The 47,054-nt window shown below is 72.6% G+C and carries 53 protein-coding genes (1 of these 53 cut by a window edge); 30 read left to right on the plus strand and 23 right to left on the minus strand.

Features of this window, described 5'->3' with window-relative positions; genetic code table 11:
* Window positions 1-504: the 3' portion of a carbohydrate ABC transporter permease gene (locus AB4Z02_RS08750; protein ID WP_441970388.1), read on the plus strand. The gene continues 447 nt to the left of window position 1, outside the view; the window shows 504 of its 951 coding nt (coding positions 448-951); the start codon falls outside the window, past its left edge; the stop codon is at window positions 502-504.
* A 113-nt stretch (window positions 505-617) separates the two neighbouring features.
* Here AB4Z02_RS08750 and AB4Z02_RS08755 read toward each other — a convergent pair whose 3' ends face one another.
* Genes AB4Z02_RS08755 through AB4Z02_RS08770 form a run of 4 tightly spaced genes read right to left on the minus strand, consistent with a single transcriptional unit; the run spans window position 618 to window position 3,436 of the window.
* The gene (locus tag AB4Z02_RS08755) at window positions 618-1,217 is read right to left on the minus strand and encodes a DUF3618 domain-containing protein (protein WP_441970389.1); all 600 of its coding nucleotides are present in this window, start codon (window positions 1,215-1,217) and stop codon (window positions 618-620) included.
* Window positions 1,214-1,636 (minus strand): phage holin family protein, encoded by a 423-nt coding sequence (locus AB4Z02_RS08760; RefSeq protein WP_056882034.1) that lies wholly within the window; start codon window positions 1,634-1,636, stop codon window positions 1,214-1,216. Before AB4Z02_RS08760 ends, AB4Z02_RS08755 begins: the two co-directional genes overlap by 4 nt.
* Complete coding sequence (locus AB4Z02_RS08765; RefSeq protein WP_441970390.1) at window positions 1,633-2,502, minus strand: hypothetical protein; 870 nt, start codon at window positions 2,500-2,502, stop codon at window positions 1,633-1,635. Before AB4Z02_RS08765 ends, AB4Z02_RS08760 begins: the two co-directional genes overlap by 4 nt.
* A gap of 55 nt (window positions 2,503-2,557) precedes the next feature.
* Window positions 2,558-3,436, minus strand: a complete 879-nt coding sequence (locus AB4Z02_RS08770; protein ID WP_441970391.1) for a DUF72 domain-containing protein — start codon at window positions 3,434-3,436, stop codon at window positions 2,558-2,560.
* A gap of 160 nt (window positions 3,437-3,596) precedes the next feature.
* Between AB4Z02_RS08770 and AB4Z02_RS08775 the strand changes: the two genes are divergently transcribed.
* From AB4Z02_RS08775 to AB4Z02_RS08805, 7 genes are all read left to right on the plus strand, one after another.
* Window positions 3,597-4,055 (plus strand): SRPBCC family protein, encoded by a 459-nt coding sequence (locus AB4Z02_RS08775; protein ID WP_056882031.1) that lies wholly within the window; start codon window positions 3,597-3,599, stop codon window positions 4,053-4,055.
* A gap of 14 nt (window positions 4,056-4,069) precedes the next feature.
* Window positions 4,070-4,819: a histidine phosphatase family protein gene (locus AB4Z02_RS08780; protein WP_441970392.1), complete on the plus strand. Its 750-nt coding sequence runs from the start codon at window positions 4,070-4,072 to the stop codon at window positions 4,817-4,819.
* Complete coding sequence (locus AB4Z02_RS08785; protein WP_441970393.1) at window positions 4,816-5,712, plus strand: NAD(P)H-hydrate dehydratase; 897 nt, start codon at window positions 4,816-4,818, stop codon at window positions 5,710-5,712. Before AB4Z02_RS08780 ends, AB4Z02_RS08785 begins: the two co-directional genes overlap by 4 nt.
* 119 nt (window positions 5,713-5,831) lie before the next feature.
* Window positions 5,832-6,278, plus strand: coding sequence for a hypothetical protein (locus tag AB4Z02_RS08790; protein ID WP_441970394.1), 447 nt, complete (start codon window positions 5,832-5,834; stop codon window positions 6,276-6,278).
* Window positions 6,279-6,324: 46 nt separating this feature from the next.
* On the plus strand, window positions 6,325-7,554 hold the full coding sequence (locus tag AB4Z02_RS08795; RefSeq protein ID WP_441970395.1) for an Nramp family divalent metal transporter: 1,230 nt from the start codon (window positions 6,325-6,327) through the stop codon (window positions 7,552-7,554).
* Entirely contained in the window at window positions 7,551-8,369 is an 819-nt protein-coding gene (locus AB4Z02_RS08800) for a hypothetical protein (protein ID WP_441970396.1), read from the plus strand. The genes AB4Z02_RS08795 and AB4Z02_RS08800 overlap by 4 nt, the downstream gene beginning before the upstream one ends.
* A 139-nt stretch (window positions 8,370-8,508) precedes the next feature.
* Window positions 8,509-9,207 (plus strand): HAD family hydrolase, encoded by a 699-nt coding sequence (locus AB4Z02_RS08805; protein ID WP_441970397.1) that lies wholly within the window; start codon window positions 8,509-8,511, stop codon window positions 9,205-9,207.
* Window positions 9,208-9,259: 52 nt separating this feature from the next.
* On the opposite strand, the gene AB4Z02_RS08810 is transcribed toward AB4Z02_RS08805, so the two are convergent.
* The gene (locus tag AB4Z02_RS08810) at window positions 9,260-9,955 is read right to left on the minus strand and encodes a GAF and ANTAR domain-containing protein (protein WP_441970398.1); all 696 of its coding nucleotides are present in this window, start codon (window positions 9,953-9,955) and stop codon (window positions 9,260-9,262) included.
* A gap of 209 nt (window positions 9,956-10,164) precedes the next feature.
* On the opposite strand from AB4Z02_RS08810, the gene AB4Z02_RS08815 reads away from it, so the two are divergent.
* Window positions 10,165-10,839, plus strand: a complete 675-nt coding sequence (locus AB4Z02_RS08815) for an ANTAR domain-containing protein (protein ID WP_441970399.1) — start codon at window positions 10,165-10,167, stop codon at window positions 10,837-10,839.
* On the opposite strand, the gene AB4Z02_RS08820 is transcribed toward AB4Z02_RS08815, so the two are convergent.
* The 3 genes from AB4Z02_RS08820 to AB4Z02_RS08830 are packed head-to-tail and all read right to left on the minus strand — an operon-like array spanning window position 10,836 to window position 12,635.
* Window positions 10,836-11,246: a VOC family protein gene (locus AB4Z02_RS08820; RefSeq protein WP_056882022.1), complete on the minus strand. Its 411-nt coding sequence runs from the start codon at window positions 11,244-11,246 to the stop codon at window positions 10,836-10,838. The genes AB4Z02_RS08815 and AB4Z02_RS08820 overlap by 4 nt on opposite strands.
* 10 nt (window positions 11,247-11,256) lie before the next feature.
* Window positions 11,257-11,697, minus strand: coding sequence for a helix-turn-helix transcriptional regulator (locus AB4Z02_RS08825; protein ID WP_056882021.1), 441 nt, complete (start codon window positions 11,695-11,697; stop codon window positions 11,257-11,259).
* Window positions 11,694-12,635 (minus strand): MerR family transcriptional regulator, encoded by a 942-nt coding sequence (locus AB4Z02_RS08830; RefSeq protein WP_441970400.1) that lies wholly within the window; start codon window positions 12,633-12,635, stop codon window positions 11,694-11,696. Before AB4Z02_RS08830 ends, AB4Z02_RS08825 begins: the two co-directional genes overlap by 4 nt.
* Window positions 12,636-12,880: 245 nt before the next feature.
* Between AB4Z02_RS08830 and AB4Z02_RS08835 the strand changes: the two genes are divergently transcribed.
* Complete coding sequence (locus AB4Z02_RS08835) at window positions 12,881-13,162, plus strand: WhiB family transcriptional regulator (RefSeq protein WP_441970401.1); 282 nt, start codon at window positions 12,881-12,883, stop codon at window positions 13,160-13,162.
* A 222-nt stretch (window positions 13,163-13,384) separates the two neighbouring features.
* A complete protein-coding gene (locus AB4Z02_RS08840) occupies window positions 13,385-13,840 on the plus strand; it encodes a hypothetical protein (protein WP_441970402.1) in 456 nt (151 codons plus the stop codon).
* 73 nt (window positions 13,841-13,913) lie between these two features.
* Here AB4Z02_RS08840 and AB4Z02_RS08845 read toward each other — a convergent pair whose 3' ends face one another.
* A complete protein-coding gene (locus AB4Z02_RS08845; RefSeq protein ID WP_441970403.1) occupies window positions 13,914-14,999 on the minus strand; it encodes a glycosyltransferase family 4 protein in 1,086 nt (361 codons plus the stop codon).
* Window positions 14,996-16,063, minus strand: a complete 1,068-nt coding sequence (locus AB4Z02_RS08850; protein ID WP_441970404.1) for a lysylphosphatidylglycerol synthase domain-containing protein — start codon at window positions 16,061-16,063, stop codon at window positions 14,996-14,998. Before AB4Z02_RS08850 ends, AB4Z02_RS08845 begins: the two co-directional genes overlap by 4 nt.
* A 231-nt stretch (window positions 16,064-16,294) precedes the next feature.
* Between AB4Z02_RS08850 and AB4Z02_RS08855 the strand changes: the two genes are divergently transcribed.
* Window positions 16,295-17,131, plus strand: coding sequence for a phosphatase PAP2 family protein (locus AB4Z02_RS08855; RefSeq protein ID WP_441970405.1), 837 nt, complete (start codon window positions 16,295-16,297; stop codon window positions 17,129-17,131).
* Complete coding sequence (locus tag AB4Z02_RS08860; RefSeq protein ID WP_056882015.1) at window positions 17,112-17,840, plus strand: response regulator transcription factor; 729 nt, start codon at window positions 17,112-17,114, stop codon at window positions 17,838-17,840. Before AB4Z02_RS08855 ends, AB4Z02_RS08860 begins: the two co-directional genes overlap by 20 nt.
* 39 nt (window positions 17,841-17,879) lie before the next feature.
* On the opposite strand, the gene AB4Z02_RS08865 is transcribed toward AB4Z02_RS08860, so the two are convergent.
* The 3 genes from AB4Z02_RS08865 to AB4Z02_RS08875 form a co-directional block, all read right to left on the minus strand.
* The gene (locus AB4Z02_RS08865; RefSeq protein ID WP_056882014.1) at window positions 17,880-19,256 is read right to left on the minus strand and encodes a sensor histidine kinase; all 1,377 of its coding nucleotides are present in this window, start codon (window positions 19,254-19,256) and stop codon (window positions 17,880-17,882) included.
* Window positions 19,257-19,360: 104 nt separating this feature from the next.
* On the minus strand, window positions 19,361-20,278 hold the full coding sequence (locus AB4Z02_RS08870; protein ID WP_056882013.1) for a hypothetical protein: 918 nt from the start codon (window positions 20,276-20,278) through the stop codon (window positions 19,361-19,363).
* 23 nt (window positions 20,279-20,301) lie between these two features.
* Window positions 20,302-20,850 (minus strand): RNA polymerase sigma factor, encoded by a 549-nt coding sequence (locus AB4Z02_RS08875; protein WP_056882012.1) that lies wholly within the window; start codon window positions 20,848-20,850, stop codon window positions 20,302-20,304.
* Window positions 20,851-21,037: 187 nt separating this feature from the next.
* Between AB4Z02_RS08875 and AB4Z02_RS08880 the strand changes: the two genes are divergently transcribed.
* Complete coding sequence (locus tag AB4Z02_RS08880) at window positions 21,038-21,349, plus strand: hypothetical protein (RefSeq protein WP_056882011.1); 312 nt, start codon at window positions 21,038-21,040, stop codon at window positions 21,347-21,349.
* Here the strand turns inward: AB4Z02_RS08880 and AB4Z02_RS08885 are convergent.
* The 5 genes from AB4Z02_RS08885 to ligD form a co-directional block, all read right to left on the minus strand.
* The gene (locus AB4Z02_RS08885; protein WP_441970425.1) at window positions 21,346-22,386 is read right to left on the minus strand and encodes a sulfate/molybdate ABC transporter ATP-binding protein; all 1,041 of its coding nucleotides are present in this window, start codon (window positions 22,384-22,386) and stop codon (window positions 21,346-21,348) included. The genes AB4Z02_RS08880 and AB4Z02_RS08885 overlap by 4 nt on opposite strands.
* Window positions 22,387-22,472: 86 nt before the next feature.
* Complete coding sequence (locus AB4Z02_RS08890; RefSeq protein ID WP_441970406.1) at window positions 22,473-23,267, minus strand: ABC transporter permease; 795 nt, start codon at window positions 23,265-23,267, stop codon at window positions 22,473-22,475.
* Window positions 23,264-24,094: a molybdate ABC transporter substrate-binding protein gene (gene modA / locus AB4Z02_RS08895; protein ID WP_441970407.1), complete on the minus strand. Its 831-nt coding sequence runs from the start codon at window positions 24,092-24,094 to the stop codon at window positions 23,264-23,266. Before modA ends, AB4Z02_RS08890 begins: the two co-directional genes overlap by 4 nt.
* On the minus strand, window positions 24,091-24,495 hold the full coding sequence (locus AB4Z02_RS08900) for a TOBE domain-containing protein (protein ID WP_056882076.1): 405 nt from the start codon (window positions 24,493-24,495) through the stop codon (window positions 24,091-24,093). The genes modA and AB4Z02_RS08900 overlap by 4 nt, the downstream gene beginning before the upstream one ends.
* A 42-nt stretch (window positions 24,496-24,537) precedes the next feature.
* Complete coding sequence (gene ligD / locus AB4Z02_RS08905) at window positions 24,538-25,512, minus strand: non-homologous end-joining DNA ligase (protein ID WP_441970408.1); 975 nt, start codon at window positions 25,510-25,512, stop codon at window positions 24,538-24,540.
* Window positions 25,513-25,593: 81 nt separating this feature from the next.
* Between ligD and gabT the strand changes: the two genes are divergently transcribed.
* Both gabT and AB4Z02_RS08915 read left to right on the plus strand, forming a co-directional pair.
* Entirely contained in the window at window positions 25,594-26,925 is a 1,332-nt protein-coding gene (gene gabT, locus AB4Z02_RS08910; protein WP_056882007.1) for a 4-aminobutyrate--2-oxoglutarate transaminase, read from the plus strand.
* Between the two features lie 237 nt (window positions 26,926-27,162).
* The gene (locus AB4Z02_RS08915) at window positions 27,163-27,960 is read left to right on the plus strand and encodes an SDR family NAD(P)-dependent oxidoreductase (protein ID WP_441970409.1); all 798 of its coding nucleotides are present in this window, start codon (window positions 27,163-27,165) and stop codon (window positions 27,958-27,960) included.
* A 61-nt stretch (window positions 27,961-28,021) separates the two neighbouring features.
* Here AB4Z02_RS08915 and AB4Z02_RS08920 read toward each other — a convergent pair whose 3' ends face one another.
* The 4 genes from AB4Z02_RS08920 to AB4Z02_RS08935 all read right to left on the minus strand — a co-directional run bounded on the left by AB4Z02_RS08920 (window position 28,022) and on the right by AB4Z02_RS08935 (window position 31,698).
* Window positions 28,022-28,786: an SDR family NAD(P)-dependent oxidoreductase gene (locus AB4Z02_RS08920; RefSeq protein ID WP_441970410.1), complete on the minus strand. Its 765-nt coding sequence runs from the start codon at window positions 28,784-28,786 to the stop codon at window positions 28,022-28,024.
* 79 nt (window positions 28,787-28,865) lie between these two features.
* Window positions 28,866-30,035 carry an acyl-CoA dehydrogenase family protein gene (locus tag AB4Z02_RS08925; RefSeq protein ID WP_441970411.1) on the minus strand — a complete coding sequence of 390 codons (1,170 nt, stop codon included), beginning with the start codon at window positions 30,033-30,035 and terminating at the stop codon, window positions 28,866-28,868.
* Between the two features lie 128 nt (window positions 30,036-30,163).
* Window positions 30,164-31,015 (minus strand): SGNH/GDSL hydrolase family protein, encoded by an 852-nt coding sequence (locus AB4Z02_RS08930; RefSeq protein WP_441970427.1) that lies wholly within the window; start codon window positions 31,013-31,015, stop codon window positions 30,164-30,166.
* Between the two features lie 5 nt (window positions 31,016-31,020).
* A complete protein-coding gene (locus tag AB4Z02_RS08935) occupies window positions 31,021-31,698 on the minus strand; it encodes a uracil-DNA glycosylase (RefSeq protein WP_441970412.1) in 678 nt (225 codons plus the stop codon).
* 93 nt (window positions 31,699-31,791) lie between these two features.
* On the opposite strand from AB4Z02_RS08935, the gene AB4Z02_RS08940 reads away from it, so the two are divergent.
* The 14 genes from AB4Z02_RS08940 to AB4Z02_RS09005 all read left to right on the plus strand — a co-directional run bounded on the left by AB4Z02_RS08940 (window position 31,792) and on the right by AB4Z02_RS09005 (window position 46,126).
* Window positions 31,792-32,451 (plus strand): HAD family hydrolase, encoded by a 660-nt coding sequence (locus AB4Z02_RS08940; RefSeq protein ID WP_441970413.1) that lies wholly within the window; start codon window positions 31,792-31,794, stop codon window positions 32,449-32,451.
* Between the two features lie 10 nt (window positions 32,452-32,461).
* Entirely contained in the window at window positions 32,462-33,832 is a 1,371-nt protein-coding gene (locus AB4Z02_RS08945; RefSeq protein WP_056882001.1) for a pyridoxal phosphate-dependent decarboxylase family protein, read from the plus strand.
* Between the two features lie 77 nt (window positions 33,833-33,909).
* The gene (locus tag AB4Z02_RS08950) at window positions 33,910-34,434 is read left to right on the plus strand and encodes a hypothetical protein (RefSeq protein ID WP_441970414.1); all 525 of its coding nucleotides are present in this window, start codon (window positions 33,910-33,912) and stop codon (window positions 34,432-34,434) included.
* A gap of 124 nt (window positions 34,435-34,558) precedes the next feature.
* Window positions 34,559-34,849, plus strand: a complete 291-nt coding sequence (locus AB4Z02_RS08955; RefSeq protein WP_441970415.1) for a DUF3263 domain-containing protein — start codon at window positions 34,559-34,561, stop codon at window positions 34,847-34,849.
* Between the two features lie 151 nt (window positions 34,850-35,000).
* The gene (locus tag AB4Z02_RS08960) at window positions 35,001-35,456 is read left to right on the plus strand and encodes a GNAT family N-acetyltransferase (protein ID WP_056881998.1); all 456 of its coding nucleotides are present in this window, start codon (window positions 35,001-35,003) and stop codon (window positions 35,454-35,456) included.
* On the plus strand, window positions 35,453-35,824 hold the full coding sequence (locus tag AB4Z02_RS08965) for a VOC family protein (protein ID WP_235531285.1): 372 nt from the start codon (window positions 35,453-35,455) through the stop codon (window positions 35,822-35,824). Before AB4Z02_RS08960 ends, AB4Z02_RS08965 begins: the two co-directional genes overlap by 4 nt.
* A 4-nt stretch (window positions 35,825-35,828) precedes the next feature.
* Window positions 35,829-36,878: a P1 family peptidase gene (locus tag AB4Z02_RS08970; RefSeq protein ID WP_441970416.1), complete on the plus strand. Its 1,050-nt coding sequence runs from the start codon at window positions 35,829-35,831 to the stop codon at window positions 36,876-36,878.
* On the plus strand, window positions 36,875-37,327 hold the full coding sequence (locus tag AB4Z02_RS08975; protein WP_441970417.1) for a hypothetical protein: 453 nt from the start codon (window positions 36,875-36,877) through the stop codon (window positions 37,325-37,327). The genes AB4Z02_RS08970 and AB4Z02_RS08975 overlap by 4 nt, the downstream gene beginning before the upstream one ends.
* Before the next feature lie 180 nt (window positions 37,328-37,507).
* Complete coding sequence (locus AB4Z02_RS08980; protein WP_056881995.1) at window positions 37,508-38,935, plus strand: extracellular solute-binding protein; 1,428 nt, start codon at window positions 37,508-37,510, stop codon at window positions 38,933-38,935.
* Entirely contained in the window at window positions 38,910-39,887 is a 978-nt protein-coding gene (locus AB4Z02_RS08985; RefSeq protein ID WP_441970418.1) for a carbohydrate ABC transporter permease, read from the plus strand. Before AB4Z02_RS08980 ends, AB4Z02_RS08985 begins: the two co-directional genes overlap by 26 nt.
* The gene (locus AB4Z02_RS08990; RefSeq protein WP_082589887.1) at window positions 39,884-40,756 is read left to right on the plus strand and encodes a carbohydrate ABC transporter permease; all 873 of its coding nucleotides are present in this window, start codon (window positions 39,884-39,886) and stop codon (window positions 40,754-40,756) included. The genes AB4Z02_RS08985 and AB4Z02_RS08990 overlap by 4 nt, the downstream gene beginning before the upstream one ends.
* Window positions 40,756-41,844: an ABC transporter ATP-binding protein gene (locus tag AB4Z02_RS08995; RefSeq protein WP_441970419.1), complete on the plus strand. Its 1,089-nt coding sequence runs from the start codon at window positions 40,756-40,758 to the stop codon at window positions 41,842-41,844. Before AB4Z02_RS08990 ends, AB4Z02_RS08995 begins: the two co-directional genes overlap by 1 nt.
* Complete coding sequence (locus AB4Z02_RS09000; protein WP_441970420.1) at window positions 41,841-43,049, plus strand: CehA/McbA family metallohydrolase; 1,209 nt, start codon at window positions 41,841-41,843, stop codon at window positions 43,047-43,049. Before AB4Z02_RS08995 ends, AB4Z02_RS09000 begins: the two co-directional genes overlap by 4 nt.
* Before the next feature lie 59 nt (window positions 43,050-43,108).
* On the plus strand, window positions 43,109-46,126 hold the full coding sequence (locus tag AB4Z02_RS09005; RefSeq protein ID WP_441970421.1) for an alpha-mannosidase: 3,018 nt from the start codon (window positions 43,109-43,111) through the stop codon (window positions 46,124-46,126).
* Between the two features lie 179 nt (window positions 46,127-46,305).
* On the opposite strand, the gene AB4Z02_RS09010 is transcribed toward AB4Z02_RS09005, so the two are convergent.
* Window positions 46,306-46,746: a phage tail protein gene (locus tag AB4Z02_RS09010; RefSeq protein WP_441970422.1), complete on the minus strand. Its 441-nt coding sequence runs from the start codon at window positions 46,744-46,746 to the stop codon at window positions 46,306-46,308.
* Between the last annotated feature and the right edge of the window lie 308 nt (window positions 46,747-47,054).

The following is a 47,054-nucleotide window of genomic DNA, read 5'->3' on the forward strand; positions in this document are numbered from 1 at the left end:
ACGATGATGCTGCCCGGGGCGGTCACGATGATCCCGGTCTACCTGATCTGGAACCACCTGGGCATGGTCGACACCCAGGTCCCGCTGTGGGCCCAGAACCTGTTCGGCTCGGCCTTCTACATCTTCCTGCTGCGCCAGTTCTTCCTCGGCATACCGCGTGAGCTCTTCGAGGCGGCCCGCGTCGACGGCTGCAGCTACTTCGGCATGTTCCGACGGATCGCGCTGCCCCTGGCCCGGCCTGCGCTCATCATCGTGTTCGTCTTCGAGCTGCAGGCGAGCTGGTCGGACCTGATGAAGCCGCTGATCTACCTGCAGACCGAGAGCTACTTCACGATGCCGCGTGGCCTGAAGCTCATCGTCGACAGCTTCGCCCTCTCGGGCGAGTACCACTGGGAGATCGCGATGGCGGCCACCCTGCTGGCGACGCTGCCGATGATCATCGTGTTCGCGTTCGCCCAGCGGCACATCCTCGACGGCATCGCCACCAGCGCCAAGCAGGGCTGAGCGCCGCAGCGCCATACCGAGCGCAGCCTCACCGAGCGGCGCCGGACACGAGGAAGGGCGGGAGCACCAGCTCCCGCCCTTCCCCTTCGTGAGCGGCGTACCGCTCCATCCACCTACTGCGTGGAGCGCACCGTCTCGGCGGAGGACTGCGCCTGCGACTTCACGTCGTCGGCGGTCGACCTGCCCTCCTCGGTGACGTTCTCCTTGGCCTCGATGGCCGTCTCCTTGACGCTCTGGGCCGCGTCCATGGCCGGCTCCTTGAGCTGCTGCGCCGTGTCCTGGGCGACGCTCTTGGCCTCCTCCATGAGCGGCTGAGCCTTCTCCTTGACGGCACTGGCCGCCTGCTTCTCCTTCTCGGAGGCCGGCAGCATCGAGCCGATGAGCCAGCCGGCGCCGAGGGCGATCAGGCCTGCGGCGAGGGGGTTGCCCTCGGTGCGGCGCTTCGCACCGCTGGCCGCGGCCATGGGTGCGTGACCCACGGTGGAGGCGGCGCCCGAGACGCTGGAGGCGGCGTCGGAGCCGGTGCTGCCCACGTCGCCGGCAACGCCCATCACGCGCTCCTTGACCGATGTCGCCGCTCCGGCGACCTTGTCGGCCTGGCGACGGGCGACGTTGGACGGGCTCACGGTCTCGGTGAGCGCGTTGACGTCGCTGCTCAGCCGGCCGCGGGTGTCCTCGATCTCACGACGGATCTCATCAGGGTTGTTGGTCATCGCTTGTCCTCGTTCCCTTTCAGCGCGTCGGGGATCTCGCGCGCGGTGGCTTGCGTCTGTGGAATTCCCTTGACCTGCTTGAGCTTGCTGCGTCCCATGGCGGCCAGGACCGCGGCGATGACGGCCCAGATGACCGCGACCACGACGGCGGACCAGCCGCGCCCGATGGCGCTGCCGAGGCTCCACCAGAGGGCGATCGACAGGAAGAGCAGCACGAAGTGTCCGGCGACGCCGGCACCTCCGAGCATCCCTGCGCCCGTGCCGGCCCGGGTGGCCGACTCACGCAGCTCGGCCTTGGCCAGCTCCGTCTCCTGCCGGATCAAGGTGGAGAGGTCTCGGCTGATGTCGGCGAAGATGTCGCCGACGTTGCTCAACGACCGGTTGGACGGGTCGTCCAGCCGGGGGTCCTGGTGGCTCATCGGGGGAGCTCGCCCGCCTCGGGAGCGGTCCAGCCGACGGGACCGTCGACCCCCGTGATGCCACCCGCCTCGACCACCGGGTCGGTGACGGGGTGCGGCGCGGCCGAGGTGACCGTGCCGGTGGGGGAGCCGTAGGCGGAGTACCCGGCGGTGCTGTGGTCGACCGGGACCGGGGCGGTGGCGGTGTAGCCCTCACCGGCGGAGCCGCCGGTGGACGAGCTGCCGCCCTGCTGGTCCTGGTGCTCGGCCACGAGGCCCCGGCTCAGCCGGCCGCCGACAAGGCCGACCACCGCAGCGGCGGCGAGGAAGGTGCCGGGCCGCTGCCGGGCGAACTGCTTGACCTCCGACACCAGGGAGCCGGGGTCGCGCTGGTCGAGCCAGCTCGCGACGTCGCCCATGCGCTGCGACGCCTGGTGCGCCAGGTCGCTGGCGACGCCCTGCTGCTCGGAGCCGCGGGCCATGCCCGACAGCTCCTCGCTGAGGGAGCGGAGGCCGTCGGCCACCCGGGTCTGCTGCTGGGCGCTCTGGTCCAGGAGCTGGCTGCGGGTCTGCTGCCAGAGCTCCTTCGCCTGCTGACCCGTCTCCTGGGCGACGTTCTTCGCCTCGTCCTTGCCGACCTCGGCGACGTGCCGTGCGCCCTCCTTGGCCTGCTGGCCGGTGGCGCGTGCCTCGTCCTTGGCGACGTCCGTGGTGCCGGAGCTACCCGACGAACCGCCGGAGGTGCCGCCTGTGGTGGCGGAGCCGGACATGCCGCTCGAGGCGGTGTCGGCAGCGCCGGAGGTGACGCCCGGGGTGACCTCGACTGCGCCGAGGTCACGCGGGGTGTCGAACTGCTCGGTGCCGGTGGTTCCGTATGTCTCGCTCATGTCCATCCTGTTCTTTCAACGAGTGCTGGACGCGCGGTCTCCTCGACCGCGGCTGTCACGGACCTACCCGCCGACGACGCGCCGAAACCTGACGGAGGGGAGGCAGGTCCACCGGCTCCGGTGCCAGGCCGAGCGCCTCGAGCAGGGCCCGTGCGTCGTGCGGGGCATGGCCCCGCGCGTCGTTGTCGAAGTAGACGTGGACCTCGAGGCCCTCGTCGGCCCAGCCGCTTACCCGGTCCGCCCACGTCGCCAGGGCCGCGGGCGAGTACCCGCTCGTGTACAGCTCGGTGTCTCCGTGCAGCCGCACGTAGACGACGTCCGAGGTGACCGCGTCGAACATCGGCCAGGTGCCCGCACTGTCGGACACCACGGTCCCGATGTCGTGTGCCCGCAACAGGTCTCGGGCGCGGGCGGAGCGGAAGCTCTCGTGGCGTGGCTCGAGCACGTGGTGGATCGGGAGGCTCACGGTGGTGGTCGTGAGGACCCGGTCCCCGGTGAGCTTCGGGCCGTGCCGCGCCGCCAGTGCCGCAGCCTCGTCGGTCGTCCGGGGCAGCAGGTCGAAGAACCGAGTGAGCCGGTCCTCGTCGAAGGCCTGCCGGGCGGGCAGCTGCCACAGGACCGGGCCCAGCTTGGCTCCGAGGGCCAGGACACCGGAGGCGAAGAAGTTGGCGAGGGGTGTCTCCACCTCCACCAGCTGGCGCAGGTGCGTGATGAACCGGCCGCCCTTCACGGCGAAGGGAAAGCCCGCGGGCACCTGCGCAGCCCACGCGGCATAGCTGCTGGGTCGCTGCAGCGAGTAGAACGACCCGTTGACCTCCACCGCGGTGAGCAGGCGGCTGAGGTAGGCGAGCTCGTCACGCTGGCGCAGCCCCGCCGGGTAGAAGTCGCCACGCCACGAGGGGTAGCGCCAACCGGAAGTGCCGATGCGGATCATCCCTGCCTCCTCTCGCCTCCAGCTGTCGTGCCGCTCCTGTGGTGCCCCACCGCCCCGGTGCCAAACCGGCGCACCGCCGCACGGGCGTTTGTCGGCACGGGGACCGGGTAGCGACAGGGAAGAGCCTGACATCCCGCTGCCGCCTGACGAGAGGAGACCCGTGACCACCGCCGAAGCGCACATCGACGTCGCGAGCGACATCACCACCGTCTACAACCAGTGGACGCAGTTCGAGGACTTCCCCCTGTTCATGGAGGGGGTGGACGAGGTCACCCAGCTCGACGACCGCCACCTGCACTGGAGGGTCAGCATCGCGGGGGTGCACCGCGAGTTCGACGCCACGATCACCGAGCAGATCCCCGAGGTCCGGGTCGCGTGGAAGGCCGACGGCGAGGTGCAGCACGCGGGAGTCGTCGACTTCCACCGCGTGGAGGACCGCAGGACCAACGTGTCGCTCCAGCTCGACCTGGACCCGCACGGCCTCGTGGAGCACGTGGGCGACGCCCTGGGCGTCATCGAGCGACGCGCCAAGGGCGACCTCAAGAGGTTCCGCCTCCTCGTGGAGAGCAACCAGGAGGCCACCGGCAGCTGGCGCGGCGAGGTGCCGCGGGAGGGCTGATCACGATGCTCGACATGCAACGACTGGGGCCTGCACGACTCGTCCTCGTGCGCCACGGCGAGAGCATCGGCAACCTCGCCGACCGCGCGGCTCGCGGCGCCGGCGCCGCCCGCCTCGAGCTCGACGCGAGGGACGCGGACGTCCCGCTGTCGGACACCGGTGTGAACCAGGCCCGGGCGCTCGGCCGGCACCTCGCCGACCTCCCCGAGACGGCGGTCCCGACCGCGGTGGCGAGCTCGCCGTACCGCCGCAGCGCCGACACGGCGCGGACGGCGATGGAGACGGCGGGCCTGCGGCTGCCCGTCCACCACGACGAGCGCCTGCGTGAGCGCGAGCTCGGGGTTTTCGACGGGCTCACCGGCACCGGTATCCGGGCCGAGTACCCCGCCGAGGCGGCCCGCCGCGAGCACGTGGGGAAGTTCTACTACCGGCCCCCGGGAGGGGAGAGCTGGTGTGATGTCGCCCTGCGCGTGCGGTCCTTCCTGCGCGACGTCGGCGCCCGGGCGGCGACGGACCGGTTGTGGATCTTCACCCACCAGGCGGTCATCACGTGCTTCCGCTACGTCCTCGACGGGATGGACGAGGAGGCAGTCCTGGCGCTCGATGCCAAGGTGCCGATGCCGAACGGGTCGACCACCACCTACCACCGCGGACCCGGCGGTGTGCCCGCGCTCGTGGACTACGCCTCGGCTGCCGCGGTGCGGGCCGAGGGCGCGGAGCCCACGCACGAGCGCGAGCACGCGGGCAGGGGACCGGTCCCGTGAGCCGCGACGTCCAGGACCTCGACCCCGCCGCGCTGGCGCGGTGGCCGTTGCCCGACGCCTCCGGGGGCAAGGAGCAGCGGGGCCGGGTCGTCGTCGTGGGCGGGAGCCGGCACACGCCCGGTGCGGTCCTGCTCGCGGCCGAGGCGGCGGTCCGCGCAGGCGCCGGCAAGCCGCAGGTCGCCACGGTCGGCAGCGTGGCGGTGGCGGCCAGCGTCGCCCTGCCGGAGGCCTTCGTGACGGCCCTGCCGGAGACCGATGAGGGCGAGATCGCCCCCGAGGCGGCGGAGCACGTCCTCGAGCTGGCGGCGGACTGCGATGCGGTGCTGCTCGGGCCGGGGCTCCTGTCGCCGGAGCGCGCGTGCGCCTTCCTTGAGCAGGTCCTGCCCCACCTGCGCTGCCCCGTCGTGGTGGACGCCCTGGGCATGGCCTACGTGACCGCGCACCCCGACGGCCTGGCGCACCTCGAAGGACGAGCCGTCCTCACCCCCAACGAGTCGGAGCTCGCCGAGACGCTGGGGCGCGATGCTGACGAGGTGCACCATCGCCTGGTCGAGTCGTGCGTCGAGCTCGTCGAACGCACCGGGGCGACCGTCGTCACCGGTGGCGAGCAGACCGTCGTCGCGGCGCCGGACTCGCGGACCGCCTGGAGCCTGGCCGGAGGTGTCCCGGGCCTCGGGGTGGCCGGGTCCGGCGACGTGAAGGCCGGAGTGCTGGTGGGGCTGCTCGGTCGCGGCCTGCCGCCCGAGGGCGCGGCGGCCTGGGCGGTCGCCCTGCACCAGGCTGCCGGCCGAGCCGTCTCCGACGAGGTCGCCCCACTGGGGTTCCTCGCTCGGGAGGTCCTGGCGGCGGTGCCCCGGGAGATGGCGCGCCTCGCGGCGGCCACAGGGTCGTGAAGGGAGCCGGGTGATGAGCGCGACAACCCCATGAGCGACGGGTTCGCCCTCGGGCTCGCCTGGCTGGTCTTCCTGGCGATGCTCGTCGCGCTGGCCACCGTCCTGTTGAGGCGGCGGCCGTGATGCGCAGACGGGCGACGTACGTTGTGGGCTGCGCCGTGGTCCTGCTGAGCGGGTGCATCGCCCCCGCCCTGGATTCGGGCGCCTTCGAGCAGAACGCCAAGAGCGCCCTCGAGTCCGCATCCAGCGAGACCTCGACGGTCCGGCTGGCCGTCGACGGCCTGCTCGCGGGGAAGTCGACCGGCGCCTACGCCGACACGGTGGTGACGGACAGCGAGAACGCCATGGGAGGCGTGGAGACCAGCTTCGGCGTGGTCGACCCGCCGAGTCGCCGCCAGGACCAGCTGCGCGACCAGGTGCTGACCCTCCTCGGCAACGCCGACGACGCACTGGCGCACACCCGTATCGCGTTGCGACGCAACGACCGGAGCGGGCTCAAGGCCGCGCTCGGCGAGCTGGACGCGAGCACCTCAGAGCTCGCGCGGGCCCGGAAGGCGCTGGGATGACTGCGGTGCACCCCCCGCTGCCTGCGGACGAGGGAGGTGGGGACCGGTGAAGCGGGTCTTCGCCATCGCGCTCGGCATCCTCACGGCCATCGGCGGGTTCGTCGACATCGGTGACCTCATCACCAACGCCCTGGTGGGCTCACGGTTCGGCATGTCGCTCGCCTGGGTCGTCGTGGTGGGGGTGCTCGGCATCTGCGTCTTCGCGGAGATGTGCGGACGAGTCGCCGCTGTCAGCGGCAGGGCGACGTTCGACCTCATCCGCGAGCGGCTGGGGCCCCGGGTCGGCCTCACCAACCTCGTGGCCTCGATGCTCGTGACGTTCCTGACCCTGGCCGCGGAGATCGGCGGGGTCGCGCTCGCCCTGGAGCTGGCCACCAGCGTCAACCGGTTCCTATGGATGCCGGTGGCCGGGGCAGCGGTGTGGGTGGTGCTGTGGCGCGTGAAGTTCGCGGTGCTGGAGAACGCGTTCGGGCTCGCCGGGCTGTCCCTCGTGGCCTTCGCCGTCGCCGTGTGGGCGCTCGGCCCCGACTGGGGAAGCCTGGCACATGGTGCGCTCGATCCGACGGTGCCGGCGAACGAGTCGCACCCCGTCTACCTCTACTACGCCATCGCGCTCTTCGGGGCGGCCATGACGCCGTACGAGGTGTTCTTCTTCAGCTCCGGCGGTGTCGAGGAGAAGTGGTCACCGAAGGACCTGGGCACCATGCGGGCCAACGTCTTCATCGGCTTCCCCCTCGGCGGCCTGCTGTCCCTCGCGATCGCCGCGTGCACAACCCTCGTCTTCCTGCCGCGAGGCATCACGGTCGACACCCTCGGGCAGACGGGCCTGCCGGTGGTGCTGGCCCTGGGGAAGATCGGGCTCGCCTTCCTGCTCCTGGGCTTCTTCGCGGCCACCTTCGGCGCTGCCTGCGAGACAGGGCTCTCCGTCGGCTACAGCATCGCCCAGTACCTCGGCTGGCAGTGGGGCAAGTACGTCGAGCCGTTGCGCGCTTCCCGCTTCCACACCGTCCTGCTCATGTCATGCATCGGTGGCGTGGCCCTGCTCCTGACCACCGTCGACCCCGTCATGCTCACCGAGTACTCCGTGGTGTTCAGTGCCGTCGCGCTTCCCCTGACGTACTTCCCGATCCTCGTGGTCGCCAATGACCGGACCTACATGGGTGAGCACGCGAACGGGCGGCTGGCCAACGGCCTGGGCGTGGTCTATCTCGTGCTGGTGGTGCTCGCGTCGGTGGCGGCGATCCCCTTGATGCTCGTGACGAAGGCGGGGCAGTGACTCCGGGCCGGGGCCGCGCCGTCGACCTGGTGCTGCGGCTGATGGACCACCAGCTGGTCGGCCCCAGCGGAGCCCTGCTCGGCAACGTCGACGATGTGGTCCTGCGCGAGGACCGCAGCGGGCTGCTGGTCGTCGGGCTGGTGACGGGGCCCGGTGCGCTCGGCCCTCGACAGCCGGGCCTGCTCGGGCGCTGGATCGTGGCCGCGTGGCGGCGGCTCGACCCTCGCGAGCGGCCTCGACCGCTCATGGTCCCGATGTCCCACGTCCGGGACATCGGATCGGCCGTGACGGTCAGCGACCATGCCGAACGCGTCCTGCACGAGGCGGCCGGGCTGGAGCAGTGGCTGCGGCAGCACGTCATCGGCAGGATCCCCGGCGCCAAGGCCGGTGACGACCGGCTGGCGGGCACCGCGACCTATGCCCCGGACGCGCACGAGGAGCTCGACCGGCCCGAGGGGACGCGGCTGCTGAGCACGCTGGTGGGCGCCGGCGTCGTCGACCCGGGTCGCACCTCGGTGGGCACCGTCTGCGAGGTGCGGGCCGAGGCGTTCGAGCAGAGCGGCCTGGAGGTGGGGCGCCTGCGGGTGACCGGGGTCGTGTTCGGTCCGCGCACCCTCGGGGGCGAGCTCGGCTACCGCACCCTCACCGACCAGGGTCCTTGGCCCCTTGCCCGGGGATTCAGGTGGTGGCACCGTGACGACCACGAGGTGCCCTGGGGCCAGGTCGACGCGGTCGACTGGGAGGGACGCCGCCTCGTCCTCCGGGGCCACGGGGGGTGGCAGCACCCCCTCGGTGTCAGCGGTGCCGGCAGGTGACCCCACCTGCGTGCACGTTTGAGCGCGGCGCGCGTGGGGCAGAGTGCCCGCGACGATACCGCTGCGGCGAAGGCCGCTGGACCCGAAGGTGCCTGATGATCCACTCCCCGCCCCTCGTGCGTGACCGCCGGTGAGCCAGATGCCGGGACAGCCAGCCTTGCGGGTGCCCCTCGGCATCGTCTTCGACCTCGACGGCACCCTGGTGGACACGACCTACATCCACACGCTCGCGTGGTGGCAGGCCTTCCAGCTCGCCGGCCACGTCGTCCCGATGGCCAGCCTCCACCGGTCCGTCGGGATGGGCCCCGACCAGCTGATGCCGCACGTCCTGGGGGCCGGGCGTGACGAACGGCGCGACGAGGACCTCGTCAAGGCGCACGACGTCCTCTTCGCGACGTGGCACGAGCGGGTCGAGGAGCTGCCGGGCGCCTGCCACCTGCTGTCGTGGTGCCACCACCAGGGCGTGACCCTCGCGCTCGCCTCGTCCACGGGCGGGCGCGACCTGGAGGCCATGCTCGGCGTGCTGGAGCACCCCGACCTGGACGTGGTGGTGACGTCCGAGGACGTCGAGCAGTCCAAGCCGAGCCCGGACCTCGTCCAGCTGGCGATCGAGCGGATGGGCCTGCGGCCCAAGGAGGTGCTCGTGGTCGGCGACACCGTCTGGGACGTCGAGGCCGCCAGGGCGGTCGGCGCGCGGTCGGTAGGCCTCGAGTGCGGCGGCACCAGCGAGGCGGAGCTCCGGGCAGCGGGGGCGACCTGGGTCTTCAGGGACCCCGAGAGCCTTTGCCAGGAGCTGGTGGAGGTGGCCGGACCGGGCCGGGAGGCCTGGCCCGCCTGAGGCGAAGGAGGCGCGTCCGTCGGGACTGGCGAGGCTGGCGGACAGGGCCCAGTCACAGCACTCGGCTCTTGACCAGGATCCTGGCGAGTTCGGCGTCGTGGATGCCGGCACGCTCGGCACCCTCGTGCAGCCGTCGAGCGGCCACTTCGGCGCTGATGCGGTGAGCCGCCATGAGCATGCCGATCGCTTGCTCTGTCACGTACTGGTCCATGAGCCGCTGCGGCGCTTGCTTCGCCCGCCGCACGGCGGACAGCGACAGCTCGGCGTTGGTCACCGCGCCATCGGCCCAGCCGCCGCACTGCGCGGCAAGCTGGTCGTGCAGGCCCTCGAAGGCGGTGGGCGTGCTGCCGTAGAAGTTGACGCCGCCCACGACGGTGCCTTCCCCCATCAGGGGGATCGACAGGCTGCTCTCGACGCCGACGGTGTTCTCCGCCCTCGCGAACAGGAGCCAGCTGTCCTCGTCCAGGGGGTCGGAGACGCCTGCGGCTATGGTGCTTGCCTGCTCCATGGCGCGGACGCACGGTCCGTCGTCGACGTACTGCACTGCGTCGAGCGCTGCCACGTCGAGGCTGCTTGCGGCCCAGGTGAAGGACAGTCCCTCCCGGAGGTAGGACAACGTCAGGCCCAGGCAGTCCGGGGCGATCGTGGCCACCCGTGAGGCCATGGCGTTGAACTGGGCAGTCATGTCCTCGTCCTGGAAACGGGACATCTCGGTCAGGGCGAAGCGGGTCTCCCGGATCGGTTCCATCGTCGTCGGAGTCCTTCGTGCGAGTGTCTGTCGATGCCCCTGTACCCGCGACTGCCGTCCGGTATGCACCACCTCTGAGACGGCCGCGTGACCCTCGGTCTGAACCCTTGTCGGGTCCCGTCAGCCCGTCGTATCGTGGGCCCCGGTCAAGAAGTGGCCTTCTCGCTTGAGACATCCCCGGGGCAGGGTCGTCCATGTAGGAGGAAGCCGTGGCACGCCTCGAAGCTGCGCACAGTGACGGTCAGACCATGTACTTCGAGTACGAGGCCGAGAGCGCTCGCTGGACCTGGTCGGCCGGGCTGCGAGCCCTCCACGCCCTGTCCGCTGGTGAGGAGCCGACCACCGAGCTGATGCTCGAGAGGATGGCCGAGGAGGACCGGGCAGTCATGCTGTCGCGGTTCAAGAGCCATCTCGAGCAGCCCGGACCGTACTCCTGTGCCTACCACATGACCGATGCCGGCAACCGGCAGTGCAGGCTCCTGTTCGTGGGGCAGAGCGAGGCGGTCGACGGGAAGGTGAAGCGGCTCAGCGGCTTCGTCGTCGACCTCACCGAACCGATGCGCGAAACGGCACGGGCGGCGGTCGCGGCCTCGGTTGAGCACCGGGCCGCGATCGAACAGGCCAAGGGTGCCCTGATGCTGAGCTTCGGTGTCGAGGAGGACATCGCGTTCGACCTGCTGAGGGCCTACTCGAGCCGGCACAACATCAAGCTGGCGGTGGTGGCCGAACGCATCGTCGCCGGGCTCTCGGACCCCGCCTTCAGCAGGGACGAACCCGTGCGGAGCCTGCTCGACATCGTGATCAGCCTCTCCGGCGGCGCACCAAGCGACGCCGGCCACGGTGCCCGGCAGGTCGTGGAGCCAGCTGGCGGCTCGGCGGGCTAGGCGGTGGGCGCCTGGGCGATGCGGACCGTGTTGCCCGAGGGGTCGCGGAACGCGCAGTCGCGTGGGCCCCACGGCTGGTCGATCGGCTCCTGGAGGACCTCGGCGCCCGACGCGCGGACCGTCTCGAACGTCGCATCGACGTCGTCGGAGCGGAAGACGTAGTTGGGCAGGACGCCCTTGGTCAGCAGCTCCTGGAGCGCGTCGCCGTCGGACTGCGAGCGTCCGGCATGGGGCTCGGACAGGACGATCTCCAGACCGGGCTGGGCGTCGCTGCCGAGGGTGACCCAGCGGTACCCGCCCGAGGCCACGTCGTTGCGGACCGCCAGTCCCAGGGCTCCGCCGTAGAAGGCGATCGACTCGTCGACGTCGTTGACGGTGATGTGGCAGTACTGCAGCGCGATGCTCATGGCAGCGACCCTAGGCAGCGGGGTGGCGCTGCGCTTCTCCGATCCTGCTCGATCCGCGACGGACCGGTCGGGTGTGCGCCTTCGCGACGCAGGAGGGCATGGCGTTGACCGCGTGGTGCTCTCGCCGCCGGTAGGCCGTGGGGCTCTCGCCGACGATCTCCGAGAACCGTGAGCTGAACGAGCCGAGCGAGGTGCACCCGACCTGCATGCACGCGTCGGTGACGCTGACGCCCTCGCGCAGCAGGGCCATGGCCCGCTCGATGCGGCGCATCATCAGGTAGCTGTAGGGGGTCTCGCCGTACGCGGCGCGGAAGCGGCGCGAGAAGTGCGCCGGGGACATGAGTGCCCGCTGCGCCATGGTCGGGACGTCCAGCGGCTTGGCGTAGTCGCGGTCGATCAGGTCGCGCGCACGGCGCAGGTGAGCCAGGTTCTCCAGCTCCTGCGGGGTCATGTCCGCACGGTAGCACCGGGTGTGGGGGCTGCCAGGAGCGTTTCGGTGGCTCCTTCGAGGGTGTGCACCCGGGTCACCGTGACCGTGTGGGCGGGGGCAGGGAGGTCGACCGGCCAGCCCGGCCCGCCGAGCACCACGTCGAGGGGCCAGCGGACGGCCGCCAGGACCTGCCAGAGCCGCTCGTCGACCTGGCGCGCGATCGACGCCCAGAGGAAGATCCTCGAGGGGCGGCGCGCCATGAGCAGGTGCTCCAGCGCCTCGGTAGGCACCCGGGCGCCGAGCCCGAGGGCGGCGACCCCGTGGCGGGCGAGCTCGGCCTCGACGGCCAGGAGTGGCAGGTGGTGCTGCTCCTCGTCGGCGCAGGCCAGCACCACGAAGGTGTCGGTCGTGCGGGGCCGGTTGAGGCGGATGACGGTGCGCAGCTCGGTCGCCAGGACCTCGCTGGCGAGGTGCTCGCACTCCACCCCCAGCGAGCCCCCGCCCCACTGGTCGCCCATCGACCGCAGGGCCGGCGCGAAGACCTCGGTCCAGGCTGTCACCAGGTCGTGCTCGCGCAGGCACCGCTGGTAGATCCGCGACAGGCTCTCGGCGTCGAGCGACAGGGCCGCCGAGCAGATGGCCTCCACCGTGCCGTGCCTGACGGGAGATCCCGCCTGTGGCCGGTCGCTGTCGGTCTCGATCGTGAGGCGCTCGCTGTCCATCGAGAGGGCGACCCGGGCCGCGCTCTGGGCCGGGACCCCCCGGGCGGTGAAGCGGGCCATCACCCGGACCCGGTGGATGTCCTCCTCTCCGTAGCGCCGGTGGCCGCCCTCGGTGCGCTGCGACGGGCCGACGCCGTAGCGCCGGTCCCACGTGCGCAGCGTGGCCGCGGAGATACCGAGCCGATCCGCGACGGTGCCCACCGACCACTCGACGGCGCCCACGAGGTCATCCGGCATGCGGATACCCCCATCGGGCGAGCCCCGTGGGCACGGTCGACAGTGGGCCCGGCTTGAACTCGGTGACCACGACATCCGATCTGACGTTTGGTGCCCGGTGACCCGTCGGCGGGTGGTGCACCACCGACGACCCCTGCTCGGGCACTCCGAACCCTATAACTTCTTCAAGGGTGTTGCACTGCGAACAAGTTCTGCATAGGTTGTGAATCACTTCGGTTCGCGCCTCGAGGAGAGAGAGACCCCACATGAGCAGCATCAAGAGACTTCCCAAGCCGCTGTTGAGCTCCTACGAGTGGCAGACCGACGGCGCGTGCCGCACGACGGACCCCGACGAGTTCTTCCCCCACGAGGCCGAGCGCGGCAACCGCCGGCTGAGCCGGGAGCAGCGCGCCAAGGCGCTGTGTGCCACCTGCCCGGTGATCCAGCAGTGCTTCGAGCACGCGATGGCGGTGCGTGAGCCGTATGGCGTGTGGGGCGGCACCACGCCCGAGGAGCGCCTGGCCATGCAGCGCGGCGTCGCCGTCTGACCGCACCCTCCTTCCGTCGCGGAGCAGGTCCTGCGCGCGAAGCCGGGCCTCGCAGACGACCGGACCCCGTCCTTCCCGGACGGGGTCCTGCCATGTCCGGTGGCGGCGGGCCCCGGGTGAGTCATGGCGCAGACGCCGGGGTCACGCGTGCACACAGCCCCGTCTCAGGAGCGCCGACCTAGCCTCGCAGGCAGCACCACCCCCAAGACCGACGGGACACCGATGAGCTCGCTGGACGGCCGGCCACCCCTGATGGCGGCCACCAGTACGTGGGACGACTGGCTGGCCCTGCGCTCCTTCCCCTCCGGTGACCCGCGCGACGCCACGGCCAAGGAGCGGCTGGCCGTGGAGCTGACCGCAGGCCTGTGGCCGCTCGTGGACTTCTCCGACCCGGCGACGCGCACTGCGCTGCGGGAGCTGTTCGCGGAGTACGAGGACGACACCGCAGGAGCCCCCACCACCCGGCGTGACCCGGTCACCGCCCTGCGCCGCGTGGTGCCCCTGGAGGGAGTCGAAGTCGGTCGGCACACCGGCCAGGCGAACCCCCAGGTCGTCCTCACCGTGACGTCGACCGGTGGCCTGCAGCAGGAGTTCCGTCTCGACGTGGAGCGGGCCCGGGTGCTGGCCGAGCTGCTCTACGAGCGGGCGCTCGACACCGACACGGACGCCGAGGCGTGACCTTCTGGCCTGACCTGCGGGGCCTGGCCTGGGGAGCTGACCTGCGAGGCTGGACCGGCCTCCAGGTCCGCCGCTAGGCGACCGGGACGCAGAGACAGGCGTGCTCGACCGCCCCGGCGGCGGCATACGCGTGCTCATTGCGGTGCAGGACGTTCGCCCAGTCCAGGGCGGGCACGGTCGCCCGGTTGTGGGCCGCCATCCGCCCGCGGGTGACGGGGTCGGCGCACAGGTCGGCCAGCTGCTCGGCCATCTGGGCGTCGCTGCCGGACAACAGGCCGTCGACACCGTGGTCGACGAACGCGCCGACACCCGTGTGCTCCCGGGCGAGGACGACGAGCCCGGCCGTGCGGGCCTCCAGGGCGGCGATGCCGAATGACTCGAGGGTCGCCGGCGCGACGAAGACGTCGGCGTCGGCGTACAGCGCCCGGATCTGCTCGTGGGAGAGGTTGCCCGGCGCGTGCACCCAGGACTGCATCCCCCGCGCGGCCACCTCGCGGCGGAAGGCCCGGTGCTGGGGGCCGTCACCCACCACCACTGCGCGGATGGCTGTCGCAGCGGGCACGTTCGCCCGGGCCTGCTCGAGCACCGACACCAGCCGCAGGGGCCGCTTGCGCCGGTGCATGCGGCCCACCGCCACGACGGTCACCTCCGGCCGAGGCCGAGGGTCGGTGTGAGGTGCCCAGAACGCCGTGTCCACGGCGTTGGGGATGACCAGGACCTCGCGCTCGCGCAGGGCTCGGCGCACCGGTCGGGCGGCGGCATCGCTCACGGCCGCCCACTGCACGGAGCGCCCGGTCCACCCGCCGAGCACCGCGGCGGCCCGGAAGGCCGGCCACGCCGCGCCCCACATCGAGTGCACGGTGGCGACGGCCGGCACATCGGCGCGCGCTCCGTCGCCCACCGCGCGCATGGCCAGCGGTGACCAGGCCGAGACGTGACCGTGCACGACGTCGGCCTCGCGCAGCAGGGCCGTCAGCCGCCCGGGCCGGCGGCAGACGCCGGGTGTGCCGGGAGCCGGCGGCGTGTCGGGCCCCGGCGTCCTGGTGAGCACGGTGACGTCGTGACCGGCGCGCGCCTGGGCGCTGGCCAGCTGGTCCACCATGACCTCGATGCCACCGAGGGTCGGGCCGAACGTGTCGGTGGCGTGCAGGATCCTCACGCGGGGAGCCGGAGCGCGGACCGAGGCGGGGTGCCCGTGGTGCCAGCCGCACGGGCCCGGACCAGCAGCCAGAGGCCGAGCCAGAGCCCACCGACCGGGATCTCCAGGACGAAGGTGAACGCGCGGTAGAGCAGCACGCCTGCCACCACCGGGAGCGGGCTGGCGCCCAGGGCCACCAGGGTCCCGGCAGTCCCCGCCTCCGCCAGCCCTGTCCCACCGGGCGTCACGGGGGTGAGGCTGAGGAGGCGTTCGACGGCGAGGCCGGCCAGGACGGCATACACGGGGACCGGTGCCCCCGCCGCGTGCAGGCAGGACCACAGCAGGGCGGCGAGCAGGGTGAGGTAGCCCGCCATCCCGAGCGTGAGCTGGGGCCACGTCCGGCTCACGACGCCCCGGATGCGCAGGCGGGTCTGCAGCAGCGCGGCGGCGAGGCGGTCTCCCCGCTCGGCTCCCGACCGCGGCATCGCGCGTCGGACCGCGGCGGTGACGAAGCGGGCCACCGCGGTGGCCACCCGGTCGCTGCGCAGCGCCGTGACACCGGCGGCGACCAGGACCAGGAGCAGCAGCGACGCCGCGAGCGCGCCCGCGCGCAACCCGCGGGTGGGCAGGCCCCCGGCGGCAAGCAGGCCGACGAGGGCGACGAGCGGGAGGGCGAGCTTGGCGAGCACGTCCCAGGCGTTGGTCACGACGAGGTACGCCGCGAACGACCGGTCCCGGAACCGCCAGGTCCGCGCCATGCTGCAGTTGAGGGCGACGCCGAGCGCTCCGCCCATCGGCGCGACGTTGGACACGGCGCTGCCGGTGAGGCTGAGGGTCAGGGCGCGGCGGCGGCTGAGGCCGGGCAGCGCGCCGGTGAGCACGAACGAGTGGACGAGCAGCCCGCACGCCCACAGGGCCGTGAGCCCGGCGAGGCGGTGGGGGGCGATGCCGCCGATGAGGTGGGCGGCCGCAGACCACGACACCCCCGACGTGCGCGGCAGCAGCCACCACAGCACCCCGGCGCCGAGCGCCAGCGCGACCAGCGCCTTGCCCGCCGTCCGGAGGCGGGTGCCTCGTCGTGCCACCTGCGCCTCCATGGTCAATGCCGGTCAGTCCCGCCCCTGGGGGCCCGCCCCTCAGGGCACGTGGTGCCCCACGATGACCGCCACCCGCTGAGCAGTTGCTGAGGACGGACGTGTCTGAGCTCGCACGGGCGGGGTGGCTCTGCGCTGACGCCTGCCGCCGGCTCCCCGTCCTCAGGAAGCGCTCAGGGGCGGCCGCGACTCTGGAGGTCAGCAACCTCGACAGGAGTGCCCATGAGCACCGTCCCCACCGGGCCCGCGGCCGCGCGACGTACGCCCCGCGGCCTCGCCGCCTCCCCCTCCACGCGCGTCCGCACCCTCGCTGCAGCCGGCGTCGCGGCCCTCGCGGCTGCTGCCGTCGCGGGGCTGGTGGACGGTGTGGGGGAGCACGGCGACCTGAGCGCCTACGACCCCACGGTGACCGCCGACGCGGTCCACCTGCGCACGCCCGTCCTGACGATCCTCGCCGAGGTCGTGACCATGGTGGGCAGCGAGGTCGCGGTGGGACTTCTCACCGCGGGTGTCGTGGTGTGGCTGGCCGTGCGGCGCCGGGACCGCCTGCGGGCGCTGCACTTCGGGGCGACCATGGCCGTGTCGGCGGCGGTGACCCTCGGCGTCAAGCACCTCGTCGGCCGTGGTCGGCCGCCGGCCTCCGTCGTCCTCGGCCCGGTCGACACCGGCTACTCGTTCCCCTCGGGACACACCTTGTTCTCGACCGTGTTCTTCGGCCTGGTGGCGCTCCTGGTCGCCGACCGGCTCGCGGAGCACCGTGGTGGGCGTGCCCTCGCCCTGGCGGGCTGGCTCGTCGCGTCGGTGACGGTGGGCGCGAGCCGCATCTACCTCGGCTACCACTGGTTCACCGACGTGGCCGCCGGCTGGGTGCTCGGCGTGCTCGTCCTGGCGCTCGCGGTCGCGGCGCTCGGCCTGCTGCACCACCGCGGCGCAGCCGGGCGGTCCGCTGCGCCCCACGCGGAGGCCGACGTGCCTAGTCTGGGACGCGACCGTGGAGCAGGCCTGGAGCCGGTGGCCGGCGCAGTGGAGGGGGTCGACGATGCGCGTCCTGCTCGTTGAGGACGAGAAGGCCCTGGCGGAGACCATCCGCCGAGGCCTCACCAACGAGGGCTTCGTCGTCGACGTCGCCCACGACGGGGTGACCGGCCAGTGGCTCGCCACCGAGAACCCGTACGACGTCATCGTCCTGGACATCATGCTTCCCCGCCGCCACGGCTACGACGTCCTGAAGAACCTGCGCGAGCTGCAGATCTGGACCCCCGCGATGATGCTGACGGCCAAGGACGGGGAGTACGACCAGACCGACGCGTTCGACCTCGGGGCCGACGACTACCTCACCAAGCCGTTCAGCTTCCCGGTCCTCGTCGCCCGCCTGCGCGCCCTCGTACGGCGCGGTGCCCCGGTCCGTCCGGTGGTGCTCGCGGTGGGTGGTCTCGACCTCGACCCGAACAAGCGCATCGTCCGGCGCAACGGTCACCGGATCTCCTTGACCGCCAAGGAGTTCTCGGTGCTGCAGTTCATGATGCGACACCCCGAGGTCGTGCTGTCCAAGGCGGAGATCCTCGACAACGTCTGGGACCAGGCGTTCGAGGGCAGCGACAACATCGTCGAGGTCTACATCGGGTACCTGCGCCGCAAGATCGACGTGGCGTTCGGCGTCACGTCGCTGGAGACGGTGCGGGGCATGGGCTACCGGTTGATGCCGGTCGAGGGTGGCGCACCGGTCGCGGAGCGCGCCGCGACCGCAGGCGAGGGCGCGCGCTCCTGACGCGCCGTCACTGGCTGCCAGCCGTCCTGGCCGGGGCCCTCAGGCGTCCACCGGTGGTCCGGCCGCCGGCAGGCTGATCTCGAACCGGCACTGCCCGCCCGGCGTCTGCGTGGCCCGCACGGTGCCACCGTGGGCGGTGACGATGGTGCGCACGATCGCCAGGCCCAGCCCGCTGCCGCCGCTGTCGCGCTCGCGGGACTCCTCCAGGCGCGCGAACCGGTCGAACACCTGCTCGCGCCGGTCGGCCGGGATGGGCGGTCCGTCGTTGTCCACCGTCACCACGACGTCGTCCGCCGTGGACGACACGGTGAGCTGCACGCCGCCCTCGGTGTGGCGGGCGGCGTTGTCGACCAGGTTGCGCAGCGCCTGTGAGAGCTGGACCCGGTCGCCCTGCACGCGGGCCGCCGCGATCGTCGCCACGACGGGGACGTCGCCGGTGGCGCGCAGGCGGCGTACCTCGGCCTCGACCAGGTCGTCGACGTCGACCTCCTCCAGCGAGAGGGGGAGGCCGTCGTCGGCCTTCGCCAGCGTGAGCAGGTCGTCGACGAGACGCTGCATGCGCAGGGCCTCACCGTGGATCACCTCGTCACGCGTCGGGTCGGGGTGTGACGTCCCGGCGGGCGACACCTCGATAGCCGCGCGGATGGTGGCGAGGGGGCTGCGCAGCTCGTGGGAGGCGTCGGAGATGAAGCGTCGCGTGGTGGCGTCGGACTGCTCGAGCCGCGCCAGCATGAGGTTCATCGTCTCGGCGAGCCGGGCGATCTCGTCGCCGGTCGGCGGCACCGTGATGTGCCCACGCCCGCGGACCCGGGTGATGCGCGCGACCTCGCTGCGGATCCGCTCGACCGGCTGCAGCGCCTGCTGCACCGCGCGGCTGATGAGGAACAGCAGCAGGGCGAGCAGGGCGGAGGCGCCCAGCGCCAGCAGGATCGTCGCGGTCCGCACCGTCTTCGCCTCGACGTCGAGGGGCGTGCCGACGACCACGACGTATGCCGCACCGCTGGGGTCGCGCGCCCCCTCCACGACGATGGCGTACGGCTCACCCAGCTCGCCGGGGATGCCGGCCACCTGGTCCACGTCGATGGCGCCCGGGGCGGGCCTCAGCGACGTGATGGCCGACAGGCTCAGGGCCTGCTCGGAGGAGGTGACGACCCGGCCGTCCGCGTCGAGGACCTGGAGCAGCGAGCCCTGGCTGGGGATGTCGCGCAGCGCCGTGGCCGCCGGCTGCTCGCCGTCGTGGATGACGGAGGCCACCTCGGCGGCCTGCACCCGGGCTGCGTCCTGGGCCGCGCTGAAGAGGACCCGGTCGAGCGCGGTCGCGTAGGCAGCCACCCCGAGGACGATCACGAAGGTCACCGCGGCGGCCGACGCCACCAGGACGCGACGGTGCAGCGTCCAGGCCTGCCACCGTCGCACCAGCTCGTCCGCCCTTTCCCGGGGTGTGCAAGGAGGCTAGCAACGGCAGGACGCTGCCCGGCGCCGGTGCTGTGGTCCGCGAAGGTCCGGCGCTCAGCCTGCCCTCAGGACGTGACCGTCACCGCGGGCCGGGACGGTGTCGTGAGGGAGGGGGTCGGGGCGCTCGTCCGCGGCCTGGCCGTGGGCCGGGCGGAGGGGCTGGCGCTGTGGCTGGAGCTGTGCGGCTTGGTCGGCTTGGTCGGCTTGGCGGGCTTGGGCGCCTTGGTGGACTTGCCCTTGCCCCCCGAACCGGGCGTGGAACCGTGGCTGCCCCGGGCCTTGGCGGCAGCGTTCCCGGGGTGGGGCACGTTCGCGCAGTAGCCGGCGATCTTGCCCTCGCCACCAGCGGCCTCGGCGAGGTTGCGGAAGGCGACGGACGTGTCCGCGGTCGCGGTCGTGCCGGCCTCGGCCTGGTGGTGCGCCCAGGCGTTGCACAGGCCGAAGGCGGCCGGCCCCTTGGCGTCCGGTCCCACCGCTGCGGTGGCGGACCCGGATCCAGTGCCGTCCTTCTCGCTCTCGTCGGCGTCGTCCGACTGGTCCGCGTCGTCCGGGGCGTGCGTCGACGCGGCGGTCGTGGTCGTCGAACCCGTGGCCAGCGGCAGCGCCTCGGGGGCGTGGGAGGGACCGAGTGCGGAGGTGGTGAGCACCACCGCGCCCACGGCCCCGAGTGCGAGGGCGGAGCCGGCCACTCCCGCCAGGGTCCTGGCGCCGAGGAGTGAGGACAACAGCAGCAGGCGGCGCGGGCGGCTGCTGGTGCGCATCGAGAAGGCGTCGGTGTAGGTGGTCATGGCCGCCCGGTAACCGGTGAGCTCCGACGCAACGGCAGGACCGGTCAACGCGTGCACCAGGTCGGCGGCACGGTCCGTCCCGGGGGCGGTGTCGGCCGGCCGGTGTCCACGCAGCAGCGCCTCCACCTGCCCGTCGGACAGGTGGGGCAGGTCGGCGTCGTCCGCCACGGGGGGCTCGAAGTCGTTGCTCGTCACGGGGAGTGAAGCGCCGCCCCGGCTCAGTGCGTTACACCCTCGCGGCTGAGCCTGGCGGCCAGCGTCCGCAGCCCCCGATGAGCGGCGACGCGGACCGCGCCCGGGCTGCGCCCCAACATCGCCGCGACGGTGTCGACCGGCAGCTCGGCCAGCACCCGCAGGGCCAGCACCTCCGCCTGCAGCGGCGGCAGTGTGGAGAGCAGCCGCAGTGCCTCGGCGGCACCATCCGTCCCGTCGGACGGTCTGGGGTCCGGTCGCGCCGCGAGGTGGTCGAGAGCGTCCGGACCCGAGGTCTGCGGTCGGCGCGCTCGGCGGCGCGCGTCGTCCAGTGCTCGCCGTCGGGCGGTGGTGAACACCCAGGCGTGCCAAGCGGTCTCGTCGCCGCGAAAGCGCTTGAGTCCCTTGACCACGCTGACCCACGTCTCGGCCGCGAGGTCCTCGGCCTGCCGTCCCGGCTCCATGCGCAGGTAGCGCACCAGCCGCGGGTTGAGGTCGATCCAGAGGCGTGAGAAGGCCGCCTCGTCACCGGCCTGAGCGCGGGCGAGGACCTCCGCGAAGTCCTCGCGAGCCACGGGCCGAGTATGCGGCGACGCCGGCAGTGTGGGTCGGGTCTTCGCCCGCGGCTCGGCCGTTCGGGGGAACTCGGGCAGGGCGCTGAGCGAGACGTTGCGATTGACGCCCCGGACAAATCGGACGATGATCACAAGGCTTCAAGCAGTCGGAGCCCCCATATCGCCGTGCGAGCAAGGAGGCCTGCCGATGACCGATTTCCTGGAGTCGGTTCGTCCGATGGAGCCCGCCCCGCCTGCGGAGCCCACCACCCTCGTGGAGCCGTCCTCCCTCGTCGAGGCCGCAGCCCTGGCGGAGTCCCTCCCGGTGGCCGACGAGGCGCCGGCCGAGCCGTCGGTCCGTCAGCTGCTCACCGAGCTGGCCCACCTCGAGGACGTCGTGCGCACCGGCGGCCACCTCGACGGCGAGGTCGACGACGCCGCGGCCGAGGCCGAGGTGATGGCGGCGATGGCCCGCGAACAGGCCATCATCGACGAGCTGCACCGCCGTACCACCACCTAGGCGGGGTAGACCGCCACCTCGCTGGCCTTCACGGTCAGGACGGCCTCGTCGCCGACAGAGAGGCCGAGCTCGGCGAGGGCCGCGGGCGTGACGTCCGCGGACAGGTACGGGGTGTGCACCCGTACCTGGTGCCCGTGCGGCTCCAGGTCGGTCACCCGCGCGCGGACGGTGGTGCGGGGGCTGCCGTGCGGGGCGTCGCGGTAGACACCCACAGCGCTGGGGCTGAAGACCGCGACCGCGGCCTCCCCGTCGGGTACGGAGTCGTCCGTGAGGCCCTCGACCCTCAGTCCTTGCGGGGTGGTGACCGCGGTGCTCGCGCCGGATGCGGAGGCGGTGCCGCGGACCAGGTTGAGCCCTGCGATCCGGGCGGCGAAGGCGCTCCTCGGGCGCGACAGGACCCGGGTGGTCGGACCCTGCTCGACGACGCGCCCCGACTCGAGGACCGCGACGTCGTCGGCGAGCAGCACGGCGTCGAGGACGTCGTGGGTGACCACCACCGTGGTGCGGTCCCGAAGCACCCGGCGCAGGAGCTGCCTGATGGCGGGGGCGGCCTCGACGTCGAGGGCCGACAGCGGCTCGTCGAGCAGCAGCACCTGCGGCTCGGTCGCCAGCGCCCGGGCGATGGCGACCCGTTGGGCCTGTCCGCCCGAGAGGGCCGTCGGTCGGCGCGGCCCGAGGTCGGACGCGTCGACCTCGGCCAGCCAGTGGGCGGCCCGCTCGCGCGCCTCGCGCCGCGAGGCGCCCGCGCTGCGGGGGCCGAACGCGACGTTGTCCGCCACCGACAGGTGCGGGAAGAGCCGCGCCTCCTGGGCGAGCAGGGCCACTCCCCGCGCGTGGGGCGGGACCCAGGTGCCGGAGCCGCGGGAGGAGGAGAGCACCCGATCACCGAGGCGGACCTCACCGCCGTCGGGACGCAGGAGCCCGGCCATGCAGGCGAGGGCCGTGGACTTTCCGGCACCGTTGGCGCCGAGGAGGGCCAGCGTCCGCCCCCGCGGCACCTGCAGCCGGAGGTCGAGGTCACGTCCGGTGACGCGCAGGGTGGCGTCGAGGCCCGCCCCGAGGGTCGGGCCCTCAGCCGGGTCGACGGCTGGGTCGACGGACCGGTCGGACGGCGGGTCGACGGTCACAGGGCGCTCCGCGAACGACGGGTGACGGTGATGACGACCGTGGCGACGACCACGAGGACGAGCGAGAGGGCGACCGCCGCCTGCGGGTCGGTCTCGCGCTGCAGGTAGATCTCCAGCGGCAGGGTCCGGGTCACGCCCTGCAGGCTGCCGGCGAACGTGATCGTCGCACCGAACTCGCCCAGGGCCCGGGCGAAGGCGAGCACCGCGCCCGAGGCCAGCCCGGGCAGGACCAGCGGCAGGGTGACGCGCAGGAACACCGTGGTCGGGCGGGCGCCGAGCGTCGCCGCGACCTCCTCGTAGCGCTGCCCTCCTGTGCGCAGGGCCCCCTCCAGGCTCACGACGAGGAAGGGCAGCGCCACGAACGTCTGGGCGAGGACGACGGCAGCGGTCGAGAAGGCGACCTGCAGTCCGAGCACCTCGAGGGTGTGGCCGAGCAGCCCACGGCGGCCGAACGTGTAGAGCAGCGCGATGCCCCCGACCACCGGGGGCAGCACCAGCGGCAGCAGGACCAGCGACCGCAGCACCGACTGCCCCCGGAACTGCGTGCGGGCCAGCACCCCGGCCATCGGCACGCCGAAGGCCACGCACAGCACGGTGCTGGCCGCCGAGGTCCGCAGGCTGAGCAGCAGGGCGGCCCGCGAGGAGTCCGAGGTCACGAGCTGGGGGAACTGGGTCCAGTCCACCCGGGTGAGCATCGCGAGCAGCGGCAGCACGACGAATGCCGCACCGAGGACCGCAGGGACGAACACCCAACCGGGCAGCCCCAGCCGTGGACGGTGGGTGCGGCTCACGGCGCCTCGGCGAACCCGGCAGCAGCCAGGACCTGCTGACCCGCCGAGCTGGTGACGGCGGCCACGAACGCGTCGGCGACGGCCTTGTTCCTCGACGACTTGAGGGAGGCGATCGGGTAGGAGTTCACCACGGCCGAGGACTGGGGGAAGGTGATGCCCTGGACGGAGTCGCCTGCGCCCTTCACGTCGGTGACGTAGACCAGCCCGGCGTCCGCCTCCCCGGCGCTGACCTTGCCGAGCACGTCGGTCACCGACTGCTCCTCGCTGACCGGCTTGATGTCGACGCCTGCCGCCTGCTCGACCTTGGCGGCAGCTGCTCCGCAGGGGACGGCCGGGGCGCACAGGACGACCTTGACCCCGGGCCTGCCGAGGTCGGCGAGGGAGGCGACCTTCGCAGGGTTGCCCGGCGGGACCGCGATCTCGAGGGTGTTGGAGGCGAAGACGACCGGGGTGGCCGCGGTGAGCGACTCTGCGGTGGCCTTGTCCATGTTCTCGGTGTCGGCCGAGGCGAACACGTCGGCCGGCGCCCCCTGCTGGATCTGGGCGACGAGGTCGGAGGACCCCGCGAAGCTGAACGTCACCGTCGTGCCCGGGTGCGCCTTCTCGAAGTCGGCGCCGATCCGGGTGAACGTCCTCTTCAGCGACGCCGCCGCGAAGACGGTGATGCTGCCGGACAGCCCCGAGGACGAGCTCGACGAGCGGCTGGACGTCGTACCGCCCGCGGAGCCCGTGGAGCCGCCGCAGGCCGCGGTGCCCAGCGCGACCGTCGAGGCGGCCGCGACCAGGGCGAGGACAGCTGGGCGGCCGCAGCGGGAGCGGCTGGTCATGATGCTCCCAAGGGGGTCTCGACGATGACGGTGGTGGACTTGACCACGGCGATGGCCACCGAGCCGAGCTCGAGACCGAGGTCGCGGACGGCCTCGCTGCTCATGAGGGAGACGACCCGGAACGGTCCGCACTGCAGCTCGACCTGGGCCATGACGGTGTCGACCTTGAGGTCGGTCACGAGGCCGACGAACCGGTTGCGGGCCGACCGCCCGACGTTCGAGGGGTCGGTCGCGGTGTGCGCCTGGTCCCGCGCGAGCTGGGCGACCTGGTAGCCGTCGACGACCTTGCGGCCCGCGTCGTCGGTCTCCGCCGCCAGGGCCCCGCTGTCGACCCACCGCCGCACGGTGTCGTCGCTCACCCCCAAGAAGGTGGCGGCGTCACGGATCCGTAGCTGCGGCATACCCAGCAGTATAAATCCGCAGGTGCGGTCCTGACGAGGGGTTCAGCCCGCTTCTGCGGGCTCTGGCGGGTCCTCGGCGCCGTCCCGCTCGTCGCGTTCGGCCCACTCGACGAGCTGGTCGATCTCGAAGACGGCGTCGTCGATGCCGGTGTGCAGGTCGCCGAGCTCCGCGTAGCGCGCCGGGACCGTGGCGATGGTGAAGTCGCCGGGGCTGACGGCGTCGACCTCGTCCCAGCGGATCGGCGTGGAGACGGTGCCCTCGGGGTTGCCGCGCACCGAGTAGGCGCTCGCGATCGTGTGGTCGCGCGCGTTCTGGTTGTAGTCGACGAACAGTGCTGCGGGGTCACGGTCCTTGCGCCACCAGGTCGTCGTCACGTCCTCGGGCGCGCGGCGCTCGACCTCTCGGGCGAAGGCGAGGGCGGCGCGCCGTACGTCCTTGAAACCCCACTCCGGCTTGATCCGGACGTAGACGTGCAGGCCGGAGCCGCCGCTGGTCTTGGGCCACCCGACGGCACCCAGGTCGTCGAGCACCTCGTGGGCGACGTGGGCCACCCGCTGCACGCGTTCCCACGGGCACTCCGGGCCGGGGTCGAGGTCGATCCGCCACTCGTCGGGCTTCTCGACGTCGGCCCGCCGGCTGTTCCACGGGTGGAACTCGACCGTCGACATCTGCACCGCCCAGATGACGTGGGCGAGCTCGGTGACGCACAGCTCGTCGGCGGTCCGGTTGTAGCGCGGGAACTTCACGCGCACCGTCTCCAGCCACGGGGGAGCGCCGTGGGGCACGCGCTTCTGGTGCACCTTCTCGCCGGCCACGCCCTCGGGGAAGCGGTGCAGCATGCAGGGGCGCTCGCGCAGCGCGTTGACGATGCCGTCACCGACCGACAGGTAGTAGTTGACGAGGTCGAGCTTGGTCTCGCCGCGCGCGGGGAAGTACACGCGGTCCGGGTTGGAGATGCGCACGTCGCGCTCGCCGACCTCCACCTCGACGGCGGGCGACGAAGCCTTGGCTGCCATGCAGCCAACCTAGGGCCGGTACGCCGCGGCGTCACCCGCGTGCCCTGTCGGCGCCCTCGGGGCCGGTCGTATGCTCGCCCCATGCTCGAGCAGAAGCGCGTCCTCGCCACCAGCATCCCCGGCCCGAAGTCCCAGGCCCTGCAGCAGCGCAAGAACGCTGCGGTCTCCGCCGGCGTCGGCACCGGCCTCCCGATCTACGTCGAGCAGGCGTCCGGCGGCATCCTGCGCGACGTCGACGGCAACCAGCTCATCGACTTCGGCTCGGGCATCGCCGTGACCACGGTCGGCAACGGCAACCAGCGGGTCATCGACGCCGTCACCGCGCAGGTCAACGACTTCACCCACACGTGCTTCATGGTCACGCCGTACGAGGAGTACATCCAGGTCGCGGAGGCGCTCGCCGAGCTCACGCCGGGCACCCACGAGAAGCGCTCGGCGCTGTTCAACTCCGGGTCCGAGGCCGTCGAGAACGCCGTCAAGGTGGCCCGCCACCACACCGGCCGCCAGGCGGTCGTCGCGTTCGACCACGCCTACCACGGCCGCACCAACCTGACGATGGCGCTGACCGCCAAGAACATGCCGTACAAGCACCGGTTCGGGCCGTTCGCCAACGAGATCTACCGCGTGCAGATGGCCTACCCCTACCGCTGGCCCACCGGCCCGGAGCGCTGCGCCGACGAGGCCTTCGAGACCTTCGTCGCCGACGTCCACGCCCAGGTTGGCGAGGACAACACCGCCGCCGTCATCCTCGAGCCGATCCAGGGCGAGGGCGGGTTCATCGTGCCCGCACCGGGATTCGTCAAGAAGGTCGCCGACTGGTGCACCGAGCACGGCATCCTCTTCATCGCCGACGAGGTGCAGACCGGCTTCTGCCGCACCGGTGACTGGTTCGCCTCCGAGCACGAGGGCGTCGTCCCCGACCTCGTCACCACCGCCAAGGGCATCGCGGGAGGTATGCCGCTCGCGGCGCTCACCGGGCGCGCGGACGTCATGGACTCGATCCACACCGGCGGCCTGGGTGGCACCTACGGCGGCAACCCCGTCGCGTGTGCCGCGGCCCTCGCCTCCATCGAGACGATGAAGGCCGAGGACCTGCGCGGCCGGGCGAAGCAGGTCGAGGCGATGTTCCGCCCGCGGCTGGAGGCCCTGGCCGACAAGTACGGCGTCATCGGCGACATCCGCGGTCGCGGCGCCATGCTCGCGGTCGAGCTCGTGAGCGACCTGGCGAAGAAGACGCCCGACGCCGACCTCACCGGCCGGATCAACAAGGCCTGCCACGCCGCCGGCCTGGTGACCCTGACCTGTGGCACGTTCGGCAACGTCTTCCGGTTCCTGCCGCCGCTGTCGGCTGGCGACGAGCTGCTGTCCGAGGGCCTGGACATCCTCGAGGACGCCTTCGCCGCCTCCGTCTGACCTCCCGGGCCACCACTGCTGACGTCGTGTCAGTAGTGGTGGCGCCACCGCCTGTCCTGCCACCACTACTGGCGCAGGGGCGGCACCGGTGCCGTCGGCCACTGTTCATCCGGCCGTCGCGTGTCGGTGCCTGCACCCTGCCGTCGCCCCTGTTAGACAGGTGGTGACCCGGCCAAGTATGAGTTGGCCGGGTCCATTCATGCCCGCGGGACGGGGCGGTCGGGGGAGACTTCGGGGATGTCGCTGCCGTCCTTCCTCGACCTGTCCGGCCGCACCGCCCTGGTGACCGGGGCCGGCAGCCCGACCGGGATCGGCTTCGCCACCGCGCGCCACCTGGGCGCGCTCGGCGCCGGGGTCGTGCTTGCCGCCACCACGCACCGCGCCCTGGAGCGGGCGCGCGAGCTCGAGGATCTCGGTGTCGACGCCCTGGGCCTCGTGGGCGACCTCACCGACGCTGGCGTGGCCGCCGACCTCGTCGACGCCGCTGCCGAGTGGGGCGGCCGCCTCGACGTCCTGGTCAACAACGCCGGGATGGTCTCGACGAGCTGGCCTGACTACCTCGAGGGCGACCTGGCCGCCACCACCCCACGGCGCTGGTCGGAGTCGATGCAGCGCAACCTCGACACCGCGTTCCACGTCACCCGGGCGGCGCTCCCGCACCTGCGCACGAGCGGGTCGGGACGGGTGGTCATGGTCACGAGCGTGACCGGCGCCGTGATGGGGATGCGGGGTGAGGTGGCGTATGCGGCCGCCAAGGCAGGGCTCGTCGGGCTCACCCGTGCGCTCGCGGTCGACGAGGCGGCCCACGGCATCACCGTCAACGCGGTCGCACCCGGCTGGGTGGCCACCGGCTCGCAGACGGCGGCCGAGGCGGCCGAGGGCCTGGCCACGCCGGTCGGGCGCTCGGGGACGGCCGAGGAGGTCGCTGCGGCGATCGCCTTCCTCGCGAGCCCGGGCGCGAGCTACACGACGGGGCAGGTCCTGGTCGTCGACGGCGGCAACAGCGTCGCCGAGGAACGCGCGCTGCCCCGCTGAGTGCAGGCACTCGAACGGGGCAGCGGCGGCCGGACGGTGTCCGGGCAGGGGCGTGGGTGGTTCAGCGGGGCGGCATCCGCAGCGCGCCGTCGAGGCGGATCACCTCACCGTTGAGCATCGCGTTGTCGACGATGTGGGCCACGAGGTTGGCGTACTCCTCCGGCCGACCGAGGCGAGAGGGGTGCGGGACCTGCTTCTCCAGGACCGCCTTCACGTCGCCGGGCAGCCCCGACAGCATGGGCGTCTCGAAGGTGCCGGGAGCCACGGTCATGACCCGGATGCCCTTGTCCGCCAGGTCGCGGGCGGCGCTGAGGGTGAGGCCGACCACGCCGCCCTTGCTCGCGGCGTACGCAGCCTGGCCGATCTGGCCGTCGTAGGCGGCGATGGAGGCGGTCATGACCACGACGCCGCGGTCGCCGTCGACCGGCTCGTTGTCGAGCATCGCGGCGGCCGCGAGACGCAGGACGTTGAAGGTGCCGACGAGGTTGATGCTGACGACGTTCGCGAAGTCGTCGAGCGGCAGGGGGCCGCGCTTGCCGACGACGCGGCCAGGGGTGCCGACACCGGCGCAGTTGACGACGACGCGCAGGGTGCCGAGCTGGCGCCCGGCGTCGATGGCCGCCTGCACCTGCGCCTCGTCACGCACGTCGGCCGGCGAGAACGTGACCATGTCGCCGAGCTCGTCGGCCAGCGCTTGGCCGGGGGAGCCAGGGAGGTCGACGATGACGACGGCAGCGCCCTCGGCGTGCAGCCGGCGGACGGTCGCGCCGCCGAGGCCGGAGGCGCCGCCGGTGACGAGGGCAACGGTGGAGTCGTTGATCTGCAAGGGTTTTCGACCTCTCGGTGGGCGCCGCGGACAGCGACGGGTGGCTCTGCTGGTGGGGGAGCTCTGCTGGGGAGTCGGGTCAGCCGCGGAGCAGCTGGCGGCTGATGACGAGACGCTGGATCTGGTTGGTGCCCTCGAAGATCTGGGTCACCTTCGCCTCGCGCATGTAGCGCTCGAGCGGGAAGTCCTGGGTGTAGCCGGCGCCGCCGAGGACCTGGACCGCGTCGGTGGTGACGCGCATGGCGTTGTCGGTGGCCACGAGCTTCGCGACCGCAGCCTCCTTGCCGAACGGCCGTCCGGCGTCGCGCAGCCGGGCCGCGTGGAGGTACGCGGCGCGCGCGGAGGTGACCGCGGCCTCCATGTCGGCGAGCAGGAAGGCCAGGCCCTGGTTGTCGCCGATGGGGCGGCCGAACTGCTGGCGGTCCTTGGCGTAGTCGACCGCGCGGTCCAAGGCGGCCTGCGCGAGACCCGTTGCGGCTGCGGCGATCCCGAGTCGTCCGGAGTCGAGCGCGGCGAGGGCGATCGACATGCCCTGCCCCGGCTTCCCGACGAGGCGGTCGGCGGAGACCTCGACGCCGTCGAAGTGCACCTCGCCGACCGTGTCACAGTGCAGGCCCATCTTGCGCTCGGGGGTGCCGAACGACAGCCCCGACGCGTCGCCCGGGACCACGAAGCAGGACAGGCCGCGGGCGCCGTCGTCGCTCGTGCGGGCAAACGTCGTGTAGAAGTCGGCGTGACCGGCGTGGGAGATCCACGCCTTGGTGCCCTTGAGCCGGTACGCCGTGGGGTCGGCTGCGTCGTCGGCCGTCGCCTTCGTCGTCATGGCGGCGACGTCGGAGCCGGCGCTGCGCTCGGAGAGGCAGTAGGCCCCGAGCTGGTCGCCGGAGAGCATGTCCGGCAGCAGCGCGGCCTTCTGCGCGTCGGTGCCGAACGTCGCCACGGGGTAGCAGGTGAGCCCGTGCACGGAGACGCCGACCGCGACGCTCATCCACACCGACGCGATCTCCTCCACGACCTGCAGGTAGACCTCGTACGGCTGGTCGGCGCCGCCGTGCTCCTCGGGGTAGGGGAGCGAGAGCAGCCCTGCACGGCCGAGGACGCGGAAGGCCTCGAGGGGCAGGGCCGGGGTCGTCGCCGCGGCGCGCTCCGCCTCGTCGACCAGCGGCGCGAGCTCCTTGGCGCAGATCTCGCGGGTGAGGTCGATGAGGTCCTGGCCCTCCTCGGTGGGCATCAGACGGGTGGCAGGCATGGCGTCGATGGTAGTAGTAGGACGTCCTACTACCTGAATCGCCGAGGTCAGGGCCGTGCGCCCCGGGGGTCGGCCCGGGGTCGGCCCGAGTCCGGCCCGAGTCCGGCCCGCACACCAGGGTGCAGGGATCAGGGACGGCGCGCGGCCGGCTCCACCGGGATGAGCTCCGGGCGCTTGGCGGTGACCGTGTCGCCGGAGGACTCCCCGCGCAGGCGTCGCTGCACCCACGGGGCGAGGTGGGTCCGCGCCCAGGCGGCGTTGGCCGCGGTCGCCTCCCGGCGGCCCACCGGTGGCAGCGGCGGCAGCGGGGTGCTCCAGTCGGCGCGGTCGGTGGGGTGTCCGAGCGCGGACAGGGCGTTGAGCGCGACGCGACGGTGTCCCTCGCTCGTCATGTGGATGCGGTCCTCGGACCACAGCCGGAAGTCCTTGAGGGCGTCCATGCCCCACTGGTTGATGACGTAGCAGCCGTGCTGCTGGGCGATGCTGAAGATGTTGGCGGAGTGGATCGCGTGCCGACCGCGCAGGTGGCGCAGCAGGGGGGCGCCCTCGGGGTCGGTCGGGGTCGCCAACAGGACGTCGGCGCCTGCCGCGCGCAGGCGCACGACCGCGGCCTCCAGGCGCGCAGCGATGGCGTCGAGGTCGGCCTTCGGCCGCAGGATGTCGTTGCCCCCGCCGACCATGGAGACGAGGTCCGGCCCCAGGGCGAGCGCGGCGTCGAGCTGCGGGCCGATGACGTCGGCGAGCAGCCGGCCCCGTACGGCGAGGTTGGCGTAGGAGAGGTCGCCACCGGCCTCGTGGGCGATGGTGGCGAGGTGGCCCGCCAGGCGGTCGGCCCAGCCGATGTAGCCGTTCGCACGCGTCGGGTCGGCGTCCGACATCCCCTCGGTGAAGGAGTCGCCGATCGCGACGTAGCGGTGCCACACCTTGCCGCCGCTCTCGGGCAGGTGGGTCTCGTTCTCCGGCAGGTCGTTCTCGGGCAGCTCGGTCACGGCAGGCTCCAGTCGACGGGGTCGGCCCCCTGCTGGGCGAGCAGCTCGTTCGCCCGGCTGAACGGGCGGGAGCCGAAGAACCCCGAGTGGGCGGACAGGGGTGAGGGGTGGGCGCTCTCGACGCGAGGGACGTCACCGAGGTGGGGTGCGAGGTTGCGGGCGTCCCGGCCCCAGAGGACCGCGACCAGGGGGCCGCCACCTGCCACGAGCGCCGAGATGGCCTGGGCGGTCACGGTCTCCCAGCCCTTGCCCCGGTGGCTGGCGGGGGCGCCGGGGCGGACGGTGAGCACGCGGTTGAGCAGCAGGACGCCGCGGTCCGCCCAGGGGGAGAGGTCGCCGGTGGTGGGCCGCTCGACGCCGAGGTCGGCCTGCAGCTCGGTGTAGATGTTGGCCAGGCTCCGCGGGACCGGCTGCACGTCGGGCGCCACCGAGAACGACAGGCCGACCGCGTGGCCCGGGGTCGGGTAGGGGTCCTGGCCGACGATGAGGACGCGCACGGCGTCCAGTGGCTGCTCGAACGCCCTCAGCACGTGGCCGCCTGCCGGGAGGTAGCCGCGGCCGGCCGCGGTCTCGGCGCGCAGGAACTCGCCCATCGCCGCGACCGTCCCTGACACGGGCTCGAGCGCGCTCGCCCACGACGGGTGCACGAGCTCGGCGAGGGCGGCGGGCGGCATACCCAGAAACGTATCCCCGAGTGCACGAGCGAGCGCGCAGGGGGCCGGTCACCCGCGCTGCGGGCGGGCGTCGAGGCTGCCTACGCTGGCCCGGTGACCTCCCTGCGCTGGCCCGTGGTGCTCTTCGACTTCGACGGCACCCTGGCCGACACCATCCCCCTCATCGTCGCCTCCTACCGCCACACGCTCACCGCGGTGCTGGGTGAGGAGGCGCCGGAGCACGAGGTGCGGTCGTGGATCGGCCGACCGCTGCAGCCGGTGCTGGAGGAGCGGTACCCGGGGCGCGGGCAGGAGCTCACCGACGTCTACCGCAGCTGGAACCTCGCCAACCACGACGCCCTCATCCGCACCGTCGACGGTGTGCCGGCCCTCCTCGACGAGCTGCACGCCGCCGGCGCGCGGACAGGGGTCGTGTCGTCGAAGAAGGCGGAGACCGTGGAGCTGGGGCTGCGGGCCGTCGGCCTCGCCGAGCGCATCGACGTGCTGGCAGGGCAGGAGGCCACGCCGCACCACAAGCCACACCCGGCCCCGCTCCTGCACGCCGCGGCGCGGCTCGGCGCCGCCCCGCAGGACTGCGTCTACGTGGGCGACGCGACGGTGGACGTCCAGGCCGCACTGGCGGCGGGTATGGGCGCGCTGGCCGTGACGTGGGGAGCCGGCCTGCGTGCCGCGCTGGAGGCCGCGGGACCGGTGGCCACGGTGGACGACGTGGCGGCCCTGAGGGCGGAGCTGTTCGCGGTGGCGCGGGCCTAGACTTCGCCGCGTGCACGGCTACAGCGACCAGCAGCTCGAGACCCTCGGCGACGCGATCCTCGCCTACTCCGCCGACCGGCTGAAGCTCGACCCGGTCCCCCTCGACGGCCCCCGGACGCTCGCCGAGCTCGACGTCTCGGCGGGCCTGACGATCACCCCCGAGGGCATCGGCGGCCTCGCGGCGCTCAAGCTGTTCGAGGAGGACCTCGCCCCGGCCTGCATCTCGACCGACCACCCGCGCTACCTGTCCTTCATCCCGTGCGCCCCGACCGAGGCGTCCGCCATGTTCGACCTCGTCGTGGGGGCGTCGTCGATCTACGGCGGCTCGTGGCTCGAGGGTGCCGGGGCCGTCTTCGCCGAGAACCAGGCGCTGCGCTGGATCGCCGACCTCGTGGGCATGCCGCCGGAGGCCGGAGGCGTCTTCGTCCCGGGCGGCACCATCGGCAACCTCTCGGCGCTCGTCGCTGCGCGCCACACAGCCCGCATGGAGGCGACCCAGGCGGGCCGACGGGGGGAGGGGGCTCGGCCCTGGCGGGTCGCTGCCACGCACGGCGCGCACTCCTCGATCCAGTCGGCCTGCGACGTCATGGACGCCGAGTTCGTCGGCGTGCAGGTCGACGACAGCGGTCGACTGACCGGCCCCGAGCTGCGGGAGGTGCTCCTCGAGCACGGACCGGAGACGTTCTTCGCCGTCGTCGCGACCTCGGGCACCACCAACTTCGGCATCGTCGACGACCTCGAGTCCGTCGCCGCGGTGTGTCGCGAGTTCGGCATCTGGTTCCACGTCGACGGCGCGTACGGCGGTGCGGGTCTCGCCGCGCCCTCGGTGCGCCACCTCTACGAGGGCATCGAGCACGCCGACTCCTTCATCGTCGACCCGCACAAGTGGCTGTTCGCGCCATTCGACTGCTGCGCCCTGCTCTACCGCGAGCCCGCGCTGGCCCGCGCCGCGCACACCCAGCACGCGTCGTACCTCGACGTCCTCACCGCGGCCCCCGACTGGAACCCCACCGACTACTCCGTCGGGCTGACCCGGCGGGCCCGCGGGCTGCCGTTCTGGTTCAGCCTCGCCACCCACGGGACCGATGCCTACACCGAGGCGGTCGAGCGCACGCTGGAGGTCACGCGGTTCGCCGCCGCCGAGATCGCCCGGCGCGACCACCTCGAGGTCGTCCGCGAGCCGGACCTGTCGGTCGTGGTGTTCCGGCGGATCGGGTGGACCGCCGCTGACTACCAGGAGTGGTCGGACCGGCTGCTGGCCGAGGAGTTCGCGTTCGTGGTGCCCACCTCGCACGAGGGGGAGACGCTGACGCGGTTCGCCATCGTCAACCCGCGCACCTCCGAGGACGACATCGTCGCCATCCTCGACACCATGGCCTGAACGGCCTGCCGAGGGTGACGTAGGGCCCTGCCGCGAGACCCCCGTGCGCAGCAGGGTGGGCGTGACGGAGGTGTCCCATGGCGACCACGACGCCCACGAAGCAGTCCCGGCCGTTCTCGGTGCGGCTGACGATCAGCCTGCTGGTGTTCCTGGGCGTGACCGCGGCCGCCGGCGGCTTCGTCATGGCGACCGCGTGGGGCGGCGAGCAGGTGCGGCCGCCCCGCGAGTGGCTCGACGGCATACCCCTCGTCTCGAGCTGGGTGGTGCCCGGTCTGGTCCTCGGCCTGGGCTTCGGGCTGGGCTCGCTCGTGGTCGCCTGGGGGATGGCGCGGCGCCCGCGCTGGCCGCGGCTCGGCTGGGTGGAGCGCCGGACCGGTGAGCACTGGTCGTGGCTGGCCGCCGTGGTGGTGGGTGCGGGGCAGGTCGTGTGGATCGCCCTCGAGCTCGTCTACCTGCCCGCCCTGTCGTGGTTCCACCCGCTGTACGGCGCGGTCGGGCTGGCCCTGGTGGCGGCGCCCCTGAGCCGTTCCGGGCGAGCAGCCCTGCGGGTGCGCGGTGCCGGCCACCAGCGGGCCGAGACTGGGGCGCTGCGCACGTCCTGAGGCTGCTGTGACCGGTGGGACCAAGGGGTCACGAACCGTTCTGCGAAACCTCCGGAGTGGAATGACAAGCGTGTGATTCGGTCCGTATAGTTGGCCTCGCACGCACCACCACGAAGGGTCGAGAGTGAACGCCGCACACGAGCAGGATCACGTCAGCGCCTCAGTCTCGCTGAGCGAGCGCGACCGCGAGATCATCGCCTTCGAGCGGCAGTGGTGGAAGTACGCCGGGGCCAAGGAACAGGCCATCCGCGAGCTCTTCGAGATGAGCGCCACCCGCTACTACCAGGTGCTCAACGCCCTCATCGACTCCCCGGCCGCTCTCGAGGCCGACCCCATGCTCATCAAGCGGCTCCGCCGGCTGCGCGCCTCGCGCCAGCGCGCCCGCAGCGCACGCCGGCTCGGCATCCAGCTGTAGCCCCCCAAGCACAGGAGCGCCCGTCCAGAATCGACTGGACGGGCGTTGCTGTGTCCGCGGGCGGGGCGCCGGAGGCTCCTCGAGTCCTGCGGGGCCACAGACCGGCCCGGTGCACGAGCGCGTCACGCCCTCAGCGTGCTTGACTGCCGCCGTGACCGACGTGCGCACCCGTCCCGCAGGTCCTGACGACGCCCTCGTCGTCGCCGGCCTGACCCTGCAGTGCGCCCTGCACCGCGGCGGCGCCACCGAACCCGGCTTCCTCGACCGCTACGCGCGGTCGTGGTCCGCCCAGCTGCGCACCCGCCCGACGTGGATCGCCGAGGTCGGCGACCAGCACGCCGGCTACCTCCAGGCCACCCTGCTGCCCGACCTCCCGTGGCCCGGTCGCCGCGACGGCGGCGGGGTGCTGGCGGTCGACACGTTCTTCGTGCGGCCCACCCACCGCGGCATCGGCGTGGGGGAGCACCTGCTGCGCGCCGCCGTCGGGTGGGCCCGGGTCGAGGGCCTCGGCGAGGTCCGGATGGCGGCGGGGACCCACACGCGGCCGATGGTCGAGCGCGTGGGGCTCCGGCCGCACGAGGCTGCCTACCACCTGGAGCTCCGGTGAGCGTCGGGCTGCGGATCGGCTCCATCGTCCTCAACGTTGCCGACGTGCCCCGGGCCACGGCGTTCTGGGCGGCGGCCCTCGGCTACGAGCCCCGCTACGAGCCCGAGCCCGACTGGGTCATCCTCCAGCCCCGCGACGGCAGTGGCCCCAACCTCTCCCTCAACCTCGGTGACACCCGGCCCGACCCGGTCCCGCACGTCCACCTCGACCTCTACGCCGCGGACCAGGCGGCTGAGGTCGAGCGCCTGGCCGGGCTCGGCGCCGACCGGGTCGAGGACTGGCCCTACCCCGACGAGCCGATCGACTACGTCGTCCTGCAGGACCCCGACGGCAACCGGTTCTGCGTCGTCGACGCCTCGCAGGACTGACTCCGTGCGCCCGGGCCCGACCAACACCCTGACCGACGTGCCCGGGCTGCGGGTGGGGCACGCGACGCGTACCGAGCCGGGCTGGCTCACCGGGACCACCGTCGTCCTGGCACCCGACGGGGGCGCGGTCGCCGGTGTGGACGTGCGGGGCGGCGCACCCGGCACCCGGGAGACCGACCTGCTCGACCCCCGCAACCTCGTCGACCGGGTGGACGCGGTCGTGCTGACCGGCGGAAGCGCGTTGGGCCTCGCGGCGGCCGACGGCGTCCTGCGGCGGCTGTTTGTCGCCGGACGTGGCTGGCCGATGGGCGAGCCGGGTGAGGTGGTGCCGATCGTCCCGGCCGCCGTCCTGTTCGACCTCGGGCGCGGCGGGGTGTTCGACCACGCCCCCACAGCCGAGGACGGCGCCGCGGCCGTCGACGGCGCCCACGCCGGGGCGGTGGAGCAGGGCTGTGTCGGTGCCGGGACGGGCGCCAAGGCGGGTGGTCTCAAGGGCGGCGTGGGGTCGGCCAGCGCCGTCCTCGACGACGGCACGACCGTGGCGGCGCTCGTCGTGGTCAACGCGATCGGCGACGCCGTGGACCCGCGGTCGGGCGAGCTCCTCGCCGCCCGCCACGGCCTGGGCGACGAGTTCGCCCGGCTCCGGGCGCCCGACCGCGCCGAGCTGGACGCCGCCCGGGACCGGGCCGCGGCGGCGCACGCGGAGCGCCCCATCCGGCCCGGGACGGCCACCACCATCGGCGTCGTCGCCACTGATGCCACCCTGACCAAGGCGCAGTGCCAGAAGGTGGCCGGGCTGGGCCACGACGGGCTCGCCCGGGCGCTGCACCCGGTCCACACGCTGCTCGACGGCGACACCCTCTTCACCCTCGCGACCGGGGAGCGACCCCCACCCGACCTGCCGGGGCTGCACGCCCTGATGGTGGCCGCCGGTGACTGCGTCACCCGGGCTGTCGGGCACGCCGTGCTCGCGGCCACGTCGGTGTCCAACGGTGCGGTGGACCTGCGCTCGTACCGCGACGCGTTCCCCTCGGCTGTCAGGATGGGGCGATGACGGCTGACTGGAGCACCCCCGAGGGACTCGCCGCGATCAAGGCCGCGCTCGCCGCGACGATCGACGGCTGGCGCAGCCCCGTCGCGTACGCCGTGGGCATCAGTCCTGCGTCGAGCTCACCGGAGTTCGAGTTCCCGCACGTGAACCCGCCCGGCGGGACGCACGGACTTCCGTGCGTCATCCTGGCCGCCGTCGTGGGACATGCCCACGGCAGCGAGACCTACCAGATGTCGGCACAGCAGCTCTCCCAAGCGGTGCACACGCTGGAGCCCGCCGAGGCGTGCACCTCGCTGTCCCACCCCAACCTCGCCGCCTGGCGCGAGGTGCTCGCCGGGCTCGAGTCCAACCCCGCGCGCACCGCGTACGCCGTGTTCGTCGGCGACCTCGACGACCCCGTCACCTCCGAGGCGGACGCCACCCTGCGCACCCTGGTGCAGCCGTCGTCCTGACCGCCCGCTGCCGGGTACGGCGGGCGCTGCCCTGACAAAGGGCGAGATTGTCACCGTGGACCCTTTTGCCCCGGTGTGGAAGGGTGCTGGTGCAGGTCAACGCGGACCTGCCGTCGGTGGAGGTCACCCCCAGGGCCATGGGGTGGGCGACACCGGCACCATCCCCCCGGAGGTCCATCGATGCGTCTCTCCCGCCGGGCGGTGCTGCTCACCAGCGGCACCGCCGTCTCCCTCGTCCTGACCGGCTGCGTCGGTGCCAAGGACTCGGGCGCCAAAGCCAACCCGAGCGCCAACGCGAGTGCCAAGGACGTCACCCTCGTGATCAGCGCCAACGACGTGGCGGGCGGCAAGAACGCCGCCGAGGCAGCCTGGATCACCGACTCGGTCATCCCCGGCTTCGTCGCCGCGCAGAAGGCCAAGGGCGTCACCGCCAAGGTCACCTTCAACGGCTCCGGCGTGGAGGACGAGCAGTACAAGACCAAGCTCGAGCTCAACCTCAAGACCGGCAGCGGCGCCGACGTCTTCGCCGCGGACGGCATCTGGCTCGGCGAGCTGGCGAGCGCCGGCTACGTCAAGCCGCTCGACGACGTGGTGGGCGCCCCGGCGAAGAGCTGGGACGGCTGGCAGCAGATCTCCAAGGCGGTGCAGCAGAACCTCGCCTTCAAGGACCAGCTGTACGGCATCCCCAACGGCACCGACGGACGTGTCCTGTACTTCAACAAGTCGCTGTTCTCGAAGGCCGGGCTGCCGGCCGACTGGCAGCCGAAGTCGTGGGCCGACATCATCTCGGCGGGCCAGGCACTCAAGAAGCTCCCCGGGGTCAACCCGATCCAGATCAACGCGGGCGTCCCCATGGGCGAGGCGACCAGCGCGCAGGGCTTCCTGCCGCTGCTCGCCGGCACCGGCCAGCCGCTCTACAACGACTCCGAAGCCAAGTGGCAGGGCGCGACCGAGGGCGTCAAGGACGTGCTGAAGTTCTACCAGCAGGTCTACGGCAGCGGCCTCGGCGACAAGCGCGTCCAGCAGGACAAGGCCGGGCGCGACCAGTCGTTCGCCGACTTCAGCAAGGGCAAGATCGGCATCCTCGCCGAGGGCGACTACTTCTGGCGTTCGGTGATCTGCCCGTCCAAGAAGGACTGCGGGACGACCTCGATGGCCAACCGCAACGACGTCGTCGGCTGGGCCAAGATCCCGGCCATGACCCCGGGCAAGGGCGTCAACGGTCAGGACTTCGTCAGCGTCTCCGGAGGTTCGGGCTGGCTTCTCAGCCCGAAGACGAAGTACCCGCAGCAGGCGTGGGAGCTCATGGCGTTCATGGCCTCCAAGGACATGCAGACCGCACTGTCGAAGGCGCAGATCCGCATCTCCGCCCGTGCCGACGTCAACGACGCGACCCTGACGAACGACCCGCTGCTGAGCTTCATCTCCAAGGAGGTGCTGCCGATCACGACCTACCGGCCCTCGGACGAGAAGTACAACGAGGTGTCGCTGGCGATCCAGGAGGCGACGGGCAAGGTCGTCACCGGCACCAGCCCGGACGAGGCCGCCAAGGCGTACCAGGCATCCCTGCAGAAGGCCGTCGGTGCCGAGCACGTCTCCGGAGGCTGAGGTCGCGCCGGTCGCGCCGGTCGCGGCTGCGCCGGTCCCGGCCCGGCCGGGACCGGCGGCGCCCGACGGTGACGTCGTCGGGCTCGGCCGCGGTCGGGCGATGGTGTTCGTCGCGCCCGCCCTCGTCCTCGTCGGGGTGTTCCTCGTCTTCCCCGCGGTGTGGACGATCTACCTCGGCCTGCTCGACTACAGCCTCACCGGGTCCGCGGCGAAGGCACCCACCTTCGTCGGCCTCGGCAACTACGTCACGGCGCTCGGCGACCCGGCTTTCACCCGCTCGCTCTACCTCACGCTGCTCTACGTCGGGTTCTCGGCGGTGGTCGGCCAGAACGTGCTGGGCTTCCTGCTGGCGTGGTTCTTCCGCACCACGCACGCGGTCGTCCGCAACGTCCTCAACGTGCTGGTGCTGCTCGCGTGGATCCTTCCCGGATCGGTCGTGGCGTTCCTGTGGCAGGCGCTGCTCGACCGCCGCGACGGCACGCTCAACGCCATCCTCGGGACGACCGACTACGCCTGGGCCATCGACCACCCCATGGCCGTCATCATCGTGTTCAACATCTGGCGCGGCACGGCCTTCTCGATGCTGCTCTACGCCGCAGCCATCAACACCGTTCCGCGTTCCCACCTCGAGGTGGCGCGGATGGCGGGCGCGCGGCCGTGGCAGCAGCTGCGCGACGTCGTCCTGCCCACGGTGAAGCGCCACGTCCTGACCAACACGCTGCTCATCACGCTGTGGACGTTCAACGACTTCTCGCCCTACCTGCTGACCGGTGGCGGCCCGGACAACCAGTCCGAGATCCTGCCCGTCTACATCTACAAGGAGGCCATCATCGGCGGCCACCTCGGCTACGGGTCGGCGATCTCGCTGCTGCTGCTCGTGGCCAACCTCGTCATCGCGGTGGCCTACATCCGGCTGCTGCGCACCCGCAGCCACGACGAGGCCACGGCATGAGCGCCGCCGCCTCCGCCGCGCCGGTCCGGTCCTCAGCGCGGACGCTGGCCCCTGCCAGGACGGTCGCCACGCGCTCGCTCGTGTATGCCGGGGTGTGCGTCCTCGTCGTGTTCTTCGCGCTGCCGCTGCTGTGGCTCGTGCTCACGCCCTTCTCCCCGGCGCCGTCGTACCGGGCCACGCTGTCAGGTTTCACGCTCGACAACATGGCCAAGCTGTTCGACAACCCCCAGACCTGGCCGTCGATCCGCAACTCGCTCGTGCTGGCGATCGGGTCGTCGGTCCTGGTGATCGCGTTGGCGGCGCTGGCGGCCTACGCCCTGAGCCGGGTCCGCATCCCCGGCCGCGACCAGCTGCTCTACGCGCTGCTGCTGCTCAGCTCCATCGTCACCGGGACGGCGGCGATGGTGCCGATCTTCCTGATGCTGTTCCAGATCGGGCTCATCGACCGTCAGGTGGGAGTCGTCCTGGTCCTGTCCGGCGGTCTGCTCCCGGCAGCGGTGTTCATGCTCAAGGACTTCGTCGACTCGATCCCGCGGTCGTACGAGGAGTCCGCCCGCGTGTTCGGTGCGAGCCCGAGCCAGATCCTGCGCCACATCGTGCTCCCGGTCATCCGGCCCGGCATGGCCACGGTCGGCGTCTGGGCCCTGGTGCAGGTCTGGGGCAACTTCCTCGTCCCCTACGTCCTGCTGTCCGACCCGGCGAAACAGCCTGCGGCAGTGGTGATGTACACGTTCTACGACGCCGGCGGCCAGCCGAACTTCGCACTCATCTCGACGTTCGCGCTCGTCTACTCCGTGCCGGTCGTCGTGCTCTACCTCGTCGTGAACCGCCGCTACGGGTTCGCCTTCCAAGGAGGAATCAAGGGCTGATGGCATCTGTGACCCTGGCCGGGCTGGTCAAGGAGTACCCCGGCGGCGTCCGTGGCGTCGACGGCGTCGACGTCGAGATCGGCGACGGCGAGTTCTTCGCGCTGCTCGGCCCGTCCGGCTGCGGCAAGACCACCCTGCTGCGCACCCTCGCCGGGCTCGAGGCGGCGACCGAGGGGACGGTGGCGATCGGCGACCGCGACGTGACCCGGCTCGAGCCCGGTGACCGGGACGTGGCGATGGTCTTCCAGGACTACGCCCTCTTCCCGCACATGACGGTGACGGACAACGTCGCCTACCCGCTGCGCATCCAGAAGGTCGGCAAGGACGAGCGCGCCGCGCGGGCCCTCGAGACCGCGCAAGGTCTAAGCCTCGGCGCGCTGATGGAGCGGCGCCCGGCCCAGCTCTCCGGTGGCCAGCAGCAGCGGGTCGCCCTGGCCCGCGCGATCGCCTGCCACCCCCAGGTCTTCCTCTTCGACGAGCCCCTGTCCAACCTCGACGCGCGACTGCGGCTGGAGGCCCGCACCTTCCTCAAGCAGCTGCAGAAGTCGCTCGGCGTCACCACGGTGTTCGTCACCCACGACCAGGCCGAGGCGCTCGCCATGGCCGACCGGATGGCGGTGATGGAGTCCGGTCGCATCCGCCAGGTCGGGACACCCCGCGAGGTCTTCCAGCGGCCGGCCAACACCTTCGTCGCCAACTTCATCGGCGCGACCCCCATGAACCTCCTCGACGCCCAGGTCGTCGACGGGCGGCTCGACCTCGGCGGCTTCACGCTGCCCGTCCCCGACGGGTTCGCCGTCGCCGAGGGCGACAAGGTCGTGTACGGCGTGCGCCCCGAGTACGTGACGGCGGAGGGCGCGACCGCGGACGGCGGCGTGCCCGAGGGCTCGGTCGTCGGCACCGTGAGTGCCGTCGAGAACCTCGGCGTGCACGTGCTCGTGACGCTCTGCGCCGGGGAGCAGTCGCTGCGGGCGGTCATCCCCGAGGCTGACGAGCCGGACCTCGGCGATGCCCTGGCGGTCACCCCGGCGCCCGGACGGGCCCTGCTCTACCGCGCAGACGGGGACGGCGAGCTGGTCGGGTCGTGACGGTCTTCGCCGGGACCTGGACGCCGGCCCACCGGGCCGAGTCCGTCTGGCACCAGCTGCCGTTCGACGTGCCCTCGTCGTGCGCGGGGCTGCGCGTGACCCTCGACTTCGACCGGTCGCACGGCTCGGCCGGCGTCCTCGACCTCGGCCTCGTCGACCCGCTGGGCTGGCGCGGGTGGTCCGGTGGGGCGCGCAGCGTCATCGCCCTCGGACGGGAGGGCGCGACCCCTGGCTACCTCGACCGGGGTCTCCCGCCGGGGCGGTGGGAGGTCGTCCTGGGGCTGCACCGCATACCGGAGGGCGGGCTGGCCTACCAGGTCACCGTCGACACCACGGCCACGGTGGCGCCGGAGGCCGTCGACGTCCCCCGGCCACCGGTGCCGGAGCGCCGGCCGCGCCGCGACCTGCCTGCTGTGGAGGGGCTGCGCTGGCTCGCTGGTGACTGCCACGCGCACACCGTCCACTCCGACGGCTCCCTCAGCATCGACGAGCTGGCGGCCCTGGCCGCCGGACGCGGGCTCGACTTCCTCTGGGTCACCGACCACAACACCACCAGCCACCACCCACACCTCGCGGAGGCGGGCGCCCACTACGGCATCGACCTGCTGCCCGGTCAGGAGGTGACGACGGCCGACGGACACGCCAACGCGTTCGGCGACATCGGCTGGGTCGACTTCCGCCAACCAGGGGGGACCTGGGCCGCCGACGTGCAGGCACGGGGTGGGCTGCTCTCGGTGAACCACCCCGTGTCGGGCGACTGCGCCTGGCGCCACCCGAGCGTTCCCGGATCGCAGCCCACCCCGGCGTCAGAGGTCTGGCACTCCTCGTGGACCGACCTCGCCGACGGTGGGCCGCTCGCGTGGTGGGTTGCGGCCGGGTGTCCGATCCCATTGGGCGGCAGCGACTTCCATCGACCCGAGCCGTGGGTCGAGCTCGGCCGCCCGACGACCTGGGTGGCCTGCGCCGACGGTGACGTGCTCGGCGGCATGCTCGCCGGGCGCACTGCGGTCTCCGCAGGCCCGGACGCCCCGGTGCTGCTGCGCGTGGGCGACGAGCTGGTCGCCCTCGAGGCCGACGGCGCGATGCTCGTCTGCCCCGGCGGACGCCGGTCGCCGGTGCACGGCGACCGTGCCACCTTCGGGGGGCACGACGGGGCCCACCTCCTCGAACGCACCGACCGAACCGTCGTGGCCATCGCGGCCTGACCCACCTGCCCCACGCCATACCTGCCGCAACCACTCGCCCCCACGAGAAGGAGCCCCCCATGCACGACGACCGCCGCCTCATCGAAGGCCGGCTGCGCCGCACCCTCCAGCGGATCGAGGACGCCGTCTGGTCCCACCCCGTACCGGTGGACCTCGGGCGGTGGGACGCCCCGGGCGAGCCGGTGCCGGTCGCGGAGGGGCTGGCCGCGCCGTACGCGCCCGCGCGGGTGGGGGAGCCGTGGGGGCCGCCGTGGGGCACCACGTGGTGGCGCGTGCGTGGGGAGGTGCCCGTCGAGCACGCGGGCCGGCCCGTGGACCTGCGGCTGGACCTCGGGTTCGACCCGTTGCGCACCGGTTTCCACGTGGAGGGCCTCGTCTACCGCGCCGACGGCACGCCGGTGAAGGGGCTCAACCCGCGCAACCAGTGGGTGCGCGTCAGCGACGCCGGGGCGGGTGAGGCCGTCGACCTGTTCGTGGAGTCGGCGTCCAACCCGCTGCTGCTCGGAGGTGGCGGGTTCGACTTCCGCCCGTCGCCGCTGGGCGACCCCGAGACGGCAGGGCGCGAGCCGATGTACCGCGTGGTGCGGGCCGAGCTCGCCGTCTTCGAGCAGGAGGTGTGGGAGCTGCAACAGGACCTCGAGGTCCTCGGCCAGCTGGCGTTCGAGCTCGACGCGCACGACCCTCGTCAGTGGCAGCTGCTCCGGGCCGTCGACCGGGCGCTCGACCGGCTCGACACGGCCGACATCGCGGGCACCGCGTCGGCCGCGCGAGGCGAGCTCGAAGGGGTGCTGTCCGAGCCGGCCCGGGCTAGCGCCCACCGCATCTCCGCTGTCGGCCACGCCCACATCGACTCGGCGTGGCTGTGGCCGGTGCGGGAGACCGTGCGCAAGGTGGCCCGCACCTGTTCCAACGTCCTCGCGCTGATGGAGGACGACCCGGACCTCGTCTACGCGATGTCCTCGGCCCAGCAGTTCGCCTGGCTGCGCGACCACCGCCCGGAGGTCTGGACCGGGGTCGTCGAGCGCGTCCGCGAGGGGCGGTTCGTGCCCGTCGGCGGCATGTGGGTGGAGTCCGACACCAACATGCCCGGGGGTGAAGCGCTCGCCCGCCAGCTCAACCACGGCAAGCGCTTCTTCCTCGACGAGCTCGGCATCGAGACCCGGGAGGTGTGGCTGCCGGACTCGTTCGGCTACACCGCGGCCCTGCCGCAGCTCATCGCGCTCTCGGGGTCTCAGTGGTTCCTCACCCAGAAGATCTCGTGGAACACCACCAACCGCTTCCCGCACCACTCGTTCCGCTGGGAGGGCCTGGACGGAACGCGCGTCTTCACCCACTTCCCGCCAGCGGACACCTACGGCTCCGAGGTCTCCGGGGCCGAGGTCGCCCACGCCTCCCGCAACTTCTCCGACAAGGGCGACGCGACGCGCTCGCTGCTGCCGTTCGGCTGGGGTGATGGCGGGGGCGGCCCCACCCGCGAGATGCTCGCGCGGGCCAAGCGGCTGCGCGACCTCGACGGCTCGGCGCGCATCGAGGTGGAGCGCCCCGACGCGTTCTTCCAGAAGGCGGAGGCGGAGTACCCCGGTGCCCCTGTCTGGGTCGGTGAGCTCTACCTCGAGATGCACCGCGGCACCTACACCTCGCAGGCGAAGACCAAGCAGGGCAACCGCCGGAGTGAGCACCTGCTTCGCGAGGCCGAGCTCTGGGCGAGCACCGCCACGGTCCGCACGGGGGCGCCGTACCCCGTCGAGGAGCTGGACCGGATCTGGAAGGTGGTGCTGCTGCAGCAGTTCCACGACATCCTGCCGGGCTCCTCGATCGGCTGGGTGCACCGTGAGGCGGTCGCCGCCTACGAGGCCGTCGCGCAGGAGCTCACGGCGATCATCGACGCCGCCCAGGCCGCCCTCGCCGGCGATGGTGAGGCCGAGGTCGTGTTCAACGCGAGCCCCGACCCGCGCGCCGGGGTGCCCGCCCTCGGCGCCGGGCCGCGGTCGTCCACCGGTGACACCACCGATCCCGTGACGGTCGAGGCCGACGGCGACGGGTGGGTGCTGTCCAACGGGCTGGTCACCGCCCGGGTCGACGACCACGGCCTGCTCACCTCCGTCGTCGACATGGCGTCCGGGCGCGAGGCGCTCGCCCCCGGGTCGGCGGGCAACCTCCTCCAGCTGCACCCCGACACCCCCGTCGACTTCGACGCCTGGGACGTCGACGCCTACTACCGCCGCACCTGGACCGACCTCACCGACGCCGAGTCGGTCGAGCCGGTCGAGGACGGGGTACGGGTGGTGCGCCGGTTCGGGGAATCGACGGTGACCCAGCTGCTCACCCTGACCTCCGGCGAGGCCAGGGTCGACGTCGGCACCGAGGTCGACTGGCGCGAGCGGGAGAAGATCCTCAAGGCCGGGTTCGACCTCGACGTCACCACCGAGCGCTCGACCTCGGAGGTGCAGTTCGGGCACGTCCACCGGCCGACTCACACCAACACCTCCTGGGACGCAGCGAAGTTCGAGATCTGCGCCCACCGCTGGGTCCACGTCGGCGAGCCCGGGTACGGCGCCGCCGTGGTCAACGACTCGACCTACGGCCACGACGTCAGCCGTCGCGACCGGGAGGGCGGCGGCACCACGACGCAGGTGCGTTTGTCGCTGCTGCGCGCGCCCCAGAGCCCCGATCCCGTCGCCGACCTCGGCGTGCACCGTCTGCGGTACGCCGTCGTGCCCGGCGCCGGGATCGCCGACGCCATCCGTGAGGGGTACCGCGTCAACCTGCCGCTGCGGGTCGTCCGTGGTTCCGGGGAGGTCGTCGAGCCGCTGGTGTCCGTGGACGGCGGCGGGGTGGTCGTGGAGGCCGTCAAGCTGGCTGACGACGGCTCGGGTGACGTCGTGGTCCGGCTCTACGAGTCGCTGGGGGCCCGGTCCTCGGCGATCGTGAGCGCCGGGTTCGAGTTCGACGGCGTCGTGGCGGTCGACCTGCTGGAGCGCCCGCTCGAGACCGCCGGTTTCGAGCCGGTCGAGGGCGGGGTGCGCCTGGCGCTGCGCCCCTTCCAGGTGGTGACCCTGCGCTTCGCCCGCGGCTGAGCCTGCCCGCCGCGCCTCCTTGCCCCTCGTCCTCGGCAGCAACCTCTGCTAGCAGGGGTTGCTGCCGACGAGGTAGGCAGCACCGTGTGTCCTGGGTAGCACCCTGTGCTGAGCCGCGCTGGCGGTGAGGTTGGGGGTGGCAGGTCCGGTTCGGGTATGGCGGCTCGGGCCGCGTGCGGTCAGCTCTCTGCGTCCATCGTGTCGAACGCCAGCTCCACGGTCTCCATGACCGGCGCGCGGGTCGTGGTGTCGAGCGGGCTCAGGCGGTGGACGGCCGGGAACGCACCCCGGAACCGCCATGCCATGACCGGTTCGCCGGCACCGTCGAGCAGCCGTACGACGACCTCGCGGTGCATGCCGACGTCGCCGTCGCGGGCCTGCTTCCACCAGTTCCACAGCTCGAGGTCGGCCGTGAGGCTGCGGCTGAGCACGAGGTGGGAGTAGTGCGACGTGCCCGGCTCCAGGTGGGCCGCAGGGGTGAGGCCCCCACCCGAACGGTGGGTCACCTCGGTCACCGCCGCCTCCGGCAGCTCGACCCGGGAGAAGAAGGCGCTGGCCAACCCGCCGACCTCGACCAGGAAGCTCGAGGCCGCGACCGGACCGTGCGCCGTACCGGGCATGGCTCAGGCTCCCACCCGGTGGCAGCAGGCGCCATACCCCGAAGTCTGGGACTTCGGCCCAAGACCCACACTTGAGCCCCGGAGTCCCAGACCTCGGGTCACAGCGCCCTCGTTGCTGCGCCGAAGTCTGGGACTTCGGGCCTAGGTGTACTGACCTGGCAGGTTGGTTGAGGGAGTGCGACTCCTCGATCTGAGGGGATGACGTGGGAGGGCCTCCCGCGGTGGAGTGGAACTGCTGAAGGTTCACTTCGCCAAACAGGAGGCCCTCGTGTCCCACGCTAACGCTGCACTGACTCCTCGCGCCCGAC

The sequence above is a fragment of the Pedococcus sp. 2YAF34 genome, from assembly GCF_052114585.1.
GTDB lineage: Bacteria > Actinomycetota > Actinomycetes > Actinomycetales > Dermatophilaceae > Pedococcus.

What these genes read in the sequence shown, in the direction of transcription:
- AB4Z02_RS08755 (WP_441970389.1), bottom strand. Translation starts at nt 1,217, where the DNA reads ATGACCAACAACCCTGATGAGATCCGTCGTGAGATCGAGGACACCCGC.
- AB4Z02_RS08760 (WP_056882034.1), bottom strand. Translation starts at nt 1,636, where the DNA reads ATGAGCCACCAGGACCCCCGGCTGGACGACCCGTCCAACCGGTCGTTG.
- AB4Z02_RS08765 (WP_441970390.1), bottom strand. Translation starts at nt 2,502, where the DNA reads ATGAGCGAGACATACGGAACCACCGGCACCGAGCAGTTCGACACCCCG.
- AB4Z02_RS08770 (WP_441970391.1), bottom strand. Translation starts at nt 3,436, where the DNA reads ATGATCCGCATCGGCACTTCCGGTTGGCGCTACCCCTCGTGGCGTGGC.
- AB4Z02_RS08780 (WP_441970392.1), top strand. Translation starts at nt 4,070, where the DNA reads ATGCAACGACTGGGGCCTGCACGACTCGTCCTCGTGCGCCACGGCGAG.
- AB4Z02_RS08805 (WP_441970397.1), top strand. Translation starts at nt 8,509, where the DNA reads ATGCCGGGACAGCCAGCCTTGCGGGTGCCCCTCGGCATCGTCTTCGAC.
- AB4Z02_RS08810 (WP_441970398.1), bottom strand. Translation starts at nt 9,955, where the DNA reads ATGGAACCGATCCGGGAGACCCGCTTCGCCCTGACCGAGATGTCCCGT.
- AB4Z02_RS08820 (WP_056882022.1), bottom strand. Translation starts at nt 11,246, where the DNA reads ATGAGCATCGCGCTGCAGTACTGCCACATCACCGTCAACGACGTCGAC.
- AB4Z02_RS08825 (WP_056882021.1), bottom strand. Translation starts at nt 11,697, where the DNA reads ATGACCCCGCAGGAGCTGGAGAACCTGGCTCACCTGCGCCGTGCGCGC.
- AB4Z02_RS08830 (WP_441970400.1), bottom strand. Translation starts at nt 12,635, where the DNA reads ATGCCGGATGACCTCGTGGGCGCCGTCGAGTGGTCGGTGGGCACCGTC.
- AB4Z02_RS08835 (WP_441970401.1), top strand. Translation starts at nt 12,881, where the DNA reads ATGAGCAGCATCAAGAGACTTCCCAAGCCGCTGTTGAGCTCCTACGAG.
- AB4Z02_RS08840 (WP_441970402.1), top strand. Translation starts at nt 13,385, where the DNA reads ATGAGCTCGCTGGACGGCCGGCCACCCCTGATGGCGGCCACCAGTACG.
- AB4Z02_RS08855 (WP_441970405.1), top strand. Translation starts at nt 16,295, where the DNA reads ATGAGCACCGTCCCCACCGGGCCCGCGGCCGCGCGACGTACGCCCCGC.
- AB4Z02_RS08860 (WP_056882015.1), top strand. Translation starts at nt 17,112, where the DNA reads ATGCGCGTCCTGCTCGTTGAGGACGAGAAGGCCCTGGCGGAGACCATC.
- AB4Z02_RS08880 (WP_056882011.1), top strand. Translation starts at nt 21,038, where the DNA reads ATGACCGATTTCCTGGAGTCGGTTCGTCCGATGGAGCCCGCCCCGCCT.
- modA (WP_441970407.1), bottom strand. Translation starts at nt 24,094, where the DNA reads ATGACCAGCCGCTCCCGCTGCGGCCGCCCAGCTGTCCTCGCCCTGGTC.
- AB4Z02_RS08900 (WP_056882076.1), bottom strand. Translation starts at nt 24,495, where the DNA reads ATGCCGCAGCTACGGATCCGTGACGCCGCCACCTTCTTGGGGGTGAGC.
- ligD (WP_441970408.1), bottom strand. Translation starts at nt 25,512, where the DNA reads ATGGCAGCCAAGGCTTCGTCGCCCGCCGTCGAGGTGGAGGTCGGCGAG.
- gabT (WP_056882007.1), top strand. Translation starts at nt 25,594, where the DNA reads ATGCTCGAGCAGAAGCGCGTCCTCGCCACCAGCATCCCCGGCCCGAAG.
- AB4Z02_RS08915 (WP_441970409.1), top strand. Translation starts at nt 27,163, where the DNA reads ATGTCGCTGCCGTCCTTCCTCGACCTGTCCGGCCGCACCGCCCTGGTG.
- AB4Z02_RS08925 (WP_441970411.1), bottom strand. Translation starts at nt 30,035, where the DNA reads ATGCCTGCCACCCGTCTGATGCCCACCGAGGAGGGCCAGGACCTCATC.
- AB4Z02_RS08935 (WP_441970412.1), bottom strand. Translation starts at nt 31,698, where the DNA reads ATGCCGCCCGCCGCCCTCGCCGAGCTCGTGCACCCGTCGTGGGCGAGC.
- AB4Z02_RS08950 (WP_441970414.1), top strand. Translation starts at nt 33,910, where the DNA reads ATGGCGACCACGACGCCCACGAAGCAGTCCCGGCCGTTCTCGGTGCGG.
- AB4Z02_RS08975 (WP_441970417.1), top strand. Translation starts at nt 36,875, where the DNA reads ATGACGGCTGACTGGAGCACCCCCGAGGGACTCGCCGCGATCAAGGCC.
- AB4Z02_RS08980 (WP_056881995.1), top strand. Translation starts at nt 37,508, where the DNA reads ATGCGTCTCTCCCGCCGGGCGGTGCTGCTCACCAGCGGCACCGCCGTC.
- AB4Z02_RS08990 (WP_082589887.1), top strand. Translation starts at nt 39,884, where the DNA reads ATGAGCGCCGCCGCCTCCGCCGCGCCGGTCCGGTCCTCAGCGCGGACG.
- AB4Z02_RS08995 (WP_441970419.1), top strand. Translation starts at nt 40,756, where the DNA reads ATGGCATCTGTGACCCTGGCCGGGCTGGTCAAGGAGTACCCCGGCGGC.
- AB4Z02_RS09005 (WP_441970421.1), top strand. Translation starts at nt 43,109, where the DNA reads ATGCACGACGACCGCCGCCTCATCGAAGGCCGGCTGCGCCGCACCCTC.
- AB4Z02_RS09010 (WP_441970422.1), bottom strand. Translation starts at nt 46,746, where the DNA reads ATGCCCGGTACGGCGCACGGTCCGGTCGCGGCCTCGAGCTTCCTGGTC.